The organism is Candidatus Nebulibacter yamunensis (assembly GCF_024208055.1).
Classification (GTDB): domain Bacteria; phylum Pseudomonadota; class Gammaproteobacteria; order Francisellales; family Francisellaceae; genus Caedibacter; species Caedibacter lacustris.
Map to the genome: position 1 here is coordinate 1 of NZ_JAMBMW010000013.1, position 55,381 is coordinate 55,381.

Consider the following 55,381-nt stretch of genomic DNA (forward strand, 5'->3'; position numbering starts at 1 on the left):
AAACAGTTAGCGTCGATGATAGTGTGGCATTCGTCATGTGAAAGTAGAACATCATCAGGTTTTTTATTTGTCATTAGTTTATCAATACGATAAAAACGACCCTTACCTCTTTAACTTTTTTAAAATACCCTGTATACAATCGAAGTCTTCATATCACTTCAATTTGGCAATTCCCATTTTTACTAATGGCAACACCACCAAAAAGCCCTTTGAAAACAAGTCCTTAAAATCAAACTTTGAGTACAACTAGTCTCTTAGCAGAAAATAAAAAACATTATATACAGAGGGGTTCTATGATAGCCAATGGAACTTTTCTTTTTTTGTGGTACAATGTCGACCAATTTTCAGTGGCTGAATGACTTGTCATAGCTGAAATAGCTGATCAATATAAAGGTACCTAGATGACACTTATTTCTTTAGCAATTGATTATAAAAAAGCATCCCTTGACGTTCGTGGAGCATTTGCACTTGAAACTGAGTGTTTGTCAAGTTATTTACAATCGCTTAAAGCACAAGCAGGTGTGAGGCAATGTATGATTTTATCTACTTGCAATCGCACTGAAATCTATGTTGTGTTGTCTGAATTACGTCAGCTTGATTTGGTAATTGCTTGGTGGCAGATAAATGCCAAAAGGGCGGACTTAGATCTTAAAAATTATCTTATCATCCGCCAAGAAACACACGTTGTTCACCACTTGATGCGTTTGAGTTGTGGTCTGGAATCAATGGTACTTGGTGAGCCGCAAATACTCGGACAAATAAAACAAGCTTACGCTCAAGCAATAACTGTTGGAACTTTGGGAGGAACGCTAAACCGCCTTTGTCAGAAGGTATTTTCAGTGGCCAAATATACCCGCTTTCATACTGATATTGGTCAATGTCCTGTTTCAGTTGCTTTTTCTGCTATAAGCTTAGCTAGGCAACACCTTGATCACTTCGAAGATAAAACGATCTTGGTTATTGGTGCGGGAGACACTGCTAACTTAGTTGCAAGACACCTTAATTCATGTATGCCAAAAGCGCTTTTTATTGCTAATCGAACATTAGATAAAGCCAAAAAGGTAGCTGATCAGTATCGCGCCAAAGCATTTGATTTGAACGCTTTAGACGAGTTGGTTAATCAAGCGGATATTATTGTCAGTGCGGTGAGGTGCCCAGGTTTTATGGTAACGGTCGATATGTTGACAAAAAATACAGGTTATAAGCTACTGATAGATCTATCTGTACCAAGGGTTATCGATCCGATGCTTGACCATCTGTCTCATATTACAACTTATTGTGTCGACGATATTCAAGGGTTAATTCAAACGAATAAGGCTCTACGCGAAAAAGCGGCTTTACGCGCGGAAAAATGGATTGAAAAAGGCTTAAATGATTACATCAATCATGAAAAAGCAATTCTCTCAGATTCTACAATCAAAGCGATGCGTGCTCAGACGAAAGACATTATTGATGAGGAGCTAAGCCGTTGTTTGCGTCGTTTAGAAAATGGTGAAGATCCTAAAATGGTATTAACGCGCTTTGCTCACAATCTTAATAATAAATGGCTGCATACACCTAGTGTATCGTTACGAAATGCAGCCGTTCAAGGGCGTAATGATATATTGGGTTACGCTGAGGAAATTTTTGGTTTAAAAGGTAGATAATAATATTTATGAAAGAGTCAATCAAAAGAAAACTACAAGGCTTAATTGAGCGTCATGAAGAAATTGGTGTACTTCTTGGAGAAGCCGAAATTATTAGTGACCAAAGTAAGTTTCGTGATTTGTCAAAAGAATATGCCCAACTTGAGCCCTTAGTCACAACCTTTAAAGCGTACGATAAAGCACAACAAGACATTATCAGCACCAAAGAAATGCTCAAAGAAAGTGACACTGAAATGAGAGAAATGGCTAAAGAAGAGCTTGTCCAAACCGAACAAAAGATGGAGCGTTTAACAAAAGACCTGGAAATTCTGTTGTTACCTAAAGATCCTAATGACAGCGCTAATGTATTTTTAGAAATACGTGCAGGAACGGGAGGTGATGAGGCCGCTATTTTTTCTGGTGATTTGTTTAGAATGTATAGTCGCTATGCTGAAACTAAAGGTTGGAAAATAGAAATCGTAAGTCAAAGTGAAGGTGAACATGGGGGATTTAAAGAAATTATTACCAAGGTTTCGGGTGAAAACGTTTACTCACAACTTAAGTTTGAATCTGGTGCCCATCGTGTGCAACGCGTACCTGCCACAGAATCCCAAGGTAGAGTTCATACTTCAGCCTGCACAGTTGCTGTCATGCCAGAAGCAGATGAAGTTGAAGGTATTGAAATTAATCCTGCTGACTTAAAAGTCGATACGTTTAGAGCATCAGGGGCAGGTGGTCAACATATCAACAAAACAGATTCGGCTATTCGCATCACACATATTCCAACGGGTGTAGTTGTCGAGTGCCAAGATCAGCGTTCCCAACACAAAAACCGTGCCCAAGCGATGTCAATGTTAAAAGCTAAGCTTTTACAAGCAGAAATAGATAAGCAGCAGCAACAGCAGTCTAGCCAGCGCAAGAGCCTTGTTGGTAGTGGTGATAGATCAGAACGTATTCGCACTTATAATTTCCCGCAGGGGCGTGTTACTGATCATCGAATTAATCTTACACTCTATAAGCTTGATGAAGTCATGGAAGGTGACCTTGGGTCAGTAATACAGCCACTTATTCAAGAATATCAAGCTGACTTATTAGTTCAAATGTCGGAAGACAATGGCTAATACCATCAAGACCATTCTTCTTAGCTACCCTCAACGCTTAAACGGCATTTCTGATACGGTAAGGCTTGATGTTGAGTGTTTGCTTTGTCATGTATTAAATGTTTCTAAAAGCTACCTTTATACTTGGTCAGAAAAGCAATTGACTCAAGAACAGCTTTACCAGTTTAATCGACTTTTTGATGAACGCCTACAGGGCAAGCCCGTTGCTTATCTTACTGGTAAACAGGGTTTTTGGAATTTAGAGTTAATAGTGAACGAGCATACGCTTATCCCGCGAGCTGATACTGAAGTGCTTATTGATGCTATTCTTAACCGATTCGCAAATGCCTCAGACTTGACAGTGTTGGATCTTGGTACAGGAAGTGGTGCTATTGCATTGGCTTTGGCAAACTCAAAGCCAAGCTGGAATGTTATTGCGGTAGATAACTGCCTTAAGGCACTCACAATTGCCAAAGAGAACGCTCAACGACATGGTATTGATAATGTCACTTTTTTGTGTGGTAGTTGGTATCAACCCTTAGCTAATGAAAGTTTTGACATTATTGTTTCTAATCCACCCTACATCGATAAAAATGACCAAGCTTTATGTGACAAAGTACGTCAATATGAACCAAATAATGCACTTATTGCGAATAATAACGGATTAGCGGATATTGCACATATTATCACGCATGGTAAATGCTATCTAAAACCCAGTGGTTTTATGATTATTGAACATGGCTATCAACAGGCCAAAGATGTGGCTGAACTTTTTAAGCAATATAGCTATACAGATGTTTTACATTATTATGACCTTGCTCACCATAAACGGGCAACAAGTGCCAACGCAGAAATTCTTAAAACAATGATATTTCGATAAGGTTTGTTGCATTACACAGCATCTTAAACTCAAATAAAATTATGATTTAAAGTTTCTGAAGACATCAGCTTAGCAAATGAAATTTCAAAGTGGCTGCTTGTTTAAGCATAACTTGTTCGCCACATAGGTGATGTTTGAGTCGTCAATGTTGCAACTTGCTCGGTAGAAAAAGTATTAAAAAAATTTAATCCTGTGCGCTGTTCGACTTCTTTAACCGATACACGGTATTTGGCAACATCTTTCTTATCTATATTAGCGTTGGGCATGATAAAAGCAATCGACTTATTCTGCCTTGGTGCATAGATTACTTTAAAGAAATATTCAGGCACGAAAACTTTGTTTTTGCCGATTGTTTTGTGTGTTTTACTGTTTTTAAACACAGGGCCCGTATAAACATAGAGCTCTTGATACATCTGCGCCCAAAAGCGCACATCCCCTTCAAGCTTAGCCCAGCCTTTACGATTTAATCCCGGTCTTTGTGGTGACATATTTGAGAGATAAAAGGATTGAGTGGCACTTGTTTTACTGAAGTCCATCGACGCATAAGGCGCCAAGTGTCCACGGTCATAACCACTATTTTTATAGTCCGAAAGTTCAGCACGATATTTAAAAGGTATAGTAGGATCGCTCTGAAATTCATCCTGTCTTTTTTTCTTATTTGAAGCAGATTTGGCAGTTAAACGATATGCCACCCAGCTAGGTTGTTTTGTTGTATAGTTATATCCAACAATATAGCCTTCACGGCAAAGATATAAATCAACTTTGCCACCAGGGCTGCCATATTTTAAAAAGCCATTGCAATAGTTAGTGGTTGCTGGCAATGTGGTAATAGCACTTTGAGTCAAGCTCGTTATATTGGCAAAACTTAAACGTGTAAATGCCAGCACCATTATAGTGAGTAAAATAGGATAATAACGAATAAGTCGCGTAACCATAATATATTATTAATTCAATGTGCGGGGACCTTAAGATATAAGAAACTTACCCAATAATAAAGCTTTTATGCGCTAAGTTTTGACCATTGCCGTAAAATTTCGAAGATAAAATAAATTGTAGATTAGTTAAAAGTTAAATCTTGAAGTAATTACTCATTACTTTAAACACTTCATCGCCTTCGTGCATCGTTGCTGAAGAGGTTCTTGTTAGCAAAATAGCATCAATTGGCAGCGTAATTTCAATCGCTTCTTGTATTCCCAAAATACTGCTTTGTGTATGCAAAGAGCCTAATTTCACATGCTTGTTATGAATTTTTCCTAATTGTGCATCGTCATATTCTATTATTCCACCCAATGATGCACGCACTCGGAAAAAGTCAGCTTCTTGACAGCCATATTTTTTATCCTGAGTTTCGGGGATGTTATTGTTTTGAATATAAGCAATCATACCGTTTAATAAATTTTGTGCTGACTTACTATCAAATGTTTCTTTATTACCCATCTCGTAAGTAAAAGCGTGCTTGGGTGATTGTTGTTCCTCACCTGTCAATTCGTTCCAATAGGTTATCAACTGCCACCACGGGTAAAAGATAGCTTGATTGAAACAACCGCTTGGCTCATTTGGGGTGAAGATAAAGTAATCACTGATAAAGTGACATAGACGCTTATCTTTTAAATAACTTGGCGCATAAATATAAGGAACTGATATTGAGTCACAATGTAGATCAAAGCTAAAGTCTGCATCCAAAGCAAGCTTATGCAGTGTATTGGCAAGCTTTTCATGAGGTGCAATATCGTGTTGGATACAAACTTGAAGGCGTTTGGACAAAAGCTTATGAAATGCCTGACATAATTGATCAAAACCTTGGTTTTGATACTTTACTACAAACTCTTGTAAGTCGATTTTATCCAATCCACAAACAGGCATAAGCAAATTTTTAAACCCTCGATTCCAATTTTCTCCAGTCTTGGTATCAAAACGACCATAGGTATATTCGCCAATTTTAATATCCATTGCAAATGGGTTAGCAAATGGCACAAGTGTGACATTATAAGGAAAGTCATTTTTTTCTAAAAACTCTCGCATTGCCTTTATCAAGGCAATCCCATTGGTTTCAGCAGCATGTAAAGCAGCTTGTAAATACACATTGGGTGCCGATACTCAATAACACTGATCTTATGTGCTAAACCAGAAATCATTGTTCTTAAAGGAATCTTTCGAATGTTTATCATCTTATTACTCTTATTTCACCATCAAAGACATGTACAACCGAGCCTACTAACACATAGCCATTATCAACCACGTTTACTTCGAGTTCAGCAACTGCGTTTTCTACCTTAACAGCTGAAGTTAAAAAACCCAAGTAAATACCAGCAAACACCGAAGCAATACTGCCACTGCCACAAGATGGTGTTACTCCTGTTCCACGTTCCCAATGTTGGACATAAATTTTATCTTTAGCTAAACGTTTAACACAATGCACATTAATACCATCTATGTATTGTCGTTGTATTGTTTGTCCAAGCGTATTAAAATCAAATGCTGGTGCATTTGCCTTAAGCCAAAGTACTAAGTGAGGATTACCAACATCGACCTCAATTCCGTATTCAAATAATTGACTACCAGCTAAATTATAGGTCAGTGGTTTTAAGATCGGTAGTCCAAGGTTAACACTGATAGTGTCTTTTGAGGCGCGCTGGCACGCATAATGCTTGCCTTCTACTTCAATTGTAATCGACTCTTGGTGCATATTTTCTTTCAGGAATAAATATGCCACAGCGCGCAAACCATTACCACACTGTTTTGCCTGGCTGCCATCTTGATTATAAATGGATATTTTCACATCCGCTATCTGAGAAGCTCTTATTAATAACAACTGATCAGCACCTATCCCAAAACGTCGATCACATAGGTTTTGGATTTCTCCTAATTGCCAATCACATTGTCCTTTACGCTCATCAATTACAATAAAATCATTACCCAATACGCACATTTTGTGAAATTTCAATACTTTACTCACTCACATAATCCTTAATAATCAATGATGTATTAATTCCACCAAAGGCAAAATTATTACTCATAATGTATTTTGGTTTTAACTGCCGTGGGATACCGATAATATAATCAAGCTTAGCGCATTCACTATCGACTTCGGACAAATTTAACGTTGGCATAAATATACCTTCTTTCATCATCATAATTGAAAGCCAAACTTCAAGTGCGCCACACGCACCAAGCGTATGTCCAAAGTTACCCTTTAATGAGCTCACTGCAACACGATCACCAAATATAGAAAAGGTTGCATGACTTTCAGCTACATCTCCTTGTTCAGTTGCGGTACCATGTGTTGAAATGTAGCCAATGGCACTTGGATCAATGGCAGCATCATTTAATGCTAGTTTCAACGCATCACACATTTTATCAGCTGTTGGCTGAGTAATATGTTTGGCATCACAATTTGTACCAAATCCAACTATTTCTGCATAAATATAGGCACCACGTTTTTTAGCGTGTTCATATTCTTCCAACACCAATGTACAGGCGCCTTCTCCAATTACAAGACCATCGCGATTTTTATCAAATGGGCTTGGAGTTGTGTGAGGGGCGTCATTTTTTTGGCTTGTTGCAAACAAAGTATCAAAGATTGTGACTTGGCTTGGACATAGCTCTTCTGCTCCACCTGTAAGCATAATTTTTTGATAACCATGCTTTATTGTTTCATAGGCATAACCAATTGCTTGTGAGCTTGATGTACAAGCACTTGACGTTGGGATCACACGTCCAGTCAACCCTAAAAATAGTGCGAGATTGACTGCACAAGTATGACTCATTGATTTAACATACGTTGTGGCGCTTACATTTTTCACCGTTTTTTCGGTTTCAATTTTGATTAAATCACATAAAGCTTGTGTGCTACCTGAGCACGAGCCATAGGCAATACCAATTTCTCCACTTTCCAATAACGTTTTATCTTCAAGTAAGTTAGCATCAATCAACGCCTTCTCCGAAGCAACACTCGCCAATTGTGCCACTCTACCCATTCCCCTTAGCTGTTTACGCGTATAATGTGCTGGCACTTTAAAATTTAGAATTGGAGCCCCCAAACTTGTATGTAAGCCTTTAATTTTTTTCCATTCTTCCATACTTTTAGTTGCTGTTTTAGCCGATATAAGCGCTTGTTTAATCTCTTGCCAACTATTGCCTAATGCGGTAATGCCTCCCATTCCTGTAACAACCACACGTTTTGTCATATCAAACCTCCATTGACAGAGATAATTTGACGTGTGACATAGCTTGCAGCATCTGAACAAAGAAAATTAATCACTGAAGCCACTTCTTCTGCCTTCCCTGCGCGACGCATAGGAATATATTTTTCAATTTCATCTTTATACTCCAGATCACTAGTCATGTTTGTTTCGATCAGACCAGGTGCGACGCAATTTACTGTAATTTTGCGTTTGGCAAGCTCTAGTGCCAAGGCCTTTGTTGCACCAATAATACCTGATTTTGCAGCACTATAATTAACCTGTCCTCTATTACCAGCTATCCCAGAAACGGAGGCCAAAGTAACAATTCTTCCTCCTTTTCTTAATTGAATCATCGGCATAATACAAGGCTTTAGTACATTATAAAATCCATCTAAATTGGTATGGATGATTTTATCCCACGCTTCTGCGTCCATCGCTGGGAAAGCCACATCTTCGCAAATGCCTGCATTGTTGACAATAGCATAAAACGCACCATTTCGAGCAATTTCTTGTTCTAATTTTGTAAAACAATCTTGTCTATTTTCAAGATTAAATTGGATCAAATTTGCTTGACCACCTTTGGTTTGTATCTCATCAATTGTATATCTTGCACCTTCCTCATCACGATTATAATGCACAACCAACTCAAATCCAGATTGCGCCAACATAATTGCTGTTGCTTGACCAATACCTTTACTTGCGCCTGTTACTAATACTCTTCTCATTAAAACGTTTTCCCTTTAACAATTTGTTCGAATTCTTTAGCGATTGGCTGATAAGCACTGAATTTTGCAGTTGCTATACATTTGCCATGCAGTTGAATTTGACACAAAAACACACCAATTGGGTCAATGATCATTTCTTTATTAGCAACGATCGTTAGCATTTCACCTTCGGCAAACACAGATTGTTTTGTTTTGAAATTACGTACACTTATCATGAAGCCACGCCTGGGTGTATGATCACTTTCGCTGCCTTCAAAATAAGCAAGTGCAGCTGATGCTTGCGCCATCATTTCAATACCTACCCAAGCATATATACCTTGAATTTGATAATCATAAAAGACATGGTTTGCAGTAATTTTTGCTGTACATATCGCTTGCTCTTCATTTATATAATCCAATGAGTCAATCAAGCGCATTGGTGGACTTTGCGGGATGATTTCTGCTAAATGATACATAAATCATTCCTTACTCAATGATGTTTTAAACGACGAGTTTGCTGCAATAATTAGACTTATATTATTACCACCAAAAGCAAAGGAGTTACTCATAAAATATGGTTTTTGCCAAATACTATTATCACCTGTTAATTTGATTTTGGGTAAATTTGGATCAAAATTATCATTGCCAACTTGGGCAGGTAATTGTTTATCTGGATTATATTCAGTAGATAGTAAAAGCCAACATAAGCCCAATTCAGTTGCACTTGCTGCACCCAAGGTGTGACCTGTTAATGGTTTAGTTGAACTACAATATACTTGATCAGTAAAAATATCAAAAATTGCTTTGCTTTCCATTTCATCATTTTTTTGTGTTGCTGTGCCATGTGTATTGATATATCCAATATCATCAGGGTTTAAATTTGCATCCTTTAATGCCTTTAGCATTGCCACTTTAGCTCCCATGCCTTCTGGATCAGGAGCGGTGATATGATACGCATCAGAAGTTTCTCCACCTCCGACAAATATTATTTCACTTTGATGTTTACTTAAGATAAAAAGTGACGCTCCTTCACCAATGTTAATACCATCTCTATCAATCTGAAAAGGTTTACAAATATTAGAAGTCATTGAATCTAATGCATCAAAACCATTAAGTGGCACCTGTGATAACGTATCTGAGCCACCTACAATACAAAGTTCACATATATTGGCCTCAATTAATCGCTTTGCCACCATAAACGTTTTTCCACTAGATGAGCATGCTGTTGAAATCGTATATATCGGTCCTTTAGCACCACAAAGATCAGCCACAAATTGTGCCATTTTGCCAAACTCTTGTTTGTGATAATGAAAACGCCTAGGCATAGCTTTAGTTTTAGCATGTACTATATAAGCTTGTTCACTTTCCAAAATACCAGCTGTACTAGTTCCAAGAATAACTGCAATGCGAGCAGGATTAATGCTGGCAGACAAGCTTCGATAGTTTTTTTGGATTTGGCTAAATGCTGCTAACAGCATTCGATTGTTACGGCAATCAATCTTAGCATAACGCTTATCTAAAGCTGGTAATTCACAACTTACTTGACCAACGTAGGTTTTTCTACCACTAAAAAGCTGATCATATGGTTTTAAAGCTGTTTTATTTGTCAAAAGTGCACGTGCAATTTCTGCTTTATTACAACCTAAAGCATTGATAGCACCCATGTCATTAATATAAATTTTACTGTGCATACTCTTACACCAGTTTATGGAATAATGCCGAAGGTTGTGTCAAAAATTCTTCGATGAGCTCAAAGCTAACGTCAATGTTACTATAGGAGTGACCTTGACCTGTTTTTATATCGATGTGCGCACAGGCAAAGACCTGTTCTGCTAGATGAGCAGGTGTGATTGTATCATCTTGTTGTAACAGCAATAGATAATCATTCATGTGTTTAAGTTGCTTTGGCATGGCATTCACTAATGCCATTGCCTCGTGATACATATCGCTATATTGTGGCATTAAAGCAATCAAATCTAAGCGTGAAGCTGGATTGATTAAAATGACTTTGTCAATATCACTTCGCGTCTGTTTTAATAAATGCGCCATATAACCGCCTAGTGAGCTACCGATAATTACTTTACTATCAGCTTTAGCCTGAGATAAGAGTTGATCGATCATGCTCATTGCTTGTTGTGTATTCATGGTTAAATGTGGCATGTCGATTTGAGCATTTGGATATTTTTGCTTAAACCATTGTTTAAGCTTTTGCGCTTTGGGTGAAGTCGGTGACCCTTGAAAACCATGTAGATACAAAAAATATTTGCTTAGCTTACTCATATTGACCTCTTTGTGCTGATGTATTGCCAACAGTTAATCAGATGATAGCCTGTCGTTGATTTTACTTTATCAAAGGCAGCTTGCTCATTATGATCGATATACTCAATTGGTAAATCATTTGCTATAAACACCTTAGCAAAAATTTCAAATGCTGCTTCAAGTGTATTTTCTTGTTTTGTCATGGCAAGATAGCGCATGTATTCTAACATCGGCCAAATGCGATATTGTGTTTGATCATCTTTGTTATTCAAGTTACTGCGTACTAAGCCGTTAGCATTAACACCCTTTTGAGAGGCAGACAAAAATAATGCTTTATGATCGGGCATGAGTCCTACATCCACACCAAGTTCTAGTGCCTCCAAAATAAGTGCACTCCACTCAAAGCTATGACCTGGTTCAAAAACAACAGGTTGATATTCAATCGAATATTCACGCATCAGCATTTGCTTGTGATCAAAAAACAAAATAATGATTTGCTCATATAAAGCTTGTGCTTGATTTTTAAAAATATCACTTTTGGTATAGCGATAAGCACTTAAATAACTTTCAAATAAGTGCATCAGCGCATTTTGACCAATTACACCTTGTGCATCCTTTAAGTTTTTAAATGCTTCACTTACAAACTTCTCTTGAATTAATTGATTCACCTTCAAAATATCCGCCAATAAATCTGTTTGTGTGTATTTTTGATATAAATGACTCAATGAGAAGAGTAAGAAAGCATATTCATAAGGATCACTAACGTTCCCATCTTGAACAAATTTGTGCCAGCTTTGTGTTGAGTGATTCCAATAAAGTGCTTTTATCTGCTGATAAAGCTTAAAAGCCTTGTTCCACCCATCTTCTAGATTGTTTAAGCGCGCATAGGTTATTAAATAAAACATTCCCCTTGTTTGACATAATAGTCTTGTGTTGGCTTTGTTAACTAAATAAGGTTTGTCCAAAAATTCTGGTACATAACTAAGTGTATCGATATTTTTGACTAACAAGTCATAATAGGTTTTCTGCCACCGTTTCATATAGCTTAATCTATCTATACGTTTGATGTCGGTTAATACTTTATTAAAAACGCCATTGATATCCAAGTTACTAGTATCTACAACAATTGCATCATCTGCTGCTTTCAAGGGAGCTATTGCTCGATTCCTATCTTGCGCATCACGTGCTTGCAATTGCTCTAAAATCTCGTTGTAATCTGCTTTCTCAGCTTTAGCAACAAGTTCATCATAGCGTCGCTTTGCACGCACTTGAATTTCTGCGTCTAAAAAAAACTTATATTGTGCATTTGGAAAGACAACTGTTCCCATGTCTCTTCCATCTGCAACCAAGCCCTTTACTCCTTTAGCAAAGTCTTTTTGGCACGCAAGCAAAGCTTCGCGCACAATAGGAATTTTTGCAATTTTAGATGCTATCATACCTGTTTTTTCTTCCCTGATTCGGGGACTTACATCGACACCATTCAAATAAGCGGTTGTTTTATCATCTTCAATCTTAAAGTCAATATTTAAATTTTTTAAGGTGTGATATAAACGTTCTTCATTACAAAGATCTAACTGCTGATCCAAAACAAGTAATGCCGCTAGCCGATAAATGGCTCCACTATCTAACAAGGCGTAATCAAACTGCTTGGCTAACAAGCGTGATAACGTGCCTTTTCCCACTCCACTTGGACCATCAACTGTAATAATATCAACCTTATTTCCCATGGTATTCAAACTCCTGCATTACAGTAATAAATGCTTTTACTTCGTCTAATGTAATTGAATTGTATAGGCTTACTCGCACACCGCCTGTGCTTCTGTGTCCAGCAATGCCATAAACACCTTTCTCTCTAGCAAAATTTAAAAAGGCTGTAGTTTGATCCAAGCTTGGTAAATGAAAGACTACGTTCATTTTTGAACGTATTTCAGCTGCTATGAAATTATTAAATATTTTTGAGTCATCAATTGCTTTATATAAAAGCCTTGCCTTATGATTGTTGTTTTCAGCGACAATCGCTAAGCCGCCTTGTGCCAATAAATCTTGCAATACTAACTCAACTGACACCCAAGCAATCACGTCTGGTGTGTTATACAAAGAGTTTGTTTGTTGCATTGTTGCATAGTTTAATATCGCTGGAATACTTTGTTTGTCTTCATCAATCAAACTTTTTTTGATGATCACAACAGTGATACCTGGTAAGCCTATGTTTTTTTGAGCTCCAGCATAGACCAAATCGTATCGAGATATATCTGTTGGTTTTGACAGAAAACTCGAAGACATATCGCAAACCAGTGGTGATGATGTATTGGGAATATAATGCCATTGTATGCCATCTATGGTTTCATTTTCAGTGTAATGGACATAATCATATTGAGAAGCTATTAAATCACTGGACTCTGTCATTGATAAGAGATCTACGGCAATAAATTTTTTGGCTTCTTTAATTGCTGCTTGTGACCAATAACCGCTGTTGATATAAAGGGCTTTACCACTTTTATTCAGGTTCATAGGGATTGCAGCAAACTGACCGCTAGCCCCCCCCGACATCAATAAAATTTCATAATCATTGCTTAAATTTAATAATTGAGTTAAATATTGTTTGATATTATGATTGACCTCTGCAAATAATTCGTCACGATGAGACAACGACAAAAGTGATAATTTTGTACCTTTGTAATCATGAATCATCTGGATAAGTGATTGGTAAATATGGCTTTTAAGCTGTGCAGGTCCAGCACAAAAATTCATTGTATACATGTGTTGTATGTGTTAAAACTTAAGTGGACTCATTATAGCGAAGCAATGACAAGCATGAAATCTATATTCCCATCACTAAAGCTGAATTTTTAATTTAATTCTAGAGTTACATACTTTTTAGACCCTAGGGGCAAACATTAGTGTCTCATCTCTTAAATGCGTTATGGTTGATAATCCAACATGACAATTGATATGGTTAGGGGTATTATTAAGTGAGCATTAAGAGTTATTTAGGTCATCAAGCATTAGGGCGATAATCTGCCAAAGGTTGTTATTAAAATATTCCTTCATGGAAATAATTTTGTTACAAAACGCCAATACCAGAAATACTGCAAAATAAAACGTGAATAAGATATACTTATAAGCGTTTAAACCTGAGATATGGAGACGTAATATGAAAAAATTGAGTAAAATTATTGGCATCACTGCATTTTGTTTAACAAGTGGTAACTTTGTATTTGCTCAAGGTGTGCAAACGGGACTTACTCTTGGTGCAAGCTTAGGTGGTGCATCAACACAAAACTACGACTCTAGTGGAATAATCAGTAATACCACCAAAACACAAGGTGGTGCCTATGGTGGTTTTGCAGTTGGTTATGACCTTGCTTTAACCCAAAACATAAGTCTTGGTGTCGAATCCGGTTTTTATTATGGCTATAGCTTAGCTTCATTAAAAGCAGATGGTGTAGATAAATCTAACCTTAACCAGTGGAACATCCCTCTTCTTATTGTTGGCAAATACACTTTCAATAACGGTGTTAATGTGTTTGCGAAAGCGGGTGCAACTTATGTTCATCAACAAATTACAAATACTGACACCTATTTTGTTCCTGGTACCAATGGCACCAATTTTGAATTTTTACCAGAGCTTGCAGCAGGGGTCGGCTACAAATTCACAAATGGTATTAATATTGGGGGTCAACTTGGCTATTTATTTGGTTCAACCGCAGACTTAAGAACATCTAACCCTTATCACGGTAATGATGTCAAGGTTGCGGCAAGTGTGACTTTGACTGCTTACATTAGTTACACATTTCCTATATAAATAAACTTTAAGTTGTACAAGTGTCATTACCAAGGTAAAGTGTCGGACTAATTACCAAGGGATTTTGTCGTGTTAATAGTATGGTCTGAATGCTATTGAGTCAACAAACTATTAGTAATAACCCTGACGTTTTATTAACCGAATCATAAAAACTGGTAGTCCCTGCTTTTGTGAGTAACGTTTGACCTGTTTTTATCGTGTTCTCAACAATATGAGTACCTTAACAATAGTCCTTATAGGGGTTAAGGGGTAAGTAGAACGACTGAGTCACCCCAAATCTTCCCGCCTTATTGAATCAATTAAATCCTCAAGCTCAAGACCTAAAGAGTTTGGCTCATCGTCAGCTTTGAGACCTTTATTACAAAACTCATCTAAAAGTACTTGACAAATTTCTTCGCGATCGGATGGTTTACAATACAGAAGTGATCCATTTATTTTGATAAGTTTAGACTGTTTATTGTTGTTCAAAGTTATAATCAAAAGGTCTTTATGACGCTTGCTAAGGTTAAGTAAGGCTTCACTCATTTAACACCTCTTGGTTTTCCATAAGTTGTAATAACTTTTCCATCCTCATTAACAATTACTGTAGCTTGCTCACCTATATACTTAATTCGACCTTCATGATTTACTCACCTGCAGGGGAGACTGAGAAGTCAAGTAGCAACCTATCTTCCAAGTCGCTAGTTGTAAAGGCGAGTATTCCATCTTCGTTAATTTCGAAGTCAAAGTCAAACTTGACTGCTGCGAGTGATGGAACAACGAATGTGCCGCAATCGATTGTGCGTGGAGTCTATATGTAAACCGAAGAAGGGTTTACATCATGCAGTCGACGTACAAACCCTCGACTTGTCGTTTGTGAGTGCTGGTCGTCTCGTAGTTGTTTTAAGCCTGTTGCCGCACTCTCTACACCCTTTGCAACATAAATTACACCAAATAATTCCTATGGCAATGGTCGCACAGCAAGAGAGAGCCAGATACAAATACCCGATCGCTCTGGTTATTTGGCAAAGCGACCGTACATACAACGCAGTGTCCATGATTGGTAATCGTAGCCATAGGCTTTTCCACCCAAGAATAAGTTTTCACCTCTCGGACATTCTCTTCAAAAAAAATCTTATCCATCAGGGCGCCATTAACCATAATTTTTGGAGAGTTCATTATTCGCCCTCCTTCAAATCATATTTGCGCTCCTCATAGCCCCCTCGGCGCCTTATGTCTATGTGCGGCTTGTCGTCGTTATGCCCAGGCTCCTCATGTACGTTGTAAGACCTCTTGGTCTTATCGTTGTAATAGGTATTGGCATATTCACGAGAGCTCTTTGGAGGACCATATTTCTTCTCAAGGGCGTCTTTGACTTCCTGTTTAGTCTTACTTCCAAAGTACTCCTTAGGGGTTGTTAACCCCTTTGTACCTATCCCGCTCTCCTTAATCACTCTTGGCAATGCCACCTTTGCCATTGCCTTGCCACCTCTGACGGTGGCACTATAGGTATATTGCCAGGTTCTCTTGGTTTCACCATCGCTGCTGACAATACGATAGGGACGTTCATGCCGATCATACTCAAATTGAAGTTTTAAACCCGTTACCTGGTCTGTAATTTGCTTAGGAAAGCCTGATGAGAGCCAATCAATATGTGTGCGATCAGCACCATAAGTCGTAAAAGTTGATATCGATAGGAGGATAAACAAGATGCCACAAACCCGTGACAATACAGGGAGTTTTATTCTCATCCGATGCTCCAGGATGAACAAAAGTCAACACAGGCTAAATGATATTTATCTCGATGTATAGCTGAACAATGTATTTAGTGTGTAACTATTTGTAATGCAATACAATTATTAACAGATTAATTGTGCTTATTTATGAAATTTAGACCAAATTAATTGTGCAAAGTTTGCAACAGAACGAGATTTGCTAAGTGTCAAGAAGCAATATAGTTTTCAGACTATCTGTCCTAAATTTTACGTTAAACTTGTTTATTATAATTTGACCAACATAATATCAAGAAAGATAAAATAGAGAACATTTACGTGCCAAAGTCTATTTTTTTAGATTATTCCATCGAAGTTCAAAATCAAAACGTAAAAGAATTATCAGAGGTACTTTGCTTTGACTTTAGATTTTTTTAAATATAGAGATGAACATAAAAATTTAAAAAATATAAAAGTGGTGACTAAAATTCACGATTGAAGCAGAAATATGAGAGAACAAGTTGAGAACACAAATGAAAAATAGTAACAAAAAAATATTAGTTTTAACTGTGCTTGGCTTTTTGTATAACGGTACATATGCTACATGCACTTTAAAAGAAATCAGCGGAGATTGGACGAAGACCTTAAGTTTTAGCTGTGATGAAGATATTGATCTGACACAACGAGCCATTGAGTTTACAATAGACCAAGGGAAAATAAATGCGGTTTGGGATCTCAGGGACAATACAGCTAAAAAGGAATTATCTGCACCAGTGACTATATCTCAAGATGAACGAAATATTAAGGTTCAGTATGGACAATATTGGTGGCCAGAAGAGGATGTAATATTACCTAAAGGTCATCTGGCAAGTTTTACTTTTTCATCTACAGAAAATAACTTAAATATTACTGAGTTCCACGTTCAGTCCTCACAACCAGAAGAAACAAGTCTGTTATTATTTGAGCAAGCAAACGATAGTCACACACTACCCAATGACACTGTAATTGAGCTTATGGAAAATGGGGTAATTGCGTATAGGGTTACTTGGAAATCAGTAAAAACACAAGGTTTAAACGTAACTCCCGGGAGATATAGCATTAGCGCATATGTTAAAAAGGATGATATACAGCAACCAGTTGCTATTGTTTCAGCCAATCCTGTGACAGCAGTTAAAAATAAATCGCAAATCGTGACGTTAAAGTATCAATTGCAAGATTCACAGTTAAAATTCAGCTTGTTGCATGAAAAACCACAAGGAATCAGTAACAACGTTGTTTCCGTGACAATAGAGGATAAAAATAGTGTAAGTGATAGCCAAACCTTAGATGTCCCTTGGGGCGCAGATAAGACGATTACATTGGCAAAAGATAAAACCTATCGGTTTAGTACAGAAGATATAACTGGCTCTATGAGCGTTTACCACTTTACATTTTCTCCAACTGAAGTAACTCTTGAAAATCCAAGCACCATTTACTCTGTGAGCATGAATGTTACAGAAACACCGATTATCACTTACCCTGTTTTTTATACAATCTCAGGATTACCAACAGGTAGCAAAACAACGTTGACATTAAGTCAGGCAGGCAAGGTAATTGATAAACAAGAGATTGAAGATACGCATGGTGAAGAACTAAAAGTGAATTTGCCAGTGGGTAGTTATGAAGTGGATGCTGCAAGTATCACGATAGGTGACTATCAATATAGCTTAAAACCGCAAACAGTAGTGATTCAGAATTGTCAAAGTTGTAATCACTTTGTCTTGCAATTTGATAAAAATGAAGCTCATCCATCTGTAAAGGGCTGGCCAAATTATATTGCTATGGGAGCTGTGACGGATGCCAATTTCCTAAATCCAACACAGTTTAGAGATCGACCTGTAGATGCAATTTTTAAATATGCAGGTGATGGCGGAAATGGTGACCCTGGTATGATTATTTATCCAATTTACACTCAAAACACCTATAAACTTGCGCAGGTGGTTACAGAGCAAAATAAGCGTGTAACTCGTCCTGTTATGGTGATTTATACTGCCGAAATGAGCGGGGGCACAAGTTTTAAAGATTTTGATAATAGTAAAAGTGAAGATGAGCTACAAAACCTGATTTTAACAAAGCATTTTATTAACTTAATGTTGGAAGCACAGACCATTCAAGCTGAAGGAAAGAAGTATGATCTGCCAGGATCAATTATATTAAACCCTGATCTTATGGGGATGATCCAGCAAATGTCTTTATATAAGGACTTGCTTGATCCAAATTCACCAACTTTTATAGATGTCAAAAACGCATTGCAGCAGGCTTATTGGTTCGTTACAACTGCGCATAATTGGACAATTATGTTGAATAACGGTAAGACACTGAATATTAACAACAAAACACCTGAAGGTTTTTTTCAAATTGCTGAAAATGGATCTCTTAAACCAGACGTTTATAGCCCATGGGACGTTAAAAAACCATGGGAAGAGAATGCTATTGAAATATTAAAAGATTATAAAGGTCAAACGGCGCAATTGCCAAACTTCAGCGATGACTTTAAAGGTTGGATCCAGGCTAGTAACTGGGTGATCAAAAACTTTGCTCCAGATATTAGCTTTGGGTGGCAAGAAAATGTCTGGAATGTGATAGGTGCAAATTGGTTGCATAAGGATTTAACAGAACAACAAGTAGAGGAAGTTATCAGTAATTCAACGATTAAATTGTGGCAGGATGCTGGCTTGTATACCGGAGCTTACAAACCAGATTTTTTGGTATTTGATAAATACGAGCGTAATCCAATACCAGGTGAAGTAGGTGCAGGATTTGTTTGGAATAGCCGTGACTGGAATAATTATCTAACTTATGTCAAGCAATTATCAGAAGGTTTGGGTAAAGTGCCTGTAATGTTATGGCAATTGCCAGGAGGGCATTTACAGACGACAGATGAGCTTGATCAAGGTACCCATGGGGCAACAGCGCCTGATTACTTCTTGGGTAATCCTGTGGTTAAAAAAGACTTAAGTAATCTACAAAGCTATATCAAAAATATTACTCTGCAAAAAGAGATTTATGATTGTGAACCAGCATGTCAATTGCCACAGTATTTATTGAGTAATGGTCAGATGATCAGCAATTATGATTGGTCGCGCGACAACATGGATAAAGCTCAACAAAGCCATGTATTTGCTATTCTATGGGGTGGAGGTAGTACCACTAGTGTCGGGACTTTCCCCATGGATGATGGTGGCTGGCTTGCCACTCAGATCAAACGATATTACAATAACCCACAACCGGTATGAAACTTGTAAAATCGTTATTTTAACCATGAATTCTGGGTGAATTATTTATTGGGATGAAGTTAAAAGAATTTAAACCATCGCTATAAATTAGACGATTTATAATTGCAATCGATAGTATCTATCGTTACAGCTAAAACGCCTAATTTTCTAAACTATCCTGGTTAAATATCTGTCGTAACGAGTACGTATAGCCTGCAAAATTTTTGAAACGGTAGCAAAAATAAAATAGAGTATTTTCACCTGCCTACAGTGTTGTCAGTCAAAACCACCTGAAAATAAAAATCCTGAGTTGGAAGTTTCACGTGACTTAATTTTATTTTGATGGTTTCATCTAATTCTACCGACTCCACTAATGTGAGTTTTTTGATTAGCGATAATGCGGGAATAAATATGGTGACACGATTCCCTTGTTGTTTTTCGATCACGATTGCCGTACCCTCCCAGCCACAATGTTGCATAAGGTAAACGCATTTCCAATGATTGTTACTAAACATTTCTGATTGACGTGCAGCCTTGATGCCAGATTCACTTTCACCAATACGCACCAAAATCTCTTCCTCTGAAAACAGTGTTTCACCTTTTAGAAAGCGGCGAAGTTGCTGATGAACAACCAGATCTAAATAACGCCTTAATGGGCTTGTAGCTTGAACGTAAGCAGATAATCCCATTCCTGCGTGACGATCAGCGGCACTCTTATATTGACCTTTTTGTAGGCGTCTTCTTATGGCAAACATCTCGGATAACTTAACAGGCATTTGCTCTTCTGGAGTTAAATCATGCTCTGGCTGAGTTGAAAATGGTAATGGAATATTATGCATATCAGCAAATTTCGCTATAGCAACACCTGCCATAAGCATCGCATCACGCACGATATTACGACTCTTTAATATTTCAAGTTCCCTAATCTCAACTTTATATTCTCTCAACTGTAGTTTGACTTCAGGAAACTGTAGATCAGCAGCGCCATGCTGATGACGATATTGATTGAAGGCTTTAGAAGCTTCAACAAAATATTGAAATGGTTTTTCTGTTAGTCTTGCTTCAGCTGCTGTATAACTTAGACGCTTGACCTTGATAGTCGATAATACCACTTCAATATCTTGAATTTCGCCATCTAACACTCTAAATCCAACAGAAAGCGCAGGTGAAAGTGGGTGTAACCCTAGTGCCAAGTTATGTGTTACTTGATGTGGTAGCATTGGTACAATCTTTTCTGGCAAATATAGATTAGTACCTCTGGCACGCGCTTCAATATCTATTTTACCATCGGGAGTGATTATTGCCGCAGGATCTGCAACGTGCACCCAAAACTTTTGATTGGTTTCATCAAAACTGATTGCATCATCTGGGTCATGGCTATCTTCATCATCAATAGCATAACTTTCCATATGGGTTAAATCTACTCTTGTTTCATCTTGAAGCTTAGGTAAATCAAACTTTGGCTCATCTAAACTTATGCCCATTCTGATTGGATATGGATTAAAAAACTCATTCCAATAATTTATTTCCAGTAATAATAGATGTGCATTTTGTTGATTTTCTTCTTTGTCTAAGAATTTAAAAAACCGACAACTTAAACTTTGCCCTAGGGCAAAACTCACAATCTCTTTAAGGAAGGGTTCATCTTGAGTGAGATAGGTCTTCTGTTTTAACCGAGTGATAAAACTCTCTAAGGCTTGCGCTTTTTGTTTTTTCTTTTCTGCTTCTTTGATAATAGCAGCTATCGTTTCTTCATTATTGACAACGATTTCACCAGATTCTTCAGCAAAATGGACATTCTTTTGCACATGTTGCCATGTGGCATAAGCCGTAGCAGGTGTATACTCACCATAAATTAATTCGCTTAATTCTGGATAGCTTGTTTTTTCACCTTGTAATAAATTCCAGGCTTCAATTAACTCACCATCTCCTAATTCATCTGCAAGTACATCAAACTTCTTAAAACCACCATCATGTAGCAATAATAAATTTTTTTCGGGCAATTTTATGGTTTTTTCATTTTCTAACTGAATTTCGACTTTCTTATCTTGAAAACCAATCACTCTCGCTGGGTGATTTTTAAAAATTACTAAACTATCTATTTGCATTCTTAACTACATATCAGCTTGATGGATTAGGGCTATGGTATCAAAAAAGCGAATAAACAGGGATGATTGTTACTGATTTTTTTGGTTTAGAAAAAATCCCCAATCAGAATCGATAATTATACGATAAGGGCCCCAGGAAATTAAGCCTTCTCAGGATAGCTCTACAAGAATAAAATTAGCGAATAATATCATGACTTTCATTGGCAAAAATAGCACGTGCATGTAGCAAATATAGGATGATCGCCAGCACTGAGAAAAGCAAAGCAAAGCAAAGCTTAGCCATATCCAGAATATATTGGCACTTGATATAAAGGGGATAACGACAAATAAGGCAATGCCGCCTGTACATTTACCAATCAGATCAATAATGCTGATCCCTGTTGAGTGATATTGCTTATCGATGTTGCGTGCCACCAGAACGTTCACCAAATTAGTGGCATTGGATAGAAGACCGTTAAAGCTAGCATATAAAAATATAACAATAACAATCAAAGCAGTGCTGGAAGAGAAAAACAGTAATAAATACATGGATGAGCTTGCTAAAAGGAGGCTAAGCACAATGGAGGGGATTAATGGTAGTTTTGTATAAATATATTTGCGAAATAGTATGGAATATAGATATTGTCCACATAAAGTAAATGAAAAAAATAAGTGCCAAAACTAGAGGTTGTACTAAACCTGTATGGACAAAAAATGGCTGCCAATATTGATAAATAAACTGCATCATTCCTATACTAACGACCCCTGAGATGAGGAGAACTTTGCCTATATTACTGACTAAAAGATAACGAAATGCTGATACAAATATCATATGCGATGGTAATGGCTTTTCTTTATTTTCAGGCGCTCCAGCCTTCTCTTCAGGAAGTATGTAATAGAAAAGCGTCACTAAAATAAGACAAATAACGGTAATGATAAATACATAGGTTGATATCAGCGCACCAATGATGGAGGCAGTAGCAATAGATAAAAACACCATTTCAGAAGAGCGAATGATGTTGTTCATAAAGCGATAATCATGGCGCTTACTATTTAAATGCAGTAACCAAGCTTCATAACTGCCAGCATAGAACGCTAGTCCCATTCCATTAAAAATTTCACCTAAAATTACTTTATTAGAGGTTGGTTCTATTAGTAAGCTAAAATACATAATTTGGCACAAACACGCTATAATTAAAGCCTTTTTTCGACCATACCTATCGGCAACCATACCAGCAGGAATAGTGACAATGGCCGAAGTAATTAACTGTAAAGCCTTGGCTAAAGTAAACGCTTGTAGGGATACGCCATGCGCTAGAATGACTACAACGATAATTGCACCTGGTAAGGTGCGTGAAAAATTGAAGAGAGCATTATTGATGAGTAATGCAGGAAGTGTTTTTTTATCTAACACAGTCATTTAACATCCCACACAATGTTTGCCATATGTCTATGAGCTTATCCGAGAATCCATATAATTTATATTCTATAATACACATGGTTCATCACCATAATATCTGTAATTTGAATATGTTACACACTTTTGGAATATCAACAAATGTTATTCATAAGCTTTATGTTGTCAGTCAAAAAAGCATATATAAGGAAGATGCTTGTTGATAAGTTTTTTTATATACTCATATTAAATATTGAAATTTCTTAGAGCTTGTCGCAAGCATAGCAACGGTAAGAGGCTCTAGCTATCACAAATTAAGGGTCAAAATGTCACAATCAAAACCAATTGTTTTAATTACTGGAGCAAGTGCAGGCTTTGGCGCAGCTATGGCAAAAAAATACAATGCCAATGGTCACCCAGTCATTTTAACCGCACGACGCTTTGACAGACTTAAGAAGTTAACACAAGAGCTAGATTCAAACTTTCCTATTCACATCGCTCAATTAGATGTTACGCAGAAGAATGATATTGAGCAGTTTATCAAAGCTTTACCTATGACGATGCGGAACATTGGGATTTTGATTAATAACGCAGGACTTGCTCTTGGTCTTTCAAGCTTTCAAAATGCTGATGAGCTTGATTTTGAAACGATGATCAACACCAATATTAAAGGGCTCATCTATATGACTAAACGCATTTTGCCATTTATGCTTAATAATAACATGGGTCATATTGTCAATATTGGCTCTATCGCTGCAAACTGGCCTTATCCTGGCGGTCATGTATACTGTGCAACCAAAGCTTTCGTCCAACAATTTTCACGCACACTTCGTTGTGATTTACAAGGTAAAAACATTCGCGTAAGTGAAATTGAACCAGGTATGTCACAAACCGAATTTTCTTTGGTGCGCTTTAAGGGTGACGAAGTCAAAGCAAATGAAGTTTACGCAGGAAACTCACCACTTATTGCTGAAGATATTGCAAACATTGTTTACTTTACCACGACTCTACCACCACATATCAATATCAACACGTTAGAGGTCATGCCAACTTGCCAAAGCTGGGCACCATTAAGTATCGTCAGTCAATCACTTTAAAGGAGGCTAATATGTGGAGCATTTTGTCACTTATTGTGGCACAGATGGTAACTGGGATAAATATTACAGGTTCTAAGTTTCTAGTGGCAAACCTACCTATTGTCGTGCTACTGGAAATTCGATTTGTTGTTGGTAGCTTAGTGTTGATGCTGTGTATTCCTTTTTTGCAACAAAAAAATAATCCACAAGATAAAATTTGCACTTTAGCCAAAAAGGATTGGTTTATTTTGATCATGCAAGCACTTTGTGCTGGAATGTTTTTTAACCTTCTTATGCTTTCTGGCATTCAGTTTACCACGGCTAGTATGGCAGGGCTTATTACTAGCACACTGCCAGCAATGATTATTATTCTATCATTCTTTATTTTTAAACAACGCATCACGCGTTTAAAAGCACTATGCATCATATTTGCTACCATTGGTTTAATTGCGATTAATGGCACAAATATCACGGCTAATGATTTCTCATCGTTATCGCTTATCGGTGACGGGATTATTTTGATCGCGATGCTTCCTGAAGCGTTATACTATGTGATCAGCAAATTCAAAAGTACAGAGCTATCTGCTGTAAAATCAGCATTTTTAATGAATATTATTAATGCCATTGCCATGGTCCCATTTTTGTTTTTTACCAATTGGTATGAATTAGTGGTACTTAGTTACATTGCTTATTTTGTATTGCTTTTAGTTTCTATCTCTTCAGCGCTGTTTTATTTGTTTTGGTTTATGGGATGTAATCAAGTCAGCGCGAGCACAGCTGGACTCGTTACAGCAGCAATGCCAATTTCAACCCTGCTACTATCATTTATTTTTTTAGACGAAAAAATTACTCTCATTCAAGGCGTTGGAACGTTGCTTATCCTTACCTCTATCATGCTTGGGGCAAGAAAAGGTTAACCGTGTTTAATAAACCTTCTAACACAAAAACATAACATGCTGCCGATTACCGTCAGTGCAATGAATAATAGTAGACCTAAAGCCATACTTGATTTGACTGACTCAGTATCCCCAGCAATAGTTACACACTGTGAAATAGCACCCGCCAGTTTGCCACCAATGCCAAGTGTTACCAACCATATGCCCATGTAGAGTGACACGTAATTCGGTGGCGCTAATTTAGTAATAAGCGATAAACCAATTGCAGAAAGCGATAGCTCACTAATTGCCATCACTAAAAATGCAATGATCATATAAGTTGCAGCCATACTACTATCTATTGGTGTAAGTTTGATGCCAATCCAAATAATTAAAAAGACCAACGCTAATGTCATAAAGCCAAAGTTAAATTTATCGATATCATGTATCGGTTTGCCTTTGTGATCAAAGTAGAGCCATATTTTCCCCATGAAAAAGCCAAAAATAAGCACTCCAGCTGCCTCAAAACTTAAAAACTGAGAAGTTAATATATTCCAGCCCAGAAAATGTGAATTTACGCCTTGCGAGATAAATAACAATATCGAAATAAATATTTGAAAAAACAGCGCCCAGTATAAAATGGAAAGCACAAAAAACACTAACAACACGATCACATTACGCCAATATTTTTTTTGTGCCGAAAACGTCATAATCACCAAACATCCGATTGCTGCGACAATAATTGCTACATTTGCAATAATGGGATTTTTTAAAATAATGAACACCATCACAAAATATCCGACCAAAATAACAGTTGTTTTAGCAATAATAGTTAAGTTTATTCTGACTTCTTTTATGTGTTTAACCAACAAGAAAAAACCAATAATCAGATTTATTAGCACCAAAATCGAAACAATTAAACTTGAATAAAACGGTGCTGCAAATCCATACGTGTCATTCAAATATGAAGCGATAAATAGCGCAGCAAAACCACCTGCATTAATACCAATGTAGAAGATATTAAATCCAAAATCACGCTGCCCTTCAGTGGCGCCTGTATGATCATAAAAGCGTCCAATAAAAGAGCTAATATTCGACTTGATTAATCCCGTACTAATTGAGATAAATGCAAGTCCAACAAATAGTAGATTTTCAGAACTTGCAATAGCAAGTATACAACTACCTGTAATCATGAATCCAACACCAAGTATTGCTGAGCGATAATAACTAATCAGTTTGTCAGCAATGTAGCCTCCCACTAAAGCAGAAATATATACCATGCTTAATACTGTTCCAACTAAAGAGGCGCTTGCTGCCTGTGGAAGATTAAATTTTTGGATTAAAAAGAAGATTAATAGTGATTGAATAACGTAGTAACTGTAGCGCTCTCCAAATTCAGTAAGGCTTGTGATGGTTAAAACGCTGGTTTGTCCTTTTAAAGTTTTCATTCAGTTTTCGACTAAATTTAAATTGCTTAAGCGTAGATTCGATAATAAAAGTATCGAAAAATCAAGAAAAAGTTTACTCTAAACGTAACTGCTCAGAAAATAATTCCCATCCCTTTTAAATAATTTGTTGTTAAATACTGTGTAAATTCAAATTCTCGTTACACATTTAGTAACAAATAAGTATGGTTACTTTTAAATCTTATTATGTTCTAATCTGAGCAAAATAGTGATTTTTTAGCAGCTTTCACTTAATTCAAGTTAAATTTAACACGTTAATTAATACAACTTGAAATTCAGATTAGACAATGGCACAGTGATAACTGTGTTTTGTAACCCTTTAGGATAATGATATGATTCTACGACAAATTATCGAATCCAAGGATAAAGAACTTTTATCTCTTCCAACTATCGACTCAAAGTACTTAGCTAAATCCAATAATAATTTTTTAACAGCTATCCATAAGGCGAAAGTTGCAATTATTGCGGAACTTAAAGCACGGTCCCCTTCAGAAGGGATAATTGACCCACACTATGATCTGATTAAGATTGCGACAGAATATGAACAAGGTGGTGCTTGTGCACTTTCTATTTTAACCGATAAGCCATTTTTTGGTGGGAGCTTTGAGGATATTCAAAGAGTAAGGCAAGTTACAAGTTTACCTATATTGTGTAAAGAGTTTATTATAGATGAAAAGCAGGTATATCATGCGCGTAAAAGTGGGGCTGATGCGTGTTTGTTAATCGTTCGTTGTTTAACAGCAGATAAACTAAAATTACTCATTGAATGTGTTGAATCTTTAAATATGACAGCACTTGTTGAAGTTTTTGATGAGCAAGAAACAAAAATGGCGCTTAACTGTGGGGCAACACTTATCGGTGTTAATAATCGTGATCTTGATAGTCTTGAGATGGATATGAACAACATTGCACGCTTAGCAAAAATCATACCTAACTATGTTACCCTATTGAGTCTATCAGGTGTTAAAACAGCAGAAGACTTATATTATTATGCGACAACCTATGATGGAGTACTTGCAGGCACGTTACTGATGAAAGCAAATGATAAGGTAGCGCTGTTACGTAGCGCTATTTATACACGTCCATAAAATGGTTAAGTTTAGTGCAAAAAGATAAAATAAAAAGGGAAAGGAAAGATATGTCAAACTTAAAGCGGAATTTGAAAGCACGCCATTTGATTATGATTGCATTGGGGGGATCTATTGGAACAGGGCTTTTTCTAGCCAGTGGCAGTGCGATTTATGAAGCGGGACCAGGTGGTGCAATGTTAGCTTACACCATCATCTCAATAATGGTTTATTTTTTAATGTGTAGTCTTGGAGAGATGGCAGCACATTCGCCAACAACAGGTACATTCTGTGAATATTCTAGCAAATATGTGAGTCCAGAATTTGGATTTGCTATGGGTTGGAATTATTGGTTTAACTGGGCGATTACTATTGCCGCTGAAATTATTGCCGCTTCATTTATTATGCAATATTGGTTTCCAAACGTGCATACTATCTATTGGAGTGTATTGTTCTTTGTATTGATATTTGGTCTTAATCTTCTGGCAGTCAAAGTTTATGGCGAAACGGAATATTGGCTTTCATTTATCAAAGTTGCATTTGTGATTATCTTCATTGTGGTTGGTATTCTGACTCTTGTTGGCGTCACGGGTATGGGAGGCTCTGTAGGCTTCGAAAATTGGCATATAGGTGATGCACCTTTTCATAATGGTGCAATTGGCTTTATGGCTGTGTTTTTGATTGCAGGGTTCTCATTTCAAGGTACAGAACTTGTTGGAGTGGCAGCAGGAGAAGCCGATAATCCACGCAGTTCTATTCCACAAGCGATTAAGCGCACTTTTTGGAGATTGGTGATTTTTTATATACTTGCAATTGGTATTATCAGTTTTTTAATTCCTTATACAAGCGAAATTCTGGTAAATAAAAACTCAGATATTGCAGTTAGTCCATTTACGATTTTTTTTAAAAATGCAGGGCTTACTTATGCGGCCACCATCATGAATGCTGTAATTTTGATTGCTATTTTGTCTGCTTGTAACGCAAGTATGTATTCAGCGACACGGATTATGTGGCATTTGGCACATACTAAACAAGCCCCGCGCTTATTTGCTTACATCAATCGTCAGGGTATTCCAGTAAATGCACTTTTGATTACCGGACTTATCGGCTGCTTTTTCTTTTTGACTTCCTTTTTAGAAAATGGAGCGGTGTTTATTTGGCTTGTTAATATTTCCTCTTTAGCAGGTTTTATTGCTTGGTTTGGCATTGCATTAAGCCATTATCGTTTTCGTCGCGCGTATCTTATCCAAGGCTATGCACTAAAAGATTTACCCTATAAGTCAAAATGGTTCCCAATGGCACCCATTCTTGCCATGATTTTGATTGCCATCATTATTTTAGGACAGGAGTTTCATGACATCTTGACAGGTAATCTAACTTGGCAGAAATTTTTTGCCATCTATATTGGCTTTATTTTATTTCTAGTACTTTTGATCGGCTATAAACTCGTAAAGCATAGTAAACTTATTCCCCTGACTAAGTGTGACGTGAAAGCGAAGAAACACTAAAGTATGTAGTAACAGCATTGATTGGCAGTAATGAGGTATAAATATTTTCTTTTAAGGATATATCAAAGAATATGAGCATATTAGCAAAGGTTATATAAAAGCTAAAAGTGATTTAGCTATATTACTATTGAGCATCTAGGTGCTGAAATCTTACTGTATGGCTTTATTCGTAACAGCCAATCACGAATGACAGTGAGAATTGAAGGTTATTGACAAGGAAATGGCGGTCAAGATATTCATTTACACGTGCAAAAGCAACATTTATATGCTTTTGACTCAAAAATACAAAAGCGCTTAGATTTAGGTAAATATGTAATGATAAAGGTCGTTTAGGCATAAATACGCTTTTTAAATGTTTGACACTAAAATTTATGAGTGGTATATACTTAATTTTCATTACTCTAGGTAGAGTTTTACATTTATGAACTTTTCCACACAGTTAAAAGCGGCAACAATTGATAGTATTAAAGGGATTCTAACTAGCCGCAAGATGCTGGTGATGTTTTTATTAGGCTATTCTTCTGGTTTGCCTTTGATGTTAACCGCCTCATCTTTGCTGTTATGGTATAAAGAGGCAGGAATAAGCATTCAAGATATCGGTCTTTTGTCACTGGTGGCAATTCCATATACGATTAAATATCTGTGGTCACCTGTTATCGATCGTATAAGCTTTAAATATTTAGGACGCAGAAAAGGTTGGATATTGCTTATGCAGCTTATACTCATTTTTTGCGTATTCTTGTTGAGTCAATTCTCACCTTCCAGTTCCCCTGTTATGATTGCGATCATTGCATTGGCAATTTGTTTTTTTTCAGCAACTCAAGATATTGCTATAAATGCCTATCAAACAGAAATACTAAATGAAGATGAGAGAGCTTTAGGCAGTTCAGTATCAGTTTTGGGTTATCGTGTTGCAATGATGGTGACAGGTGCACTGTTATTGATAATAGTTGAGTATTTTGATAATAATTGGAATAAAGGGATGCAGGCGCTTATTCCTTTTTTTACCATAGGATTGCTAGGGACGCTATTGGCAAAAGAAGCTAAGGTGACAAATCAACCTAAAACATTCGTTGATGCAGTTATTCTGCCGTTTTATGATTTTTTCACTCGGCGTGGAATATGGGTGGCAACCGTAATGTTACTCATTATTGTTTTTTATAAATTTAGTGATGCTTTGGCATTTTCACTTAATACAGTTTTCTTTTCAGAGCTTGGGTTTGATAAAACTACTATTGCCGTTTCATATAAGTTTAACGCGCTTATATTTACTTTTATTGGTTTAGTTTTAGGTGGGATGCTTGCCAAAGGCTTTGGATTGTTTCGTACTTTTTTATGGTTGAGTGTGCTAATGGCGACTGCCAATTTAATGTATATGTGGCTTGCTCTTGTTGGTAAAAGTTATTATTTGATGGTGCTATCTGTTGCCATTGAATACATGATTGGTGCAATGGGGACAGCTGTATTGGTTGCGATGATTATGAGCTTGGTCAATAAAAGTTTCTCGGCAACACAATTTGCTGTATTAAGCTCGATTGATTCGTTAGGAAGAGTGTTAGTAGGGCCAATGGCTGGATGGATTCAAACACATTGGGGGTGGTCAGCATTATTCTTTGTGAGTTTTGCTATTGGAATTGCAATCGCTTTCGGGATATGGCGAGCAAGAAGACAAATTATGTTAATGGCAAATTTACATGGCTAATTGTATTGACTGTTATGGTTGTGCATGTGTATTGATTTTTTTATTTGAAGCAGTTTAAGGGGGTAAGAGCGTTTAAGTCTACTTTGGAAGCTATAAAGTGAGCGATTTTGAAATTTGTTGCATTTGCATAGTGCTTAAGAACTGATAAACTTACACCTACAAATAGCTGTTTGTTGGTTTTAGCATTTGAAAATAAATGATGAAGATGAGTTAAAGCTTCCCGTTAAACTTCGTGATCACCAGGGAAACCTTATTATTATTTATATTTCATACGCTGATGAAGGGATCACATTTAGTTACCTTGAATCCTCAGCCACTTACCCTGAAGAGCTAAATATTCTTGGTTGGCTTGAATCTGTTACCAAAAAGAAGATACTACATTTCCCCAAAAATTTGGACTACATCTACGAAGAATGTGAGCAAAATCCAGAAAATATACTGAGCATTTTTTACCATTACTTTTCTGCCATTCGCTATTTGTGATAAGGGTGCCCTTGCAATATTGTCCATGCACGGTAAATTTGCTCTGCAAAAATGATGCGTACAATCGGGTGTGGGAAAGTCATTCTTGATAATGAGATTTTTTCTTGAGCCTGTGCTTTAATACATTGATCAATACCATCAGGACCACCGATGACAATTGCGACATTAGGCGTATGTTGCTGCCAGTTTTGAATTCTTTGTGCCAACTCTTCTGTACTTATTTGTTTAGATTGAACGTCTAATATTACTAAATGATCATTGTCATCAAATCTGGATAGTAGTGTTTTTGCTTCTTGCTCCAAGTATTTTGCAATGCTAGCGGTTTTAGTCCGCTTTGCAATAGGTAGCTCAATAAGCTGTAATTGAATCGTAGATCCTGATAGACGCCTACTATATTCATCAAAACCAGCCATGACCCATTTGGGCATTTTCTCGCCTAAAGCTAAGAGTTTTATTTTCATGGCTTTACTCGAGTAAAGCAAAGCAAATATGTATGTGAGAGTTCAGAGTTAAAGGTATAACCATCATAATCAAATGCCTTAAGTCCATCTATGGTGTTGATACGATGGTCAAGAATGAAACGTACCATACGCCCTCGTGCGCGTTTGGCAAAAAGTGCGATTGTTTGGTATTTATTCATATGGTGTTCTTTAAAATCGACTTCTAGCCACGTTGCATGAATTGCTTTCTGATCGATTACTTTACTATATTCATTTGAAGCTAGATTAACAATCACTTTGTGCTCACTGGTAGCAATAATTTCGTTTAACTTTGTAGTAAGTTTAGCGCGCCAAAAATCATATAACAGCAAGTTATCAATATAAAACTTTACTCCCATTTCTAAGCGATAGGCTTGAATTAAGTCAAGCGGACGAATAAGTCCATATAATCCTGAGATCATCAATACATGATTTTGTGCATAGTCGAGTTGGTTGGCAGTTAAACTTAACGTATCTAGCCCACGATATACATCGCCTGTAAAGGCAAAAAGTGCTTGCTTAGCATTCGCTTTAGTATAATTTTGGTTGTCAAAATTAACATACATATCAAATACCTTCTCGGCAAGCTTAGGCGATATTTTCATTAAGGTCTCAAATTGATCTGGAGAATAGTGTTTTAGCTTTTGCACAAGTTGTGTAATTTCATTTTTAAATAATACATCAGTTGCTTTATCCGTTGGTACGTTGTTGCTAAAATCCTGACTTTTAGCTGGTGAAATCAAGCTTAACATAATATTTCTTATTTAAAATAACCTTGGTACACATTGTAACAGAATATACTTAGGTCTAAATAGGTGTAGCCTTTAGTTTTAGCCAAAAAAACTCATACCTTTTTCAGATCACAATTGTTACAATGTTGACGATTTTCAACGAACACCAACCTTCCTGTATGGCTATTTTTGTTATGGCAATAAGCATGATGTTGGTGCACAAAGACTTAATCAAAGAGGCGTAGAATGGATCGTAATTTAGCACTAGAAACCGTAAGAGTCACTGAAGCTGCAGCCCTATCTGCTTGGCGTCAAATGGGTAAAGGGGATGAAAAAGCCGCAGATCAAGTTGCAGTTGATGCCATGCGTCGTGCCTTAAATGGACTAGATATTAATGGTACGGTTGTTATTGGTGAGGGTGAGCGTGATGAGGCTCCTATGCTTTATATTGGTGAGAAAGTTGGTAAAGGTGGTCCTAAAGTTGATATTGCTTTAGATCCATTAGAGGGGACGACCATCACAGCAAAGGGTGGTCCTAATGCACTGGCGGTTATCGCTATGGCTGAAGATGGTGGTTTTTTAAATGCTCCAGATGTCTACATGGAGAAAATTGCAGTTGGTGGACATGGCTTACCAAAGGATATCATCGACATCAATGCAGAACCTGCTGAAAATCTAAAACGTTTAGCTGATTTTAAAGCTATCCCAATAGAAGCCTTAGTAGTGTGTATTTTGGAGCGTCCAAGACATGAAGAAATCATTCGCAAAGTGCGTGAGGCAGGTGCGCGTATTGCACTTATTGGTGATGGCGATGTTTCGGCTGTTATAGCTACAGCACAAGAAGACAGTGGTATTGATATGTATATGGGTGTAGGTGGCGCGCCTGAAGGGGTGTTAGCTGCTGCTGCCTTACGTTGTCTAGGTGGACAAATGCAGGGGAGATTAATTTTCAGAAATGATGATGAAAAAGCGCGTGCTAAAAAATGGGGCATTGCGGATCTGAATAAAATCTATCATTTAACCGACCTTGCTTCTGGTAATGTGCTTTTTGCAGCCACGGGTGTGACTGATGGTCAAATGTTAAAAGGTGTAAAACGCAAGGGTCAAATCGCAAAAACACATAGTTTGGTCATGCGCTCTGTTTCTGGTACGATTCGACATATTGAAGCGGAACATAACTTCAACTTTAAAAAAGGTTTTGAATATTTAGGTTGAGTCATAACAATATGCTGTCCTATCAACAACTTGCCATATTTACTGCGATTGCCGAGCATGGCAGTATCACTAAAGCATCAGAAGCGCTCAATTTAACACAACCTGCATTAAGTAGTGCTTTGTCAGGATTAGAAGCGAAATTAGGCGTGAAACTTTTTGATCGTGTTGATCGTAAAATTGTACTTAACCATAATGGGGAGCGTCTTTATCCTCAAGCTGTTAAGCTTTTGGAAGAGGTAGCTAAAGTCCAAAGTTTTTTCTCTCATAACCAAGCGCTTTGTGGTAAGATCCACATTGCTGCAAGCAACACCATTGGCAACTATGTTTTACCACCGCGTATGGCGAGTTTTAAAACCAAATACCCAAATGTGCAATTGATACTAACTATCTCTAATAGTGAGCAAGTTATTGAGCAAGTGATCCAGCATCAAGTTGAAATTGGATTCATAGAGACAAATTGTCTAAATAACCAAATCAACTCTTTCCCTTTTGCCCAGGATGAACTGGTTTTATTTGTATCAAAACAACACCCATTAGTAGGTAAGAACAATGTGAGCATCACGGACTTAAAAGACTATCCATTTATTTTGCGTGAACGTGGCTCAGGCACAAGAGGCATTCTAGAGCAAAACTTCTTACCTTTAATGAACTATCAACTCAATATTTTTTTAGAACTTGGCAGTAGTGCAGCAGTATGCTTAGCGGTTAAGAATAGCCAAGCTATCGGTTGTATTTCACGTCATGCCTTAGTCGATCAACCTGAGTGTGTTATTTTAACATGTGATATGTTTGAGTTGAAACGTGATTTTCTTGTTGTTCAAAACAAGCGCACACATATTTCAGAGCTTACCGAAGAATGGTTGGACTGGGTTATTAATAAGTAAAATTAATGTGTCCAATAACTTTTAAAAAATTTAATTTATTTTTATTGTCAAATATACTATCAGTATATTAAATTGCTTAAAGGTGTATTATGAGACAACGTATTAAAACAATTTTAGAAAATACGCCAACTCCGATGGCAGGTTTGGCATTGGGTATATCAGGCTTAGGTTGGAGTGCTGAAAATGCACTTTCTACTCATCATACTTTGCAGATTACAAGCGCGGGAATAGCATTAATATTGATCCTAGTCGTAGCCAGTAAATTTATGCTCTGGCCACAAAAACTGCTTGCTGACCTATCTCATCCTGTTATTGGTAGCGTTGTCCCTACATTTGCGATGACACTTATGATTATTTCTAATAGTATCGAATATTTCAATCATATTCTAGCTGAAATTGTATGGCTTATTGCAGTGATCATTCATTTGTTATTCTTAGCTACTTTTATCTTTCACAGAGCGAAAGTCTTTGAATTACATCACATGGTACCGTCATGGTTTGTACCACCAGTTGGGATTATTGTTGCTGACGTTGCTTTTCCAGGTGGGGTATTACAGCCATTGGCAATCACTTTGCTTTATTTCGGACTTGTTTGTTATGCAATTTTACTACCTGTAATGCTTTATCGCATTATTTTTTGTCATGAGATACCTGATGCGTCTAAACCAACTATTGCAATTTTTGCTGCACCTGCAAGTTTATCTTTAGCAGGTTACTTGACTGTTATCGAAGATCCTTCGCCAAATGTTGTTATCCTCCTTGTTGGTATTGCAATTCTCATGACTGCTTTAATTTACATTGCATTTATTAAACTCATGACGCTTCCTTTTAGCCCAGGCTTTTCAGCATTTACGTTCCCAATGGCCATTGGCTCAACAGCTTTATTTAAAACAGCACATTGGGCAGAAACCGTTATACATCTTCCACCAGAATACGTTGCCCAAATATATTACCTTGCTGTATTTGAGCTTATTATCGCCACACTTGTTATTGGGTTTGTTGCCCAGCAATATTTGTATCACTTAGTGTTGAAAAAATTCAATATAGGTGCTGTAAACAAGGTGAGCGGGATGAAAAAGAAGATTAACGCTTAGTTGCTAAAAAACTAAACGATTTTGATTTTATGTTATTTACTGATATGCTGATATAACTGCTGTTTGGTTGAGTTTAAATCCTGATGGATTAGTTATTATTTTATAATCTCCAGCTACTACTCCATCTGCTGCTATTGAAGTGATTTCGCCTAAATCTGCTAAAACTTTACCAATGGTTGCAATTGTAAAAGCTCCATATTCTGATTGTAATACTAAGCCATAGTTATTGACTGAATAGATGCGATAACGATTTGTAACTTTATCTTCATTTGTCGCTACTACTGTCTGTGGTTGTGGTAATTTTGCATTTATTACCGGAGCGCTACTAGAGATATGCTTAAGCTTAGCATCAATTTGCTTCATAAGCTCATCACTGACTTTATCTAAGTTTTTTGTCTGCTTTTGGATTTCATCAAGCTTCATCTGTATTTGTTGTAATTGCGTTACCGCCTCAGTATTGCCATTTAGAATCATCTGCTGTAAATCAGCAATTTTAGCATCTGTTGATTTACGCACTTGCTTTGCTTCTGCGTGTATGATGTCAGAGAGTGTATTGCGAATCTCTCCTGCTTGATCCTCAATATGTGTTTGTAAAACCTGTTGGTGTGCTAGGATATCTTTTTGATTCTTAATGATAAATATTTCAAAAATCAAAACACATATCATTGCTCCAATGCAAATAAACACAAGTTTCTTTTGTTGGGTTATCGGTACTTTTTTTGGCTGTTCATCATATATGTTATTGGTTGAATGATTATCCTGTGGTTTTTTATTCCATATTTTAAATAAATTCTTCATAGCATTAACGCGATTTTGTTTTGCAATTGATGTGCTAAGTATATATCACTCACAAACCATTTTGCAGTATTTCTTGTTCTGCCTAGTAATTAATAGTGATTTCTTATTTTTCTTGTTTATACTTTTAAGTTCCATGATTTGGAGAAAAACAACACAAGGATAATGATATGCCAAAATATAACGTTCTTATTCGATTACTGCATACACTTGTTGCGCTAGGAGTGATTTTACAAGTTATCGTTGGCTTTTTCTTTGATGATATGTTCAGTAAGCTTAACCCTGCATTTTTCATGACCATCCATAAATCTATAGGTTTAAGTTTATTTTTACTTGTTGTGTTTTTAATCATTACGCGTATATTTTCCAGTAAAATTCCCTATCCCAAAGAAATGCCCGTCATCCAGCGGATGCTTGCTAAATTGGTGCACTGGGGATTGTATTTGTGTATATTACTCATGTCATTGTCAGGTTTTATAGCATCACAACTCTTTCATAGCAAATGGCAATATTTTTATTGGTTTGATATCCCCAATTTCTTACCGAAAAATCCTGGGCTTGGACGTGAGATTTTTAGCTGGCACCCTTTTATTGCTATGATTTTATTGGTGCTTGTCATTTTGCACATATTAGCTGCACTTTCCCATCAGTTTATTGCTAAAGATAAAATCATGCAAAAAATGTTTTAATCTCTTAAAACCTCGTTGCTAATAAGGTTGATAACGCGTGAAGGTTTTGCTGCAATAAAATTTTGTTGTGGATGAATATAATCTAGCTGATCACCAAAATAATGTTGTACCTTATCATAGGAAGTGGCAGGCGGTTGATTGGATAGATTTGCGCTTGTTGAGATAATCGCGCATCCTAGTGTTATTGTTAGCTCCTTAAGCAGTGGATGATCTGTTAAACGTACCGCAATCGTACCAAAATCACCAGTTAACCAACGGTATTCATGTTTCACTGGTACTACCCATGTCGTTGGTTTATCTTGTCTTTGACTGAGTATTTCTAGCTGTTTTTCATTGAGCTTTTCGGTATCTATTAACGCTAATAAATGTGAAATGTCACCAGATAATACAATAAATCCTTTCTTTAAATCGCGCTGTTTCAACGCTATAACTTTTTCAACAGCCGCTTTTTGAATAATACAACTTAAGCCATAAACAGATTCTGTTGGTAATCCTAACACTTTACCATTTTTAAGCATTACGGCTATCTGTGCTAGGGTTTTATAAAATTTTTCAGTGCCCATGTGTTTTTTCCAAATTTGCCATTTAGGTTCATCAATGCTAACGTTGATTATTCTGATAATCAATATACAGATAAAATCTAGAGTAAAGGGTGTGGGTCTAGCAGGCAATAGATAAGGTCTTGGCAATGACAAGACGCATTTTTTAAAATTTATTCTTGCAATTTTAAGCATCAGCTCAATCTATTGCCAATACGTTTTTTAACCCAAACGCTAAGTGGGGAATTGTTTTATGTTGGAAATGAAGGGCACAACAATTTTGTGTGTGCGTAGAGGCGACGAAGTTGTTGTTGGTGGAGATGGTCAGGCGACATTAGGTAACACAGTTGCTAAGGATAACATTATTAAAGTGAGAAGGCTAAGTAATGGTAAAGTACTAACAGGTTTTGCTGGATCGACAGCAGATGCGTTTACCCTATTTGAAAAATTTGAACAGAAATTGGATTTTTATCAAGGCAATCTTGAACGAGCGTCGGTTGAAATGGTACGTGAATGGCGTTTGGATAGAATGATGAGTAAACTTGAGGCAATGATTATTGTCGCAGATGAAACAAAATCTTTACTGATCTCTGGTTCAGGAGACGTAATGGCTGCTGATGACAAAGGTATTTTGTCTATTGGTTCTGGTGCAGCATTTGCTAAAGCTGCAGCACATGCACTTGTTGATAATACAGATTTACCAGCTTACGAAATTGTGAAAAAGAGTTTAAATATTGCAGCAGATATTTGTATTTATACCAATCATAATTTAACAATTGAAAAATTGCCTAATAAAGCAAAAACATAGTAATTTAAATTTTTAGAGGATAGAAGTTATGTCGCAAATGACTCCAAAAGAAATTGTGAGTGAATTAGATCGATTTATTATCGGTCAAAAAGAGGCTAAGAAAGCAGTTGCCATTGCGCTTAGAAATCGTTGGCGCAGAATGCAGTTAGAAGAAGGGATGCGCCAAGAAGTGACACCCAAAAACATTTTAATGATTGGACCTACAGGGGTTGGGAAAACAGAAATTGCACGGCGCTTAGCAAGGCTTGCTAATGCTCCATTTATCAAAATTGAGGCGACAAAGTTTACTGAAGTAGGTTATGTTGGGAAAGACGTTGATTCTATTATACGGGATTTAGCAGATATTGCTATCAAGATGCTTCGTGAGCAAGAAAAAGCAAAAGTGGCGGTAAGAGCAGAAGAGCTTGCACGAGAGCGAATTTTGGATGCGCTATTGCCATCAGCAAGAGAAAGTAAAGTTGGCTTTGCCAACGAGCCAGTGGAAAGTGATAAAAAAATTGAAAGCACTACAAGGCAGCTGTTTAGAAAAAAGCTAGAAGCAGGTGAGTTGAATGATAAAGAAATAGAAATAGAAATTGCAACACCTACAATTGGTATGGAAATCATGGGACCTCCTGGCATGGAGGATATGACAAATCAACTACAAAGTATTTTTTCATCTATGGGAGGTGATCGTAAAACACGCAGGAAAGTCAAGGTTAAAGATGCGCTTAAATTATTGCAAGATGAAGAAGCTAGTAAGCTTGTTAATGAAGATGATGTTAAGCTTAAAGCGATTGAGGCTGTCGAGCAAAATGGTATTGTCTTTATTGATGAAATTGATAAAGTGTGTAGAAGATCAGATCAACGAGGTGCGGATGTTTCTCGTGAAGGTGTGCAGCGAGATTTATTACCACTGGTTGAAGGTTCAACGGTGTCAACAAAATATGGTATGATTAAGACAGACCATATTCTGTTTATTGGTTCGGGTGCCTTTCATGTTGCAAAACCTTCTGACTTGATTCCTGAATTACAAGGTCGGTTACCGATTCGTGTTGAGTTACGGTCATTAGAGGTTGAAGATTTTTTCCGAATCTTAACGGAGCCTGATTATTCATTGATTAAACAGTACATTGCGCTGTTAGCCACAGAAGGAGTTGAAGTGAGATTTGAGCAAGAAGCAATTGCGCGTATTGCTGAGATTTCCTATCGCGTCAATGAGGAGATAGAAAATATAGGAGCTAGACGCTTACATACTGTGCTTGAGCGTTTATTAGAAGAGATTTCGTTTGATGCTTCTGACCGTATGGAAAAAAATTTTGAGATTAACGCTAGTTATGTAGATGAGAAGCTTGGGGATCTGGTAAAAGATCGGGATTTAAGTCAATATATTTTGTAAAGTTACGTTGTGCCAATTACATAGTGGTGTTGTTATTAGTTTTTTCCCACACTTCAAAGTCAAAACTGCATTCATTTTTATCATCTTGTAGATAATGGCGTTGACCAATACGCTTAAAGAGCTTTTCATCCCATTGTGGAAAAAAAGTATCGGCTTTTTTTATGGTGTTGACTTTAGTAATATACAGTCTATCGACATACGGTAAGAAAGCTTGGTAAATTTCAGCACCGCCAATAATAAAAATTTCATACTGTGGTTTTTCGCGTACTAAATTCAGAAGATCATGGATGTCATGTATCACAGTACAGTTCTCTTGAGTATATTTTTTTTGCCGAGTGAGAATAATATTTTTGCGGTTGGGAAGTGCATGACCAATTGAATCAAAGGTTTTGCGTCCCATGACGATATAATTGTTTTGAGTGAGGACTTTGAAATTCTTTAAGTCATCGGTCAACTTCCATGGCAAGCTGTTTTTAATGCCTATACCTTGGTTTTGATCATAGGCAACAATAATAGATAGCATGATGAGCTAAACTCCCTAAGAATGTAAGAATTAAAGTTGGGTTATTGTAACGAATTTTAGTGGAAGAAGAAAAATTTTTGCACTTAAAATAGTCATAAAAACCTTTGATTTTCAGGTTTTTATGACTTTATAGACATAAAATAAATTATTCAAAAAAGTGCTTGACCGAGTTTGGGAAATCCGTTTTAATATGCGTCATTGGCCAGATAGCTCAGTCGGTAGAGCAGAGGACTGAAAATCCTCGTGTCGGCAGTTCGATTCTGCCTCTGGCCACCATTATCGATATTCGGAGCATAGCGCAGTTTGGTAGCGCATCTGGTTTGGGACCAGAGGGTCGGGGGTTCGAATCCCTCTGCTCCGACCATAGATTGGATACCGTCAATGGTGGAGAGAAAATGCGCCCGTAGCTCATCTGGATAGAGCATCGGCCTTCTAAGCCGAGGGTAGCAGGTTCGAATCCTGCCGGGCGTACCATGAAAAGAGTTTATGGTGGACGTAGCTCAGTTGGTAGAGCCCCGGATTGTGATTCCGGTTGTCGTGGGTTCAAGTCCCATCGTTCACCCCAGATATGCGGACGTGGCGAAATTGGTAGACGCACTGGATTTAGGTTCCAGCGGGTGACCGTGGGAGTTCGAGTCTCCCCGTCCGCACCAAATAATCATCTTAACACTAACCTTAAACCCTTACTTTACAAGGCTTTTCGATTTCATGACGTTTTATAACGTCTTATAGTGACTTACTTTTAATTGTCCCCTGTAGTGTCCCCTGTGCTATAATTTATCAATAAAAATTTCCAAATGTTGAATTTGGGGACACTTATGCAGCTGAATGATAGTAAAATAAAGGGTTTGAAGTATACAGGGAAAGAAAAGCTTTACAGCGATGGTAGAGGTAGCATGCTATATCTTCGTGTAAGGGAGGTTTCAAAATCTTTTCTGTTTAAATACAAGCTTTCAGGAAAGACCTATAAACTTAGTTTAGGGACTTACCCTGATTTGTCCTTAAAAAAAGCAAGAGAAAAAGCAGCAGAGTACAGGGAGTTGCTATCTAATGGAGTTGACCCCAAAACCTATAAAGACAAACAAAAAGCAGAACATGACAAGACGCTTGAGCATATCGCTGCCTATTGGTTAGACGTCAAGAAGAATGAGTTTTCTGCCAGTCGCAATTCACCATGCCATCTAGTTTTCCTTGTACTTTAAGTTTAAGTAATGCTTTCCAGCTGTCATCGCTACAGCTTTTGGGTTGCACTTTCGGTATGCACCATGCAGTCCATGTACCTTCATTTTGTGTTTGTAAACACTGGTTATAACCCTCAACTTGTAAGTAAGCAGGTGGCAGTACCGTTGCTATTTTCATTTGCACATCCTTTTTAATAGTTGAAGTAAGAACATCTTTTTGTGCTAATGTTACATAGGCACGCATGTTGACTTTTTTAGAGATTTGTATCTCTTTATTGTCTTCATTATTATCGCTTGATTGTTCAATTGCAGCATTATCTGTTCTCATGGACATCACTGCTTTATTTGCAAATGGGCTTTCATCTGCATTGTAGTTTATTGAACGGATAAAATAATGACTATTTGTTTTGTTGTTAAATGTATCGACATATTGCTCAATGGATTGATACATCTCAAGCATCATATTTTCTTTAGCTTGGTTAAGCTGATCTTGTGTTGGATTAAAGCTTATAACGTCAACTTTAAATCGACTGTTACTAGAGTTATTACTCTTTAATTCTTTCTGTAAGGTTTTAATTTGTTGATCAGTTAATCTAGCTTGGATTACAAGCTTAATATTTTGAGCACCACTATCGGCTTGTGATTCTTTTAGATCAATTACTTTCCAGTCAATTTTTGGTAGGATAGATGTAAGTCTCTGAATCGCTGATTGCTGAATAATTGAACTATCATCTTGCAACGCGGTAGCGTTAACGGTGATATTAACCAAAGCTGTTGTCGAGCTAACGATCATTTCAGACGTTTTAGTAAAGCTAATACTTGATTCAGGTTGTTCATTACCACTTGCATTGGCATTTGTGCACATCAATATCGTTGTGCTTAATATCATTGCTTTTTTCATTTTTTTAACACCTTGATTATATTGATGTGCTTATCTTAACAAATTTTGATTTTTTGCAACCACCTAAATACAGCATTTTCTTGAAAAATCTACTTCCTTCTATCATACTCACAAAACATAAAGCGCGTTAAAAGGATTTTTAGATGTTTATTAAGAAAATTAAATTATTTACTCTTGTTGCAACACTTATCGGCGTAAGTGCTTGCACCCATAATGAATTTAATGTACTTCATGCCCCTGATGTCAACGCTCAACCTAAAACACCAGGATATTACAATCCTAATGAACATAATTATGCTATGCCACAAAATCAGCAACCTATCATTGAAAACCAATTTTATTGGAAAGACAATCATGACAAAACAGCTGTAGCACCTGATGAATAAGCTATATCAAGTTATTAAAAAGTATAATCATAGACATATGGTCATTCCAATAAATACCCATATTCCTTAATGAGTTCATCAATGGATGCCTATGATCCATATATTTTTCGTTTCTTCAGTACAACACAATCTTGTTCAATTGGATTAAAATTTGGCAAGTAATTTGGTAGAAATAATGCCGTATGACTATTACACTCTAAAGTAGCTTGTATCTCTTTCTTTTTATGAAATGAGGCATTACCCATAATAACCATTGAACCCGGTTTAAGCTTTTTTATCAAATTCTCATCTAACCACTGATTAAACGATTGACTATGGGTTTTGAGCATTTTAGGATGCTATAATGAAGGTTAAGGAATCGTACTGGAAAGAGGGATTGTCTATGCAACAAAATAATAAAGTCACACTCACTATATTCTACACTTATGTTGCGCTATTAAGCTCAACTGATTTGATGCTGTTAACGGGAATGATTTGGTTTTCGTTAAAAGTGACAGGTAGTCCCATGTTGATTGGTATCTTGTTAAGCGTTTCGGTATTTTTACCATTTCTTGCTAAGAAATTTATATACCGCCAAAAACGTGATAAAACCCTGAAAAATATGGCCGTACAAAGAATATTAATCTATGCCATTATCATGTTATCGTCATTAGTATTTTCACAACATGATCTTTTAAATTTAATGATGTGGGGGATATTGTTAGGTCTGTCTAGTTTTATTACGAATTCAACGCTTGAGAAACATAATACGATAATAGCCATGTCAGGAAAACTTAAATATGAAATAGCAGCAAGACTTATGCAAACTATGGTGCAAATAGGAGCGTGTTTAGGTGGAATTTTAATTTATTATTTGAACATTTTGTCGTTTGCACAAGTGATTAGCATCATTTCACTTTTGGCAACAATAAGTCTGTTGATTCTTTGGAAAGGAGAACATGAGCAGCTTCAAGCCTCAGAACACGAAAATAATGAGTCTAACGCTCTAAGCTCAACGGGACAATTTAGTAAATATACTGTGATGTCTTTAGTTGTGCTATCAGTAGGTGTGGGAATGATTGGTTTTCAGATTAGTTCATTTAATATCCTGATGCCTGTTGTATTTCAAAAAGTTTATATTTGGAACGCCGTCTATTTAGGAATAGCTTCTGCAGTAGCAGGTGTAGGATCCTTTTGTGCATCATTAGTTAGAAATCATAGTAAAATCGTTATTATATTTGCAATTATTTTGGCTGTCTGTGATTGGATTGCAGGATTGGCAGGCACTTTAGCTATTGTCATGGTTGCATGTTTTTTCATAGGATTTTCAATGAACTATTGCCGCATAGCCTTACGACAAGAACTGATGAAACTTCCAACAAACTCATCTGAGGCAGAAAAGATTGCTTCTTTTTCGACTGCAACATATATGTGTTTTCAAGGTGTATCACCGATTCTTGTTGCATTGATACTTTCTGCATTAAATGCCAATGACATCATTGCTTCTTATTTATTTGGTGTGATTGGTATTGTGGTCATGCTTGTAATTATATTATCTGTTTCATCCAAAACATTACTATTGGAATTGTATAATGAAGGAGCTAAAAATGCGTAATAACAATATTTTAATAGTAGATCCATTTTCGACGGGTGCGTTGTATGCAGATGCATTCACTGCACAAGGCTACGATGTATATTGTTTAATTTCCAATGAACAAGTACCAGCATATCTTATAGGTACACTAGACAAGGCAAAATATAAGCACTTATTCTACAGTTATGAGGAATGCGTTCGTTTTTTCAGCCAGCATGGTTTATATATTGCAGTTGCGGGTGGTGAAACGGGTGTTTATTTTGCCGACAAACTCAATTCATTATTCAAAATTAATGCCAATCAAGCTTCAAGCTCATCCATTAGAAGAGATAAATACTTGATGCAAATAGCATTGAAAGAAAATGATCTACGCCATATATGCTCCTACGAAATCCTGTCTCAAGATCAAGATCTCACTAAGTTTTTAAAATACAGTTCAATTAACAGTATAAATAAATGGATAATCAAACCACTTAACTCAGCTGGTTCAGATGGAGTGATTTCGTTTGATAGCGTTGAACATATCTATGCTTATTTGGCACAATATAATTGGCAGCGGGACACCGCTATTGGAGAGAAGTGTCGAGGGTTGGTATTACAAGAATTTATTGCAGGGGATGAATATGTGGTGGATTTGGTCAAAAGTGAGAGTAAGTATTTCATCGCATCGCTTTGCAAATATACTAAAGTGGGAGAAACAGGTCTAGTCTATCACTGCTTGGATATAATTGACCCATCGGATACGAAATATAATGATTTAGTACAATATGCCATTGAATGTGCTAATGCACTAGAGTTAGTAAAAGGTCCTATGCATATGGAGTTTATGAAAGATGATAAAGGATTTGTTATGATCGAAGCAGGTGCAAGATTGCACGGGGGTGTCGCACCTAGCTTTTTAAAATCATGCTATGAACCGCATTTGCTTGCATATGCCGTTGACAGTTTTTTAGGCAAAATGTTTGATTGTACTTATGCGACTAAACTACGTGAAGGAAGAATCGTTTTTTTACATGTTGATAGCGATGGGATTATGCCAATGTTTGAGGCGCAATATCTACCTAAACTCGAAAGCTTAACAAGTTATCAAGGGCATAAATGGTTTGTTCCAGAAGGAAAGCCTATTCCCAAAACAAAGAGCTTATTTGACTGCCCTGGTATTATTTGGCTTGCGCATAAAGATATTAATATCGTTAATGAGGATGAAAAAACAATACGAGATATGTTTTGTTTTAACAGTGTGACCATATAAGTTAACTAGAGTTAGAAAATAATTGTTATGATAGTATTACAAAAATGGGAGAGAACACTTTCAAATCGGTATTTTAAGTAATATGTTGACACCATTTGCTACAGGTCTAGTAAAGACTCACAGACTTATTAAAATTACCCCTATTAAATAAATAAGATTGCTGATGTTATTACCATTTCAGAAAGGAAAAATTAGTTTAATTACGCTATAATACGTAACATGATTTTTTATCACTAGCACAGGCAAAAGATGGAAGTTAAGTGTAGTGCATTCCCATATCCAAAAGAAAATGGTGGTGTTTTATTAATTGCTCTTATTGTCGTTGCTGTTGTGTCTATCCTGTCAGGTTCTATCCTTTATATGATTAAAATTAATGTAGTGCAAAATCGCGCAATTGAGAACGATCATAATGTCAGAAATACAGCATATTTATCTTTGAAATTTTCGTTAGCAACGAATGATTATCTATATACCAATATCCCTCCTGCAACTATTATTAGTAACTATAGCGCGGGTAATACAGAAGCCACTGTAACGAATACTGCTAAAAGCATTATCCCAGATAGCTTTGCCTTAAATAACGCCTCAGCTATGTTACAATATGATGTTAAGATGGACGTTACAACTCAAGCACAACATCAAGTAAGCTACCAAGCAATTGTTAACGCACCTAGCGAATATAGACAGATAAATGACTTAGTTCCTCAAGTAATACAAAATGTTAATATTCCCGTTGTAAACTTGACACAATTAAATAACAGGCAGAAAAATGCTAGTAATTCGATAAGTGTTGGTCCAGCAGGCTATATTGGAGCACTAACCGTTGATAATTCAGGTAGTGTACTAGGTGTTGGTAAAGAAGTTGTTTATTTTCCTTTTCCAACTACCACACCCGCAAGTTTTGCTTTGAAATTTCCTAACGACAATTCTTATCAATTAGAACAAGGTTGGCGTTTGGAAGATGGAGAATGGTATTGGAGTTTACTTATTTATGATGTAAGCGCAACGAATGTATGGCAAACTGAGATTACTTTATCTAGCTTAAAAAACCTTGCTACAGTCGATACATTTTCAACTTTACAATGGCATGAGATTATAAGTCAGTGGGATTTAGCGCCAGCAGAATATAATTTTCTTTTACAATATCCTAAAGGTAGTTATGTAACATTTGATGAGCAAATTTTTGTTTCCCTTCAGCCTATCAATACAGGAGTTAATGAGAATCCTTATAATAATCCAAATGATTGGCGGTTAGTGATTCCTGGAAATACTTATCCACAATGGAATACCAATGTGAATTATTATAAAGGGGATATTGTTACTTATAGTGGAATTAGATATGTAGCAACTAGTGATAATGATGTCAATCAAACGCCCCCTCCTAGTAACCGTTGGGAAGTGGCACAATTTAATGCAACTCCGTGGCAAGGACAAGTATACGATCCAGGTGAGTTTGTTACTTATAGTGGGTTGACCTTTGTTAATGTTCAAAAAAGCGGTAAAAATAGCAATCCATTTGATCAACCTGTTCGTTGGCGAATTGTAATTCAGAATAATAATCCATTGCCTTACAATGAAAATATATTTTATACCAAGGGTTTACGTATCAGTTATGATAATCAAGTTTTTGTGAATCTTAACTCTACTAGTAACAATCCTTATCAGAACAATCAAAATTGGTGGCGCATTTTTATTCCTGAAAATACAGCGCCCTCTTATAACAGTAATGTACGTTACTATAAAGGTGATACGATTATATTCATGGGGACAATATATTTTGCTGATATCAATTATAATAGCTCTATTAATCCTGGTGATCCTCCCCCAGGTAACGGTTGGACAAGTTTGCCTTAAGGAAGTTTTATGATTAAGCATATATTATATAGGAAGGCAGTATGGGTAGTGGCGTTAATTTTCAGTATGAATCGTATTTACTCAGCAATGTTACCTGCAGAAGAAACGATCATAGCTGCAAAACTCATTAATGCTCAAGATAATATTTATAGTATTGTATTAACAAAAGACTTATCTAATCAAATTGGTACTTGGTTATATGATAGTGTTGGTAATCAAGTCAGCCTTGAATATAACCTTGGAACATTCGTTAATATAAGTAATGCCTATATTTTACTAATTGACATAAACAGTAATCAAAATACACAACATGTATTATTGTTTTTATCTAGTGTCACTCAACTAGAAAAACTTTTACAAATAAACTTTAGTACAACGACTTTTGGGGTTGATTCATCTGTAGATATTACGCCAGGATCATTCCCTAGAGCACGAATGACTTATATGCCTTTGGTTATTCCTAATGGTACGGCAAATGCTTTTTTGGTATTACCTTATCAAAATAGTATTGATATTTATCTATATACACCTAGCTCAGGAACGTTAGAATTTGTCAGACAGATAAATTTTAGCGGAGAGACCATTAAGCGAATACTACCATTTAAAGGTTTCATCATTGTAATTTCTGAAGACGACACAACCCCCCCAATGGGTTCTGCACATTTTATTGCATTAGCTGTGGATACAGAGTTTGCGACATTTAATTTGGCAACAACGGCTGGAGTATATATTAGCTATGATCGAACACAGCAAAGGACTTTGCTAAAAACGACAGCTGATAGCGTTGGTATTGAAATTCAAAATGCACCTATGCCTTATGGTGTGATAGGCATGCAAATGGTTTAAAATTAGATCGAATTCTCAAATTGTTTCTATATCTAGAGTGTATTATAATGCCGGCACTCGGGGCGTAGCGCAGATTGGTAGCGCGTTAGCATGGGGTGCTAGAGGTCGTGGGTTCAAATCCCGCCGTCCCGACCAGTTATTTCTACAGCTGGACTTAGAGTGTGTCGTAAAACTTAGTTATTTTAGTTTAACACAAGGAAAATTCATATTAAGCTATAACTTAAATATAAATTAATGAGAAGCAAAACGTTGAGCTTGGTGTGTTATTTGATCAAGTTGACAGTTTTATGACAAACTCTTAGGTTAATCAATAACGTTAACACCATTTGTTTCATTAGCGATTAATAAAACGTCTGCTGGATGAACTGCAAAAATACCATTACAAACAACGCCTGTAATTTGGTTGATTCGTTGCTCAATACGCAAAGGATTATCGATCATAAAGTTATGAATATCAAGAATAATGTTACCGTTATCAGTGATCACACCTTCTCTATATACAGGTTGCCCACCAATTTTCATTAATTCTTTGGCGACATAGCTACGCGCCATTGGAATAACTTCAACAGCTAAAGGAAATTTGCCCAACTGAGTGACGAGTTTACTTTGATCAATGATGCATACAAATTTATTACTGGCTACACGGCAAATTTTTTCGCGTGTTAAAGCTGCACCTCCACCTTTAATAAGCTCACGATGTTTATTTGCCTCATCGGCACCATCAATGTAAATGTCAACCTTGCTTGGATAGTTTAAATCAACGACTTCAAATCCATATGCTTTTAACTTTGAAGTAGTTGACTCAGAACTTGAAACAATCATTTCTACCTTTGCTTTGGCTTTAACCAGTTCATCGATGAAAAAATTAACTGTTGAGCCTGTACCAATACCAACCACCATACCTGGTTTGATGTATTCGATAGCAGCTTGAGCAGCACGTTGTTTTAATTCGTTTTGGTTCACTTTTTTGTTAAAAAACATAGTTTATATTATAAGCCAATATTTATGGTAGTTATTGTGGCATAGTTTAAGTTATGCAACAATTTCTTTAGCATGGCTTTTGTAGAATTTAGTTGACGTAAGAACAAGCATAGAGCAAGTAATTATTTTACCTGCACAAACGTTTAAAGTTACGTATGGCCAAAATGCTTTATGGTGTTGATCAATAGTAATGGTGTTTTCTAAGTACTTATTTTAAAATTATTGCAATTTAAGCCAATCAGTATTTCTTCATGATTTCGACAAAAGTACTTACAATACGAGCAATTTATCTTAAAAAAATTCGTCAGTATTTTGAGCAAAAGCATGTTTTAGAGGTGGAGACGCCATTATCTTATCCTTATCCTGTAACGGATCCATATATTGATGCTTTTACTATCGAGACGCAATCAGGAATTCGTTTTTTGCAAACTTCCCCTGAATATGCAATGAAGCGTTTATTGGCAAATAGCTGTGGTAGCATTTACCAAATATGTAAAGCCTTTCGCAATGATCCAAAAGCACAATACCATAATCATGAATTTACGATGCTTGAGTGGTATAGAGTGGGCTTGGATGATGAGAAGTTAAGGCAAGAAATAATGGAAATGTTGTTGTTGCTTAAACCTAACGCTGTGATTCATAGCTTAAGTTATGGTGAAGTATTTATGAAGGTGTTAGATATAAATCCACATCAAGCACCTCAAGATCAATTACAAACGTTGGTCAAAGAAAAAATTGGAGACATCGTTGGTTTGGCTTCTCCCAATATGTTTGAATGCTTAGACTTATTGTTTAGTCATTGTATTGAACCGTGGCTTACACAATTTCAATTTGTGTTTATTTATAATTACCCAAAGATGCAAGCAGCACTTGCACGTGTGATGCCCGATAACTCAGGAGAGCTTGTTGCAAAGCGTTTTGAGCTTTTTTACCAAGGTGTCGAACTTGCCAATGGTTATTATGAATTAACAAATTATCAGGAGCAAAAGCGGCGCTTTGAAAATGATTTAAAGTCACGTGCAACGCTAGGAAAAATAGCAGTTCCCATCGACAATGATCTTCTTATGTGTTTAGATAATATTCCAGAGTGTTCTGGTGTAGCGCTTGGCTTAGATCGTTTGATCATGTGCTTGGAAGGGTTTAAGCGAATTGATGAGGTATTATATTGTTGATTATTATAACGTTGAGATCATAAGCAATCAAATATAGGCTATGTAAAAGCATAGTGTTTATTAAGTCGTATAACAAATTTAGAGTAGATAATATGAATAAACTAGAGCAGTTAAAGAAAATGACAAAAGTGGTTGCTGATACGGGTGACTTTGCTCAAATTGAGCAATATCAACCTGTAGATGCAACGACAAATCCAAGCCTATTACTCAATGCCGCTAAAATGTCTGAATATGCTTATGTCATTGATAAAGCACTTGCTAAAAGCAAGCATTTGTCGGGCAGATTACGCGTTGAAGAGGCAATGCTTGATCTGGCAGTTGGCTTTGGCGTTGAAATTTTAAAAATCATTCCAGGGCGTATCTCAACAGAAGTTGATGCGCGTTTATCTTTCGATAAGGAAGCAACGATTGAATATGCACAAAAGTTGGTGGCTAAGTATGCTGAGTATGGCATTGATAAGTCACGTGTTTTGATTAAAGTTGCTTCAACTTGGGAGGGGATTAAGGCAGCTGAAGTGCTAGAGCAAAAAGGTATTAATTGTAATTTGACCTTGATGTTTAATATCGTGCAAGCAATTGCTTGTGCGCAGGCAAAAGTCTTTTTGATTTCACCATTTGTGGGTCGTATTACCGATTGGTACATGAAAGAGCAAGCTACAGTAAACTTTCCAGATGTCAGTGAGGATAATGGCGTATTGTCTGTCAAAGAGATCTATAAACATTATAAGCTTCATGGCTATAAAACAATTATAATGGGAGCAAGTTTTAGACATATTGCTCAAGTGGAGGCTTTAGCAGGTTGTGATGCATTGACAATTGCCCCTAGTTTATTGCAACAATTGCAGCAAGATAATGGTGAACTAATACGCCATTTGTCTCCTGTTGAGCTCGCAAAAGAGTCAGATTATAAAATAAGCGAGGGGGATTTTAGGTGGATGATGAATGAAAGCCCAATGGCAACAGAAAAGCTTGCCGAAGGTATCCGTAAATTTGCGATTGATACGGTTAAGCTAGAGAAACTCATTGAGAATAAATTAGGACTTTAAGTTATGTCTAAGTCTTTATCGGTTAAAGTTGGCAACATTATCATTGGCGGGGGCGCGCCAGTTGTGGTTCAGTCGATGACAGATACAGCAACAGCAGACGTTGAAAAAACAGTTGCCCAAGTGTTGGCGCTCTACCATGCGGGTAGTGAACTGGTACGCATTACAGTTAATGATGATGAGGCAGCGCAAGCCGTTCCAGAAATTAAAAGGCAGCTATTAAAGCGTGATTGCGATGTGCCGTTGATAGGGGATTTTCATTATAATGGTCACAAGTTATTAGGAGACTTTCCAGAATGTGCTAAAGCGCTTGATAAATACCGAATTAACCCAGGCAACGTTGGATTTGGACGTAAAAAAGATACTCAATTTGCTGAAATTATTCAAAAAGCAATTGAGTATGATAAACCTGTGCGCATAGGAGTGAATTGGGGAAGTTTAGATCAAGTCTTGCTTGCTAAACTGATGGATCAAAACAGTCAATTAAAAGTGCCACTGTCATCGCGTGAGATTATGCACAAAGCTTTAATTGAATCGGCTTTACAAAGTGCAGAGTATGCACAAGAGCTGGGCTTGGCACCAAATAAAATTATTGTTTCATGTAAAGTCAGCGATGTTCAAGATTTGATTGAAGTTTATCAAAAGTTAGCAAGAAAATGCCGATACCCATTACATTTGGGATTAACTGAAGCGGGGATGGGAATTAAAGGTATAGTTGCCAGTAGTGTGAGCTTAGGTTATCTATTACAGCAAAATATTGGTGATACGATTCGAGTGTCTTTAACACCTGAACCAGGTGCACCTCGCACAAATGAGGTAAAAGTTTGTCGTGAGATTCTGCAAACAATCGGGCTACGTACTTTTACTCCTACAGTTTCATCTTGCCCTGGATGTGGACGCACAACCAGTAGCTTTTTTAGAGAGCTTGCTAACGATATTCAAAATTATTTAACAAACCAGATGCCTGTATGGAAAAATCATTATATTGGTGTTGAAAACATGAAAGTTGCGGTGATGGGTTGTATTGTCAATGGTCCAGGTGAGAGTAAGCACGCTAATATTGGCATAAGCTTACCTGGAACAGGAGAAGCACCTGTGGCACCTGTTTTTATTGATGGCAAAAAAGTACATACGTTACGAGGCAAGCATATCGCTCAGGAGTTTATGGCGATTGTTGATAAATATGTAAAAGAAAAGTACAGTGCTTAAAGAAAGCATTTGTATTGATATTACAGGTAGAAACCATATTGTAGTATTTAAAACTCTTTAATCATTGGAGCGGTTACGTTTGACCAACAACCTGTCCATCAAGGATTACGGCTTTGTACATTATTTTCTGCCAATTTAAGGCAATCCACATTTATTTTATCAAACTTAGCAGAAGCATATTTTTTACAATTTTTTTAGTTTACGGCATTTATTGCTCAAATGTACATGTTGGAGCATTACTCGTTTGTAATATAAACGTTGCAAATCGCTCACCATACAATTCTGCAGTGCGAAGATCTCCAGAGTTTTCTATTCTGCACTGTTCAGACTGTGCCATTGCCCCTATATTAGAGCCAAACCTATTAATACAATCAACATCACCCTGATTGTATTGTGATTCAGATGATTGATTACTAATTCCCAGCGATATCCAGTTCATTTTATGCTGGCAGGCAAAAATAAATAAGGTCATTAATGTATTAAGCTTATCGCCATTAGTGCTATTTGAGCTAGTAAAACCACCGGCGAATTTATCTTTCCAAGCACTTACCGCCCAACGAGATGAACTTTTGTCCATAAACTGTTTGAAGCCACCAGAAACAGTTCCCATATAAGTGGGTGAGCCAAATAAAATGCCATCATATTGATCCAATACTTCAACATTTGTATTTGCATCAGCAAACACCATATCCACATCCTTAATATGTTTTAATACGCCTTTTTTAACAGCTTCTGCCATTGCTTTGGTTGTGCCATATGAACTGCTGTACACGATTGCGATTTTCATTTATTTCTCCCTTGGTTATTGATTAAAGCAAATCATCAATTCTTTATGTAATTTTAAATTTGTCATATAGATGGTCGTCAAATATAGCATAATATTATGTATGCGCTTGCTCACTCTTTGTTTTACATACAGAACTAATAAATTGTTCTATCCAGATAATTGGAATAATTATTAATGGAGCTGCACTGCATACTAACCATAGCGTATAAATATTGCTTATTGCTATGATCCAAGATCCAATACTGGCATAACACAGAAGAACCGCACTGATGGTCATCTGGTACCATATCATATATTCTGCTTGTCTTTGCATGGGTTTACTTAATTTTGCAACATCCGAAAGTAAAATAGGCCAAAAAAGAATATCACCTAAACAAATCAAGCCATAGGCTAACCATAGAAACGTTATATGAGATAATCCACTGTAAAGCAGTAAAAAGCCACTACTAAAAACAATGACTCCAAGTATTAAAGAAACATGATTTGGATAGTTGTTTAGTGCGTTCACTAAATAAACCTCTAAACCCAAAATAAATACAAAATCACTTGCAAGAATCAAGCCAAACTGTGATTTAGATAATCCTAAATACTCAACGTAATATATAGGAATAAATGCGACTGTTTGAAAAAATGCAAACGAGAAAATAGCAAGTTTTAATAAAATCAATAAAAAAGATTTGTTTAATAATGGATGTTTTTCTTGTGCTAAGCTCGTTTTTTCATCAGCACCCTGTGAGTTTGAAATGTAATCCCGTTTTATAAGTAAAAATATACTGACCAATATACTGATTGAAGCAAAGAAAATTGCCATTAAGAGATAGGATATATCAGCCATTAACCCGCCGATTAAAATACCAATGGTTCCCCCTGTACTAATGCATACTCGGTACAATGCGTAAGCATTTTTTCTGATTAATTCATCCTCTATTTTTGCTAACCGGTATTGAAATGCCGGTCTATAGAAGGCTCCAAAAACACCAATGAAAAAGAAATAGCACAGTATGATTAGCGTGTGATTAGACAAAAATATTGTGCCAAAATTTAGAATTGAAAGACTTGAAAATGAAATGATGACTACCATAGTTGGCTGAAATAATTTAAGCAATTTACCAGTGAGTTTTGTACCTATAATTGATCCAGCTCCAGATGCACTTAAAGCATAACCAATATCAATAATGTTAACTTTGACATATTGCTGCAGAAATAATGAATAAAATGAACTATATGCATTACCAATGTAAGCAAATCCAAAAACGAAGATTAATATTAATATATCTTTTGGGATTAGTTTGAAAGCTTTTTGATAGGATTTAATCATGCAGTACCTCTATAACGTCAGTTCGGCATAAATGTTTACAATACGAGCAATTCATTGATCTTTTTAACCCGCAAACTTGGTTTCTTAGATTGAAAGCAGTAAGCAATCAAGCCACAAAACAAATTTGCCATAAAATTCCAAATTGAGCGGTGCCTTTGTACGTTTAATTTGAACTGAAATATCATTGCTCTTGAGTCATAAATTTGCTTTGACCGATTAGCATTCTATGTGCATAACAGCCATAATTGGCATCAAACTGTGAAAAAAACGCATGCCTTGTTTCATCAACAGACAATAAAGTTGGGGATTTAAGAAAACGGCTAAGCGCTTTTCGTATTGCAAGATCCGTTGCTGGAAGCTCGTTAAACATGCGTAAACCCTTCAACATGAACCACGAGAGAGTCCACTGACCTATACCTTTAATCGACAGCAAAGCTTCGGAAATGGTTTTAGTCGTATGCGCTGAAAATGTATTGTTCTTTGCTAAAAGCTCACTGACACCAATAATGGCATGTTTCTTATTACCACTTATCTTAAAGGTTTCAAGCGTAGATACCTTCGCCAAAAGCGTATCCGGCTCG

55 protein-coding genes, 6 tRNA genes and 2 pseudogenes are annotated in these 55,381 nt (G+C 36.7%); 33 read left to right on the plus strand and 30 right to left on the minus strand.

Going from position 1 to position 55,381, the window contains the following annotated elements:
- Positions 1 to 401: 401 nt before the first annotated feature.
- From hemA to prmC, 3 genes are read left to right on the plus strand one after another with little or no spacing between them, the layout of a single operon-like run.
- A complete protein-coding gene (hemA, locus tag M1V25_RS06665) occupies positions 402 to 1,646 on the plus strand; it encodes a glutamyl-tRNA reductase (RefSeq protein WP_498842777.1) in 1,245 nt (414 codons plus the stop codon).
- Positions 1,647 to 1,654: 8 nt separating this feature from the next.
- Positions 1,655 to 2,746 carry a peptide chain release factor 1 gene (gene prfA, locus M1V25_RS06670; protein WP_116964653.1) on the plus strand — a complete coding sequence of 364 codons (1,092 nt, stop codon included), beginning with the start codon at positions 1,655 to 1,657 and terminating at the stop codon, positions 2,744 to 2,746.
- On the plus strand, positions 2,739 to 3,605 hold the full coding sequence (gene prmC, locus M1V25_RS06675; protein WP_498842778.1) for a peptide chain release factor N(5)-glutamine methyltransferase: 867 nt from the start codon (positions 2,739 to 2,741) through the stop codon (positions 3,603 to 3,605). The genes prfA and prmC overlap by 8 nt, the downstream gene beginning before the upstream one ends.
- Before the next feature lie 101 nt (positions 3,606 to 3,706).
- Here prmC and M1V25_RS06680 read toward each other — a convergent pair whose 3' ends face one another.
- The 11 genes and pseudogenes from M1V25_RS06680 to serC form a co-directional block, all read right to left on the minus strand.
- A complete protein-coding gene (locus tag M1V25_RS06680) occupies positions 3,707 to 4,495 on the minus strand; it encodes a DNA/RNA non-specific endonuclease (RefSeq protein WP_420810636.1) in 789 nt (262 codons plus the stop codon).
- 178 nt (positions 4,496 to 4,673) lie between these two features.
- A complete protein-coding gene (locus tag M1V25_RS06685) occupies positions 4,674 to 5,687 on the minus strand; it encodes a M14 family metallopeptidase (RefSeq protein ID WP_498842779.1) in 1,014 nt (337 codons plus the stop codon).
- 82 nt (positions 5,688 to 5,769) lie between these two features.
- A complete protein-coding gene (dapF, locus tag M1V25_RS06690) occupies positions 5,770 to 6,561 on the minus strand; it encodes a diaminopimelate epimerase (RefSeq protein ID WP_498842780.1) in 792 nt (263 codons plus the stop codon).
- A complete protein-coding gene (locus tag M1V25_RS06695; RefSeq protein WP_116964663.1) occupies positions 6,554 to 7,792 on the minus strand; it encodes a beta-ketoacyl-ACP synthase in 1,239 nt (412 codons plus the stop codon). The genes dapF and M1V25_RS06695 overlap by 8 nt, the downstream gene beginning before the upstream one ends.
- Positions 7,789 to 8,514, minus strand: coding sequence for a 3-oxoacyl-ACP reductase FabG (gene fabG, locus M1V25_RS06700; RefSeq protein WP_116964664.1), 726 nt, complete (start codon positions 8,512 to 8,514; stop codon positions 7,789 to 7,791). Before fabG ends, M1V25_RS06695 begins: the two co-directional genes overlap by 4 nt.
- Positions 8,514 to 8,969: a hotdog family protein gene (locus tag M1V25_RS06705; protein ID WP_498842781.1), complete on the minus strand. Its 456-nt coding sequence runs from the start codon at positions 8,967 to 8,969 to the stop codon at positions 8,514 to 8,516. Before M1V25_RS06705 ends, fabG begins: the two co-directional genes overlap by 1 nt.
- Positions 8,970 to 8,972: 3 nt before the next feature.
- Positions 8,973 to 10,184: a beta-ketoacyl-ACP synthase gene (locus M1V25_RS06710; RefSeq protein WP_498842782.1), complete on the minus strand. Its 1,212-nt coding sequence runs from the start codon at positions 10,182 to 10,184 to the stop codon at positions 8,973 to 8,975.
- Between the two features lie 4 nt (positions 10,185 to 10,188).
- A complete protein-coding gene (locus tag M1V25_RS06715) occupies positions 10,189 to 10,773 on the minus strand; it encodes a YqiA/YcfP family alpha/beta fold hydrolase (RefSeq protein WP_498842783.1) in 585 nt (194 codons plus the stop codon).
- Positions 10,770 to 11,792, minus strand: coding sequence for an AGE family epimerase/isomerase (locus M1V25_RS06720; protein ID WP_498842810.1), 1,023 nt, complete (start codon positions 11,790 to 11,792; stop codon positions 10,770 to 10,772). The genes M1V25_RS06715 and M1V25_RS06720 overlap by 4 nt, the downstream gene beginning before the upstream one ends.
- 24 nt (positions 11,793 to 11,816) lie before the next feature.
- A pseudogene (gene cmk / locus M1V25_RS06725) lies at positions 11,817 to 12,479 on the minus strand ((d)CMP kinase); the annotation flags it as partial.
- The gene (gene serC / locus M1V25_RS06730) at positions 12,469 to 13,512 is read right to left on the minus strand and encodes a 3-phosphoserine/phosphohydroxythreonine transaminase (protein ID WP_239986790.1); all 1,044 of its coding nucleotides are present in this window, start codon (positions 13,510 to 13,512) and stop codon (positions 12,469 to 12,471) included. The gene serC and the pseudogene cmk, both read right to left, overlap by 11 nt.
- Before the next feature lie 394 nt (positions 13,513 to 13,906).
- Here serC and M1V25_RS06735 point away from each other — a divergent pair, with 394 nt between their 5' ends.
- Positions 13,907 to 14,557: an outer membrane beta-barrel protein gene (locus M1V25_RS06735; RefSeq protein ID WP_498842784.1), complete on the plus strand. Its 651-nt coding sequence runs from the start codon at positions 13,907 to 13,909 to the stop codon at positions 14,555 to 14,557.
- A gap of 267 nt (positions 14,558 to 14,824) precedes the next feature.
- On the opposite strand, the gene M1V25_RS06740 is transcribed toward M1V25_RS06735, so the two are convergent.
- Positions 14,825 to 15,082 (minus strand): hypothetical protein, encoded by a 258-nt coding sequence (locus M1V25_RS06740; RefSeq protein WP_498842785.1) that lies wholly within the window; start codon positions 15,080 to 15,082, stop codon positions 14,825 to 14,827.
- Between the two features lie 95 nt (positions 15,083 to 15,177).
- Between M1V25_RS06740 and M1V25_RS06745 the strand changes: the two genes are divergently transcribed.
- Entirely contained in the window at positions 15,178 to 15,357 is a 180-nt protein-coding gene (locus M1V25_RS06745) for a hypothetical protein (RefSeq protein ID WP_498842786.1), read from the plus strand.
- Between the two features lie 124 nt (positions 15,358 to 15,481).
- On the opposite strand, the gene M1V25_RS06750 is transcribed toward M1V25_RS06745, so the two are convergent.
- Both M1V25_RS06750 and M1V25_RS06755 read right to left on the minus strand, forming a co-directional pair.
- Positions 15,482 to 15,715: a hypothetical protein gene (locus M1V25_RS06750; protein WP_498842787.1), complete on the minus strand. Its 234-nt coding sequence runs from the start codon at positions 15,713 to 15,715 to the stop codon at positions 15,482 to 15,484.
- Positions 15,715 to 16,287, minus strand: coding sequence for a hypothetical protein (locus M1V25_RS06755; protein ID WP_498842788.1), 573 nt, complete (start codon positions 16,285 to 16,287; stop codon positions 15,715 to 15,717). The genes M1V25_RS06750 and M1V25_RS06755 overlap by 1 nt, the downstream gene beginning before the upstream one ends.
- Before the next feature lie 494 nt (positions 16,288 to 16,781).
- On the opposite strand from M1V25_RS06755, the gene M1V25_RS06760 reads away from it, so the two are divergent.
- On the plus strand, positions 16,782 to 19,523 hold the full coding sequence (locus M1V25_RS06760; protein ID WP_498842789.1) for a hypothetical protein: 2,742 nt from the start codon (positions 16,782 to 16,784) through the stop codon (positions 19,521 to 19,523).
- Between the two features lie 236 nt (positions 19,524 to 19,759).
- On the opposite strand, the gene M1V25_RS06765 is transcribed toward M1V25_RS06760, so the two are convergent.
- From M1V25_RS06765 to M1V25_RS06775, 3 genes are all read right to left on the minus strand, one after another.
- Complete coding sequence (locus M1V25_RS06765; protein ID WP_498842790.1) at positions 19,760 to 21,610, minus strand: ribonuclease catalytic domain-containing protein; 1,851 nt, start codon at positions 21,608 to 21,610, stop codon at positions 19,760 to 19,762.
- Between the two features lie 150 nt (positions 21,611 to 21,760).
- On the minus strand, positions 21,761 to 22,138 hold the full coding sequence (locus M1V25_RS06770; RefSeq protein ID WP_498842791.1) for a hypothetical protein: 378 nt from the start codon (positions 22,136 to 22,138) through the stop codon (positions 21,761 to 21,763).
- A 22-nt stretch (positions 22,139 to 22,160) separates the two neighbouring features.
- On the minus strand, positions 22,161 to 23,009 hold the full coding sequence (locus M1V25_RS06775; protein WP_498842792.1) for an MFS transporter: 849 nt from the start codon (positions 23,007 to 23,009) through the stop codon (positions 22,161 to 22,163).
- Between the two features lie 302 nt (positions 23,010 to 23,311).
- On the opposite strand from M1V25_RS06775, the gene M1V25_RS06780 reads away from it, so the two are divergent.
- Together M1V25_RS06780 and M1V25_RS06785 are read left to right on the plus strand one after the other, a co-directional pair.
- Positions 23,312 to 24,082 (plus strand): SDR family NAD(P)-dependent oxidoreductase, encoded by a 771-nt coding sequence (locus M1V25_RS06780; protein WP_116964320.1) that lies wholly within the window; start codon positions 23,312 to 23,314, stop codon positions 24,080 to 24,082.
- Between the two features lie 11 nt (positions 24,083 to 24,093).
- Positions 24,094 to 24,978 carry a DMT family transporter gene (locus M1V25_RS06785; protein WP_498842793.1) on the plus strand — a complete coding sequence of 295 codons (885 nt, stop codon included), beginning with the start codon at positions 24,094 to 24,096 and terminating at the stop codon, positions 24,976 to 24,978.
- Here the strand turns inward: M1V25_RS06785 and M1V25_RS06790 are convergent.
- A complete protein-coding gene (locus M1V25_RS06790) occupies positions 24,975 to 26,384 on the minus strand; it encodes a peptide MFS transporter (RefSeq protein WP_116964322.1) in 1,410 nt (469 codons plus the stop codon). The genes M1V25_RS06785 and M1V25_RS06790 overlap by 4 nt on opposite strands.
- Positions 26,385 to 26,734: 350 nt before the next feature.
- On the opposite strand from M1V25_RS06790, the gene M1V25_RS06795 reads away from it, so the two are divergent.
- From M1V25_RS06795 to M1V25_RS06810, 4 genes are all read left to right on the plus strand, one after another.
- Positions 26,735 to 27,490 carry an indole-3-glycerol phosphate synthase TrpC gene (locus tag M1V25_RS06795; RefSeq protein ID WP_116964323.1) on the plus strand — a complete coding sequence of 252 codons (756 nt, stop codon included), beginning with the start codon at positions 26,735 to 26,737 and terminating at the stop codon, positions 27,488 to 27,490.
- A gap of 50 nt (positions 27,491 to 27,540) precedes the next feature.
- Positions 27,541 to 28,977: an amino acid permease gene (locus tag M1V25_RS06800; protein ID WP_498842794.1), complete on the plus strand. Its 1,437-nt coding sequence runs from the start codon at positions 27,541 to 27,543 to the stop codon at positions 28,975 to 28,977.
- Between the two features lie 421 nt (positions 28,978 to 29,398).
- Positions 29,399 to 30,679: an AmpG family muropeptide MFS transporter gene (locus M1V25_RS06805; protein WP_498842795.1), complete on the plus strand. Its 1,281-nt coding sequence runs from the start codon at positions 29,399 to 29,401 to the stop codon at positions 30,677 to 30,679.
- 186 nt (positions 30,680 to 30,865) lie between these two features.
- Positions 30,866 to 31,162, plus strand: a complete 297-nt coding sequence (locus M1V25_RS06810; RefSeq protein WP_116964325.1) for a hypothetical protein — start codon at positions 30,866 to 30,868, stop codon at positions 31,160 to 31,162.
- On the opposite strand, the gene rlmH is transcribed toward M1V25_RS06810, so the two are convergent.
- Positions 31,153 to 31,623, minus strand: coding sequence for a 23S rRNA (pseudouridine(1915)-N(3))-methyltransferase RlmH (gene rlmH / locus M1V25_RS06815; RefSeq protein ID WP_116964326.1), 471 nt, complete (start codon positions 31,621 to 31,623; stop codon positions 31,153 to 31,155). The genes M1V25_RS06810 and rlmH overlap by 10 nt on opposite strands.
- Positions 31,620 to 32,393 carry a peroxide stress protein YaaA gene (gene yaaA / locus M1V25_RS06820; protein ID WP_116964327.1) on the minus strand — a complete coding sequence of 258 codons (774 nt, stop codon included), beginning with the start codon at positions 32,391 to 32,393 and terminating at the stop codon, positions 31,620 to 31,622. Before yaaA ends, rlmH begins: the two co-directional genes overlap by 4 nt.
- A 225-nt stretch (positions 32,394 to 32,618) precedes the next feature.
- Between yaaA and glpX the strand changes: the two genes are divergently transcribed.
- The 3 genes from glpX (at position 32,619) to M1V25_RS06835 (ending at position 35,565) form a co-directional block, all read left to right on the plus strand.
- On the plus strand, positions 32,619 to 33,587 hold the full coding sequence (gene glpX, locus M1V25_RS06825) for a class II fructose-bisphosphatase (RefSeq protein WP_116964328.1): 969 nt from the start codon (positions 32,619 to 32,621) through the stop codon (positions 33,585 to 33,587).
- A gap of 11 nt (positions 33,588 to 33,598) precedes the next feature.
- Positions 33,599 to 34,471, plus strand: a complete 873-nt coding sequence (locus M1V25_RS06830) for a LysR substrate-binding domain-containing protein (RefSeq protein ID WP_498842796.1) — start codon at positions 33,599 to 33,601, stop codon at positions 34,469 to 34,471.
- 89 nt (positions 34,472 to 34,560) lie between these two features.
- A complete protein-coding gene (locus M1V25_RS06835) occupies positions 34,561 to 35,565 on the plus strand; it encodes a TDT family transporter (protein WP_498842797.1) in 1,005 nt (334 codons plus the stop codon).
- Between the two features lie 36 nt (positions 35,566 to 35,601).
- On the opposite strand, the gene M1V25_RS06840 is transcribed toward M1V25_RS06835, so the two are convergent.
- The gene (locus M1V25_RS06840) at positions 35,602 to 36,363 is read right to left on the minus strand and encodes a hypothetical protein (RefSeq protein WP_116964331.1); all 762 of its coding nucleotides are present in this window, start codon (positions 36,361 to 36,363) and stop codon (positions 35,602 to 35,604) included.
- Between the two features lie 167 nt (positions 36,364 to 36,530).
- Between M1V25_RS06840 and M1V25_RS06845 the strand changes: the two genes are divergently transcribed.
- Positions 36,531 to 37,049 carry a cytochrome b gene (locus tag M1V25_RS06845; protein WP_498842798.1) on the plus strand — a complete coding sequence of 173 codons (519 nt, stop codon included), beginning with the start codon at positions 36,531 to 36,533 and terminating at the stop codon, positions 37,047 to 37,049.
- On the opposite strand, the gene M1V25_RS06850 is transcribed toward M1V25_RS06845, so the two are convergent.
- On the minus strand, positions 37,046 to 37,612 hold the full coding sequence (locus tag M1V25_RS06850) for an L-threonylcarbamoyladenylate synthase (protein WP_498842799.1): 567 nt from the start codon (positions 37,610 to 37,612) through the stop codon (positions 37,046 to 37,048). The two genes, M1V25_RS06845 and M1V25_RS06850, sit on opposite strands and share 4 nt — an antisense overlap.
- Positions 37,613 to 37,841: 229 nt before the next feature.
- Between M1V25_RS06850 and hslV the strand changes: the two genes are divergently transcribed.
- Both hslV and hslU read left to right on the plus strand, forming a co-directional pair.
- Positions 37,842 to 38,396 (plus strand): ATP-dependent protease subunit HslV, encoded by a 555-nt coding sequence (hslV, locus tag M1V25_RS06855; protein ID WP_116964334.1) that lies wholly within the window; start codon positions 37,842 to 37,844, stop codon positions 38,394 to 38,396.
- A gap of 28 nt (positions 38,397 to 38,424) precedes the next feature.
- Positions 38,425 to 39,774, plus strand: coding sequence for an ATP-dependent protease ATPase subunit HslU (gene hslU, locus M1V25_RS06860; protein ID WP_116964335.1), 1,350 nt, complete (start codon positions 38,425 to 38,427; stop codon positions 39,772 to 39,774).
- Positions 39,775 to 39,790: 16 nt separating this feature from the next.
- Here hslU and M1V25_RS06865 read toward each other — a convergent pair whose 3' ends face one another.
- Complete coding sequence (locus M1V25_RS06865; protein ID WP_116964336.1) at positions 39,791 to 40,297, minus strand: dihydrofolate reductase; 507 nt, start codon at positions 40,295 to 40,297, stop codon at positions 39,791 to 39,793.
- Between the two features lie 200 nt (positions 40,298 to 40,497).
- Between M1V25_RS06865 and M1V25_RS06870 the strand changes: the two genes are divergently transcribed.
- From M1V25_RS06870 to M1V25_RS06895, 6 genes are all read left to right on the plus strand, one after another.
- A tRNA-Phe gene (locus M1V25_RS06870) sits at positions 40,498 to 40,573 on the plus strand.
- A gap of 11 nt (positions 40,574 to 40,584) precedes the next feature.
- Positions 40,585 to 40,661 (plus strand) — tRNA-Pro (locus M1V25_RS06875).
- 33 nt (positions 40,662 to 40,694) lie between these two features.
- A tRNA-Arg gene (locus M1V25_RS06880) sits at positions 40,695 to 40,771 on the plus strand.
- A gap of 15 nt (positions 40,772 to 40,786) precedes the next feature.
- Positions 40,787 to 40,862: transfer RNA gene (locus M1V25_RS06885), tRNA-His, on the plus strand.
- A 5-nt stretch (positions 40,863 to 40,867) separates the two neighbouring features.
- Positions 40,868 to 40,950 (plus strand) — tRNA-Leu (locus M1V25_RS06890).
- 165 nt (positions 40,951 to 41,115) lie between these two features.
- Positions 41,116 to 41,499, plus strand: coding sequence for an Arm DNA-binding domain-containing protein (locus M1V25_RS06895; RefSeq protein WP_498842800.1), 384 nt, complete (start codon positions 41,116 to 41,118; stop codon positions 41,497 to 41,499).
- Here M1V25_RS06895 and M1V25_RS06900 read toward each other — a convergent pair.
- Positions 41,435 to 42,379, minus strand: a complete 945-nt coding sequence (locus tag M1V25_RS06900; protein ID WP_498842801.1) for a hypothetical protein — start codon at positions 42,377 to 42,379, stop codon at positions 41,435 to 41,437. The two genes, M1V25_RS06895 and M1V25_RS06900, sit on opposite strands and share 65 nt — an antisense overlap.
- 143 nt (positions 42,380 to 42,522) lie before the next feature.
- On the opposite strand from M1V25_RS06900, the gene M1V25_RS06905 reads away from it, so the two are divergent.
- Complete coding sequence (locus tag M1V25_RS06905; protein ID WP_116964355.1) at positions 42,523 to 42,765, plus strand: hypothetical protein; 243 nt, start codon at positions 42,523 to 42,525, stop codon at positions 42,763 to 42,765.
- Between the two features lie 89 nt (positions 42,766 to 42,854).
- On the opposite strand, the gene M1V25_RS06910 is transcribed toward M1V25_RS06905, so the two are convergent.
- Positions 42,855 to 43,094, minus strand: a complete 240-nt coding sequence (locus M1V25_RS06910) for a transposase (protein ID WP_498842802.1) — start codon at positions 43,092 to 43,094, stop codon at positions 42,855 to 42,857.
- 14 nt (positions 43,095 to 43,108) lie between these two features.
- Here M1V25_RS06910 and M1V25_RS06915 point away from each other — a divergent pair, with 14 nt between their 5' ends.
- From M1V25_RS06915 to M1V25_RS06935, 5 genes are all read left to right on the plus strand, one after another.
- Complete coding sequence (locus M1V25_RS06915; protein ID WP_498842803.1) at positions 43,109 to 44,359, plus strand: MFS transporter; 1,251 nt, start codon at positions 43,109 to 43,111, stop codon at positions 44,357 to 44,359.
- Positions 44,352 to 45,590: an ATP-grasp domain-containing protein gene (locus M1V25_RS06920; RefSeq protein WP_498842804.1), complete on the plus strand. Its 1,239-nt coding sequence runs from the start codon at positions 44,352 to 44,354 to the stop codon at positions 45,588 to 45,590. The genes M1V25_RS06915 and M1V25_RS06920 overlap by 8 nt, the downstream gene beginning before the upstream one ends.
- A 249-nt stretch (positions 45,591 to 45,839) precedes the next feature.
- Complete coding sequence (locus M1V25_RS06925; RefSeq protein WP_498842805.1) at positions 45,840 to 47,444, plus strand: hypothetical protein; 1,605 nt, start codon at positions 45,840 to 45,842, stop codon at positions 47,442 to 47,444.
- 9 nt (positions 47,445 to 47,453) lie between these two features.
- A complete protein-coding gene (locus M1V25_RS06930) occupies positions 47,454 to 48,290 on the plus strand; it encodes a hypothetical protein (protein ID WP_498842806.1) in 837 nt (278 codons plus the stop codon).
- A 58-nt stretch (positions 48,291 to 48,348) separates the two neighbouring features.
- Positions 48,349 to 48,425: transfer RNA gene (locus M1V25_RS06935), tRNA-Pro, on the plus strand.
- 168 nt (positions 48,426 to 48,593) lie between these two features.
- Here M1V25_RS06935 and rpiA read toward each other — a convergent pair.
- A complete protein-coding gene (gene rpiA, locus M1V25_RS06940) occupies positions 48,594 to 49,271 on the minus strand; it encodes a ribose-5-phosphate isomerase RpiA (protein WP_116964361.1) in 678 nt (225 codons plus the stop codon).
- A gap of 254 nt (positions 49,272 to 49,525) precedes the next feature.
- Here rpiA and epmA point away from each other — a divergent pair, with 254 nt between their 5' ends.
- The 3 genes from epmA (at position 49,526) to ispG (ending at position 52,695) form a co-directional block, all read left to right on the plus strand.
- Positions 49,526 to 50,443, plus strand: a complete 918-nt coding sequence (gene epmA / locus M1V25_RS06945; RefSeq protein ID WP_498842811.1) for an EF-P lysine aminoacylase EpmA — start codon at positions 49,526 to 49,528, stop codon at positions 50,441 to 50,443.
- A 92-nt stretch (positions 50,444 to 50,535) separates the two neighbouring features.
- Positions 50,536 to 51,489, plus strand: coding sequence for a transaldolase (gene tal, locus M1V25_RS06950; protein ID WP_116964362.1), 954 nt, complete (start codon positions 50,536 to 50,538; stop codon positions 51,487 to 51,489).
- Positions 51,490 to 51,492: 3 nt separating this feature from the next.
- Entirely contained in the window at positions 51,493 to 52,695 is a 1,203-nt protein-coding gene (gene ispG, locus M1V25_RS06955; protein WP_116964363.1) for a flavodoxin-dependent (E)-4-hydroxy-3-methylbut-2-enyl-diphosphate synthase, read from the plus strand.
- A 208-nt stretch (positions 52,696 to 52,903) separates the two neighbouring features.
- Here ispG and M1V25_RS06960 read toward each other — a convergent pair whose 3' ends face one another.
- The 4 genes and pseudogenes from M1V25_RS06960 to M1V25_RS06975 all read right to left on the minus strand — a co-directional run.
- A complete protein-coding gene (locus tag M1V25_RS06960; protein ID WP_498842807.1) occupies positions 52,904 to 53,482 on the minus strand; it encodes a flavodoxin family protein in 579 nt (192 codons plus the stop codon).
- A gap of 94 nt (positions 53,483 to 53,576) precedes the next feature.
- On the minus strand, positions 53,577 to 54,800 hold the full coding sequence (locus M1V25_RS06965) for an MFS transporter (RefSeq protein ID WP_498842808.1): 1,224 nt from the start codon (positions 54,798 to 54,800) through the stop codon (positions 53,577 to 53,579).
- 35 nt (positions 54,801 to 54,835) lie between these two features.
- Positions 54,836 to 54,955, minus strand: a pseudogene (locus M1V25_RS06970) (IS982 family transposase); the annotation flags it as partial.
- A gap of 26 nt (positions 54,956 to 54,981) precedes the next feature.
- The coding region (locus M1V25_RS06975) for a DNA glycosylase family protein (RefSeq protein WP_498842809.1) at positions 54,982 to 55,381 on the minus strand (400 nt) is incomplete at its 5' end.

Coding starts and splice junctions, on each gene's coding strand:
- M1V25_RS06745 (WP_498842786.1), top strand. CDS start 15,178: ATGATTTACTCACCTGCAGGGGAGACTGAGAAGTCAAGTAGCAACCTA.
- M1V25_RS06900 (WP_498842801.1), bottom strand. CDS start 42,379: ATGAAAAAAGCAATGATATTAAGCACAACGATATTGATGTGCACAAAT.
- M1V25_RS06925 (WP_498842805.1), top strand. CDS start 45,840: ATGGAAGTTAAGTGTAGTGCATTCCCATATCCAAAAGAAAATGGTGGT.
- M1V25_RS06800 (WP_498842794.1), top strand. CDS start 27,541: ATGTCAAACTTAAAGCGGAATTTGAAAGCACGCCATTTGATTATGATT.
- M1V25_RS06835 (WP_498842797.1), top strand. CDS start 34,561: ATGAGACAACGTATTAAAACAATTTTAGAAAATACGCCAACTCCGATG.
- M1V25_RS06805 (WP_498842795.1), top strand. CDS start 29,399: ATGAACTTTTCCACACAGTTAAAAGCGGCAACAATTGATAGTATTAAA.
- tal (WP_116964362.1), top strand. CDS start 50,536: ATGAATAAACTAGAGCAGTTAAAGAAAATGACAAAAGTGGTTGCTGAT.
- M1V25_RS06775 (WP_498842792.1), bottom strand. CDS start 23,009: ATGACTGTGTTAGATAAAAAAACACTTCCTGCATTACTCATCAATAAT.
- M1V25_RS06920 (WP_498842804.1), top strand. CDS start 44,352: ATGCGTAATAACAATATTTTAATAGTAGATCCATTTTCGACGGGTGCG.
- M1V25_RS06865 (WP_116964336.1), bottom strand. CDS start 40,297: ATGCTATCTATTATTGTTGCCTATGATCAAAACCAAGGTATAGGCATT.
- M1V25_RS06780 (WP_116964320.1), top strand. CDS start 23,312: ATGTCACAATCAAAACCAATTGTTTTAATTACTGGAGCAAGTGCAGGC.
- hslU (WP_116964335.1), top strand. CDS start 38,425: ATGTCGCAAATGACTCCAAAAGAAATTGTGAGTGAATTAGATCGATTT.
- prmC (WP_498842778.1), top strand. CDS start 2,739: ATGGCTAATACCATCAAGACCATTCTTCTTAGCTACCCTCAACGCTTA.
- M1V25_RS06965 (WP_498842808.1), bottom strand. CDS start 54,800: ATGATTAAATCCTATCAAAAAGCTTTCAAACTAATCCCAAAAGATATA.
- hemA (WP_498842777.1), top strand. CDS start 402: ATGACACTTATTTCTTTAGCAATTGATTATAAAAAAGCATCCCTTGAC.
- M1V25_RS06910 (WP_498842802.1), bottom strand. CDS start 43,094: ATGCTCAAAACCCATAGTCAATCGTTTAATCAGTGGTTAGATGAGAAT.
- M1V25_RS06715 (WP_498842783.1), bottom strand. CDS start 10,773: ATGAGTAAGCTAAGCAAATATTTTTTGTATCTACATGGTTTTCAAGGG.
- hslV (WP_116964334.1), top strand. CDS start 37,842: ATGTTGGAAATGAAGGGCACAACAATTTTGTGTGTGCGTAGAGGCGAC.
- M1V25_RS06705 (WP_498842781.1), bottom strand. CDS start 8,969: ATGTATCATTTAGCAGAAATCATCCCGCAAAGTCCACCAATGCGCTTG.
- M1V25_RS06750 (WP_498842787.1), bottom strand. CDS start 15,715: ATGAACTCTCCAAAAATTATGGTTAATGGCGCCCTGATGGATAAGATT.
- fabG (WP_116964664.1), bottom strand. CDS start 8,514: ATGAGAAGAGTATTAGTAACAGGCGCAAGTAAAGGTATTGGTCAAGCA.
- M1V25_RS06960 (WP_498842807.1), bottom strand. CDS start 53,482: ATGAAAATCGCAATCGTGTACAGCAGTTCATATGGCACAACCAAAGCA.
- M1V25_RS06755 (WP_498842788.1), bottom strand. CDS start 16,287: ATGAGAATAAAACTCCCTGTATTGTCACGGGTTTGTGGCATCTTGTTT.
- M1V25_RS06720 (WP_498842810.1), bottom strand. CDS start 11,792: ATGAAACGGTGGCAGAAAACCTATTATGACTTGTTAGTCAAAAATATC.
- M1V25_RS06850 (WP_498842799.1), bottom strand. CDS start 37,612: ATGGGCACTGAAAAATTTTATAAAACCCTAGCACAGATAGCCGTAATG.
- M1V25_RS06760 (WP_498842789.1), top strand. CDS start 16,782: ATGAAAAATAGTAACAAAAAAATATTAGTTTTAACTGTGCTTGGCTTT.
- rlmH (WP_116964326.1), bottom strand. CDS start 31,623: ATGAAAATAAAACTCTTAGCTTTAGGCGAGAAAATGCCCAAATGGGTC.
- rpiA (WP_116964361.1), bottom strand. CDS start 49,271: ATGTTTTTTAACAAAAAAGTGAACCAAAACGAATTAAAACAACGTGCT.
- M1V25_RS06845 (WP_498842798.1), top strand. CDS start 36,531: ATGCCAAAATATAACGTTCTTATTCGATTACTGCATACACTTGTTGCG.
- glpX (WP_116964328.1), top strand. CDS start 32,619: ATGGATCGTAATTTAGCACTAGAAACCGTAAGAGTCACTGAAGCTGCA.
- ispG (WP_116964363.1), top strand. CDS start 51,493: ATGTCTAAGTCTTTATCGGTTAAAGTTGGCAACATTATCATTGGCGGG.
- M1V25_RS06895 (WP_498842800.1), top strand. CDS start 41,116: ATGCAGCTGAATGATAGTAAAATAAAGGGTTTGAAGTATACAGGGAAA.
- M1V25_RS06765 (WP_498842790.1), bottom strand. CDS start 21,610: ATGCAAATAGATAGTTTAGTAATTTTTAAAAATCACCCAGCGAGAGTG.
- M1V25_RS06735 (WP_498842784.1), top strand. CDS start 13,907: ATGAAAAAATTGAGTAAAATTATTGGCATCACTGCATTTTGTTTAACA.
- M1V25_RS06790 (WP_116964322.1), bottom strand. CDS start 26,384: ATGAAAACTTTAAAAGGACAAACCAGCGTTTTAACCATCACAAGCCTT.
- M1V25_RS06795 (WP_116964323.1), top strand. CDS start 26,735: ATGATTCTACGACAAATTATCGAATCCAAGGATAAAGAACTTTTATCT.
- serC (WP_239986790.1), bottom strand. CDS start 13,512: ATGTATACAATGAATTTTTGTGCTGGACCTGCACAGCTTAAAAGCCAT.
- M1V25_RS06770 (WP_498842791.1), bottom strand. CDS start 22,138: ATGTATTTATTACTGTTTTTCTCTTCCAGCACTGCTTTGATTGTTATT.
- yaaA (WP_116964327.1), bottom strand. CDS start 32,393: ATGTTAAGCTTGATTTCACCAGCTAAAAGTCAGGATTTTAGCAACAAC.
- M1V25_RS06930 (WP_498842806.1), top strand. CDS start 47,454: ATGATTAAGCATATATTATATAGGAAGGCAGTATGGGTAGTGGCGTTA.
- M1V25_RS06785 (WP_498842793.1), top strand. CDS start 24,094: ATGTGGAGCATTTTGTCACTTATTGTGGCACAGATGGTAACTGGGATA.
- M1V25_RS06740 (WP_498842785.1), bottom strand. CDS start 15,082: ATGAGTGAAGCCTTACTTAACCTTAGCAAGCGTCATAAAGACCTTTTG.
- M1V25_RS06830 (WP_498842796.1), top strand. CDS start 33,599: ATGCTGTCCTATCAACAACTTGCCATATTTACTGCGATTGCCGAGCAT.
- M1V25_RS06915 (WP_498842803.1), top strand. CDS start 43,109: ATGAAGGTTAAGGAATCGTACTGGAAAGAGGGATTGTCTATGCAACAA.
- M1V25_RS06840 (WP_116964331.1), bottom strand. CDS start 36,363: ATGAAGAATTTATTTAAAATATGGAATAAAAAACCACAGGATAATCAT.
- M1V25_RS06905 (WP_116964355.1), top strand. CDS start 42,523: ATGTTTATTAAGAAAATTAAATTATTTACTCTTGTTGCAACACTTATC.
- M1V25_RS06710 (WP_498842782.1), bottom strand. CDS start 10,184: ATGCACAGTAAAATTTATATTAATGACATGGGTGCTATCAATGCTTTA.
- M1V25_RS06695 (WP_116964663.1), bottom strand. CDS start 7,792: ATGACAAAACGTGTGGTTGTTACAGGAATGGGAGGCATTACCGCATTA.
- M1V25_RS06680 (WP_420810636.1), bottom strand. CDS start 4,495: ATGGTGCTGGCATTTACACGTTTAAGTTTTGCCAATATAACGAGCTTG.
- prfA (WP_116964653.1), top strand. CDS start 1,655: ATGAAAGAGTCAATCAAAAGAAAACTACAAGGCTTAATTGAGCGTCAT.